This window comes from Arthrobacter sp. G.S.26 (genome assembly GCF_050847375.1).
In the GTDB taxonomy this organism is placed as follows: Bacteria; Actinomycetota; Actinomycetes; order Actinomycetales; family Micrococcaceae; genus Arthrobacter.
The window spans coordinates 2556814-2612584 of record NZ_CP193752.1 but is presented as its reverse complement, the minus strand read 5'-3'; the positions used below and the strand labels follow the sequence as shown (position 1 = coordinate 2612584).

The following is a 55771-nucleotide window of genomic DNA, read 5'->3' as shown; positions in this document are numbered from 1 at the left end:
CTCCGGTCCCGGCTGCTCCTTGTCCGGCGCTGTCCGCCGGCTCCGTTGGGTAGGCCATGGTGTCCCTCCATTCCGATTCCCCCCAGTCTAATCGAACATGTGTTCGAGCCAGGCCGACGCGGGGGCGGTCCGGAGGTGAGCCTCAGGTACAGGCCGTGGGACTAGGCGATCTCGACGCCGCCCAGTTCCATCTCCGCCACGGCCTCGTCGAGGTCTTCGGCGATCCCGGCTGTCAGGGAACGGATCACGGTGACGCCGTAGCCTGCCTGGACCGCATCGAGGGCGGTGGCGCGCACGCAGTAGTCGGTCGCCAGCCCCACCACCACCACGTCCTCCACGTCGTTGCTTTGGAGCCATTCATCCAGGCCGATGGCGTCCCCGTCCGGTGCTGACTGCGGCGAATCGTTGGCCCCGGGCATTGACCCGGGCTGGCGCTCGCCGGTGGGGACAGCGTCCTCGGGGGCTAGTAGGCCTTCGAAGCCGGAGTAGGCGGCCGTGAACTGGCCCTTGCGGAAGAAGGCCTCGATGTACTCGGTGTCCAGGTCCTCGTGCAGCTCCGCCCCGCGGGTTCCCGCCACGCAGTGCGGCGGCCAGCTGTCCTTGAAGTCGGGGGCAGCGGAGAAGTGGTTGCCCGGATCGATATGCCAGTCCTGGGTGGCCACCACATGGTCGAATTGGCCGTGGTGGGCGTCGACGTATTCGCTGATGGCAACGGCCAGGTCCGCCCCGCCGGTGACGGGCAGTGCACCGCCTTCGCAGAAATCGTTCTGGACATCAACAATGATCAGGGCGCGGGACATCAGCTCTCCTCGTAAACGGTGGGGATGGCGGCGTCGCCGCGCTGGAGCCGGTGGACCACCGAGGGCAGTTCGGCCATGGAATCCGCGTGCCGTTGCCGCGCGCGCTGCACTCCCTCATAACCGGTCCAGCCGGGGAGCAGTTCGCCGTTTTTCATGAACTGCTGCAGGAGCTGGCGGTCGTTGCCGTCGTCCTCGGGCCGGTGCCCCACCCCGACCATCTCGGCGGTGGCAGTGCCGCGTTCGTTCAGCTTGCGCAGGGCATATTTACGGCCGCCTACGCTGGCCTTATTTTTGGCTGCCTTGGCGACGGAGACGAAGTTCCCGGCGTCGTCAGTGCGGCTGACGAGCTTGTAGACCATGCTCGCCGTCGGCGCGCCGGAGCCCGTCACCAAAGACGTGCCCACGCCGTAGGAATCCACCGGAGCGGATTGCAGGGCAGCGATGGCAAACTCATCGAGGTCGGAGGTGACCACAATTTTGGTGTTCACGTTCCCCAAATCGTCCAGCAGGCGGCGGACCCATTGCGCCTGGGCCACAAGGTCACCCGAGTCCAGCCGTACCGCGCCCAGTTTGGGCCCTGCCAGGTCCACGGCCGTGCGGACGGCGGTTTCGACGTCGTACGTGTCCACCAGCAGCGACGTGCCGGCGCCAAGGGACGCGATCTGGGCGTCGAAGGCGTCGCGCTCATTGTCGTGCAGGAGCGTAAAGGAATGCGCTGCGGTGCCCACGGTCTTGATGCCGTAGCGCACGCCGGCTTCCAGGTTGGAGGTGCTGTCGAAGCCGGCAATGACAGCGGCCCGGGCAGCAGCGGACGCGGCTTCCTCGTGGGTGCGCCGTGACCCCATTTCGATGCATGGCCGTCCGCCGGCCGCGCCCACCATACGGGAGGCCGCCGAGGCGATGGCACTGTCGTGGTTCAGGACCGACAGGACGTAGGTTTCCAGCATGCAGGCCTCGGCGAACGTGGCCTCAACAATGAGGATGGGGGAGTTGGGGAAGTACGCCTCGCCCTCGGCGTAACCCCAGATGTCGCCGGTGAACCGGTAGTCGGCCAGGTAGTCCAGCGTCTGCTGGTTCACCACCTTGGTGGCAGCCAGGAACTCCAGCTCGGCCGCGCCGAACCGGAAGTTGGCGATGCCTTCCAGCAGCCGTCCCGTGCCCGCAACCACGCCGTAGCGGCGGCCATCCGGCAGGCGCCGCGCGAAGGCTTCAAACACCGATTTGCGGTGGGCTGCGCCGGAATGCAGGGCAGCCTGCAACATGGTCAGCTCGTAGTGGTCTGTGTAAAAGGACGTGCGGGGATGGTCCCAGCCGGCAGAGGTGCTCACGAAAATCACTCTAGTCCCCACCGGCTCCCACGTCTCGCTGCGCTTCGCCGCGGGTCCCTCGCCGGCGTGGCCCCACCCACCGGCTCCCACGTCTCGCTGCGCTTCGCCGCGGGTCCCTCGCCGGCGTGGCCCCACCCACCGGCTCCCACGTCTCGCTGCGCTTCGCCGCGGGTCCCTCGCCGGCGTGGCCCCACCCACCGGCTCCCACGTCTCGCTGCGCTTCGCCGCGGGTCCCTCGCCGGCGTGGCCCCACCCACCGGCTCCCACGTCTCGCTGCGCTTCGCCGCGGGTCCCTCGCCGGCGTGGCCCCACCCACCGGCTCCCACGTCTCGCTGCGCTTCGCCGCGGGTCCCTCGCCGGCGTGGCCCCACCCACCGGCTCCCACGTCTCGCTGCGCTTCGCCGCGGGTCCCTCGCCGGCGTGGCCCCACCCACCGGCTCCCACGTCTCGCTGCGCTTCGCCGCGGGTCCCTCGCCGGCGTGGCCCCACCCACCGGCTCCCACGTCTCGCTGCGGGACCCTCGCCGTTGTGGGCCTATCCGGCGGAGGACCATCCTCCCCATAGAATGGACGGATGACTGTAAGCGTTGCGCCCCGCCCTGACATCCAGGAGGGCACCCGGACCGGAACAGAGGAGGCCACAGGCTCCCTGACGGCCCCGGATATCCCCTGGAACCTGGTGATCTGGAACGATCCCGTGAACCTGATGAGCTATGTCAGCTACGTTTTCCAGAGCTACTTCGGGTACTCGGGGACCAAAGCCAACAAGCTCATGATGGAGGTCCACAAAAAGGGCCGCTCCATCGTCGCGTCGGGCAGCAAGGAACAAGTGGAACGGCACGCAGTGGCCATGCACGGCTTCGGGCTGTGGGCCACGGTGGAGAAGGCCAGCGGCGGTCCGGGCGGAAAGTCCGGCAAGTCCGGCGGCTCGGGCCAGGGTAAGGGGAAACGTGGCTAAGGCATTCAAATACGGCCTCAAGGGCATCACCGGTTACCTCGAACCTGCCGAACGCGAGCTCCTGCGCAGCCTGATCGATGACGTCATCTCCATGCTTGAACCCGAGGAGCGGGCAGGGCAGGATCCGCTGGCGGCCCTGATCGGCCTCGACATGGACGTTGCCGCGCCCTCCGACCGGGCGGTCCTGCGGTTGCTGCCGGACGTTATGAAGAATGACGACGACGCGTCCCTGGAGTTCCGCCAGCTCACCGAGCGTTCACTCCGGGAAACCAAGATCGGCGCCCTCCGGGCTGCCGCCCTGGACCTGGACAAGGACGAACTGGTCCTCACCGGCGACGGCCCCCGGCACTGGTCCATGGCCTTGAACGACGTCCGCCTGGTCCTGGCCGAGCGGCTGGACATCCGCGACGAGGAGGACGCCGGGCATGTGCACCTGATGCAGGACTGGTCCCAGGCCGAGGACGTGGAAAGCTACCTGGCGCTGGTGTACAACTTCGCCACCTGGCTGCAGGAATCCCTGGTCCAGGCCATGCTGGCGTCCATGGAGACCCGCAGGTGAGCGCGGCGGCCCCGCTGTCCTGTGACCTGCCAGACATGAGTTCCAGGGCACAACATGATGGCTGAGGCTGCCGGGAAGACCTATCCTCGAATAATCATGACAACAGCCCCGAGCATGGAGCCGCCAGCGGATGCTGACCCGGTGTCCGCAGCCAGCGACCTGCCAGCCGCCGCGCTGGAATCCCGCCCCATCGGTGTGTTTGATTCCGGCGTGGGCGGGCTGACCGTTGCCCGCTCCATCATCGACCAGCTGCCCAATGAAGCCATCCTTTACGTGGGGGACACCGCCCACGGACCTTACGGCCCGCTGCCCATCGCCGAAGTCCGCGCCAACGCGCTGGGGGTGATGGACGAACTGGTGGATTCCGGTGTGAAGCTGCTGACCATTGCCTGCAACTCGGCGTCGGCCGCCGTCCTCCGGGACGCGAGGGAACGCTACACCGCCAAGTACGGCATCCCGGTGATCGAAGTCATCCAGCCCGCCGTCCGCCGGGCGGTTGCCGCCACGCGCACCGGCCGGGTGGGGGTGATCGGCACTTCCGCCACAGTGGGCTCCCGCGCTTATGAGGACACCTTTGCGGCCGCCCCGGACCTGGAGATCACCTCCGTGGCCTGCCCCGAGTTCGTCAGCTACGTGGAAGCAGGCATCACCACGGGACCGGCCCTGCTGGCCATCGCGGAGGAATACCTGGCTCCGCTGAAGGCAGCCAATGTGGACACCGTGGTCCTGGGCTGCACCCATTACCCGCTGCTGACCGGCGTCATTTCCTTTGTGATGGGGGCCGACGTGACCCTGGTGTCAAGTGCTGAGGAAACCGCCAAGGACGTGTACCGGGCCCTGGCCACCCGCAACCTGCAGCGCACCGACGCCACGCCGCCCGAACACCACTTTGTTGCCACGGGCGACGCCGGTCAGTTCGAGTCGCTGGCCCGGCGTTTCCTGGGGCCTGAGGTGCTGTCCGTCCGGCACGTGGACCACGTGGCGGCCCAGTACCCCACGGGCAGCCTGGCCCGGATCACCCCTGAGATGATCGCCGCGGCCCAGAGCGCCCGGAACCGTCCGCGGATTTCCAACTTCGTGGGGGGCCGCCTGGCGGGGACCGCCCGTGACGGGAGGCCTGGCCTGTGAAGCTCACCATTGTCGGGTGCACCGGCTCGTTTCCCGGCCCCGGCTCGCCGGCGTCCTGTTACCTGCTGACCGCCACGGACGGTGACCGGACCTGGAAGGTGGTGATGGACCTGGGCAGCGGCGCCCTGGGCGCCATCCAGCGGTACACCGACCTGGAGGACATTGACGCGATCTTCCTTACGCACCTCCACCCGGACCACTGCATGGACCTGTGCGGGCTGCACGTCGCGGTGCGCTGGAAGCCCGGCGGCTGGGACGGCGGCAGGATCCCGGTCTGGGGTCCCGCAGCCACCGCCGACCGGATGGCCACCGCCTACGGGCTGGACCTGGACCCCGGGATGCACGAGGAATTCGACTTCACCAACTGGGCCGAGCGCAAGCCGGTGACTGTTGGCCCTTTCACCGTGACCCCATACGCCGTGAACCATCCCGTGGAGGAGGCCTACGCCCTGCGCGTGGAAGTGGTGGAGCCGGACAAGTCCGGCAACCCGGTCACCCGTGTCCTCACCTACTCAGGGGACACCGATTCCTGCCCGGGCCTTGAAGAAGCTGCCAGGGATGCCGACCTTTTCCTTTGCGAAGCGGCCTTCGAGGAAGGGCGCGACGACGGCATCAAGGACGTCCATTTGACCGGCAAGCGGGCAGGGGAGGCAGGAGCCGCGGCCGGCGCGCGCCGGCTCCTGCTCACGCACATTCCGGTCTGGACCTCACCCACCACGGTGATGGCCGAGGCCAGGCCCGTGTTCGGCGGCGACGTGGCGGTGGCCGTGGCCGGGGTGCATTACACCGTCTAAAGCCCGGAAGGGTGCTGGCGCAGCGGAGTCGGATCTTGTATGTTATCGATATTCGTTATTAACGATCATCGATAATCCGGGGGATTCATGAATATGGCAACGCAGCGCAGGTCGGCTGGACAAAAGCAGTTTGTATCACGCGTGGACGCCTTCGCCATCATGGCGGGTGCGGCGCTGGCCGCCGTGGCCAGCACAGTCTGGACCGTGTCCGGCGTCGTTGCCACCTTGACCGGGCCGGTGACCCTCACCCTGCCCCTGAACGACGCTTCCCAGCAGCCCGGGGGACTAATGCTGGACGCTACCGCCCGGTTCAGCGCCATCGAAGCCACCATTCCCGTGCTGCCCTCCGCGGAGGCGGCCCAGTTGGCCTGGGCAGGAGTCTTGAACCAGCTCAGTTTCCTCGCCGTTGCGGCGCTGCTCTTCCTGCTCGCCTTCCGGCTGCAGCGCCGGAGCCTGTTCACCCCGTCGTCGTCCTGGATCATCATCGGCTGCGGCCTGGTCCTTGCCGGAGCCGGCTCCGTGGCGCAGGTCCTGGACGGCCTCGCCCGCACCGGCGCAGCCCGGTTGATTGGGGCGCCGGGCCGGCCCGGCGATGTGCTGTTTGCCGGCGACTTCAATGCCGCGCCACTGATAGCGGGAACCGTGCTGGTGCTGGTTGCCGGCGCCTTCCAGTTTGGGCGCCGCCTGCAGAAAGACACCGAGGGGCTCATCTGATGCCGGCTGAGGACTACTCGGCCATCCACTGCAGGCTCGATGAGCTGCTGGCAGAACGCGGCATGAGCCTGACGGAGCTGAGCCGGCTGGTGGGCGTCAGCCTGGTGAACCTGTCCGTCCTGAAGAACGACAGGGCCAAAGCCATCCGGTTCTCCACCCTCACTGCGCTGTGCGGGGTCCTCAATTGCACTGTGGGGGACCTGCTGACCCACGAGCCCGGCCAGGGCTGACCGGGCTCCGGTGGCACGGCCTCCGGGCTTCAATGGATAAGCTGAAGGCATGACTTCTGAAGCAACCGCAGTGCCCGTAGTGCGCGCCGATGGCCGCACCCCCGACCAGCTCCGTCCCATCAGCATTACCCGGGGCTGGTCCAACCAGGCCGAAGGCTCGGCACTGATCGAGTTCGGCAACACCAGGGTCCTGTGCACCGCTTCGCTGACCGCAGGCGTTCCGCGCTGGCTCAAGGGTGAAGGCCGCGGCTGGGTCACCGCCGAGTACGCCATGCTGCCCCGCGCCACCAACACCCGCTCCGACCGGGAATCCGTCAAGGGCAAGATCGGCGGCCGGACCCACGAGATCTCCCGCCTGATCGGCCGCTCGCTGCGCTCCATCATCGACACCAAGGCATTGGGCGAAAACACCATCGTGCTGGACTGTGACGTCCTGCAGGCCGACGGCGGCACCCGCACCGCCGCAATCACCGGCGCCTACGTGGCGCTCGCCGATGCCATCCGCTTCGCCCGCGACAACAAGCTGATTGCCCGCAACGCCCAGCCCCTGGTGGACACCATCGCCGCCGTCTCCGTGGGCATCATCGACGGCGTTCCCATGCTGGACCTGCCCTACGTCGAGGATGTCCGCGCCGAAACCGACATGAACGTGGTGGTCACCGGTTCCGGCAAGTTCGTAGAGGTCCAGGGCACCGCGGAAGGCGCCCCGTTCGACCGCGCCGAGCTGGACCAACTGCTGGACCTGGCCCTCCTGGGCACCACGCAGCTCGCCGCCATCCAGCGCGAAACGCTGGCAGACACGCTGTGACGGCCGCTCCCCGGTTGGTGCTCGCCACCCACAACGCGGGCAAGCTGCGTGAACTCCGGGAGTTGCTGCGTGGCCAGGTGCCCGGGCTCGACGTCGACACCCAGGTGGTGGATGCGGCGGCAGCAGGTGCCCCGGACGTGGTGGAAACCGGTGTCACCTTCGCCGAGAATTCGCTCCTTAAGGCACGCGCTGTGGCCGCTGCCACCGGCCTGGTGGCCATAGCGGACGATTCAGGCCTGGCGGTGGACGTGATGGGCGGCGCCCCGGGGATCTTCTCCGCGCGCTGGGCCGGCCGGCACGGAGACGACCAGGCCAACCTGGAGCTCCTGCTCAACCAGGTCGCCGACGTTCCGGACGCCCACCGCGGCGCTGCGTTTGTCTGTGCCGCGGCACTGGCCGTCCCCGGCACCCCGGAGGAGCCGGGCCGCGAAGACGTGGAATACGGCCAACTGGAGGGCACGCTCCTGCGGGCTCCCCGCGGCGCCGGCGGGTTCGGCTACGACCCCGTCCTGCAGCCGCTGGGCGGCGACCGGAGCTGCGCCGAGCTCTCTGCCGAGGAGAAGAATGCCATCAGCCACCGCGGCAAAGCCTTCCGGGCATTGCTGCCGGCCATCATCTCCGCCCTGCAGGAAGCCGGCGAGTAACGCCGTCGGACGTTCCTGACCTGCCTTAACGCCGAAGGGCGCGCCCCCGTGTCAGCGGTGGGCGCGCCCTTCGGCGTTTGTCGCTAAAGAACTCAGCGCTGGTCGGGCCGGTGGCTGCCGGTGTCCCGGGGCGTTTTGTGCTCGTCCTCAGGGGTGTGCTCCTCGATGAACTCGGCCACGGGGTCCGTGCCGTAGGCCTTGGCCTGCCGCTTGGCGGAAAGGCCACGGAGCACCTCGACGCCGATGGGCAGGACCGAGACCAGCACGATGAGGATAAAGATGATGTCCAGGTTGTCCCGGACCCACGGCACGCGGTCGCCCAGGAGGTAGCCCAGCAGCGTCACGCCGCCGCCCCACAGCACCGCACCGATGACGTTGTAGAGGAAGAACTTGCGCTTATCCATCTGCGCCACACCCACGATCACCGGCACAAAGGTCCGGATGATGGGCACAAAGCGGGCCAGGATCAGTGCTTTGCCGCCATGCTTTTCGAAGAACGCGTGGGCGCTCTCGACGTTCTCACGCTTGAAGAGCCGCGAGTTGGGCTTATTGAAGATGGCGGGCCCGGCCTTGGAGCCGATGAGGTAGCCCGTCTGGTTGCCGATGATCGCCGAAATGATGATCAGCAGGGCCAGCAGCCACACGTTGAACTTGATGGTATCCGTGGCCACGAGCAGGCCGGCGGTGAACAGCATGGAATCGCCCGGCAGGAAGAAGCCCACCAGCAGGCCCGTTTCGGCGAAAACGATACCGCACACAAGCAGCACCACCCAGGGCGCCAGGGCGGGATCGGCCAGGAAGATCTGGGGGTTCAGCCAGTCGGGGAGGAACGAGGCCAGCTGCGGCTGGACCGGTCCTGCACCGCCCAGCGTGGACACAGCAAGGTCATTCAGGAGAGGGATGTTCACCTTCCAAGGGTACTTGACCTGCATGTGCCGTCCGGTGAGGCCACCCCCTAAGCCGTCGGCCGCCGTCGTCCGCGTGATATCCGTGACAGGGCCGCCCCGGTAACGCGGAAACGGCCCGGCCCGGCGGTAAAGTGTGGGCGTGGGTTTGGATTTTACGGCGATTGACTTCGAGACGGCGAACGGGTTCAGGGGCTCCCCCTGCGCCGTGGGGCTGACCAAGGTCCGCGGCGGCCGTGTGGTGGAGGAAGCGTCCTGGCTGATGCGCCCGCCCCCGCGCCACGACCACTTTGAGTACCACAACACCCGTATCCACGGCATCACCTCAGCCGACGTGGCATTGCAGCCGCGGTTCGGCGACCTGTTCCCGGAGATCGGCGCCTTCATCGGCGGCGATGTGCTGGCCGCCCACAACGCGGCCTTTGACCTCGGCGTGATCCGCTCGGCCCTGGAAGTCTCCGGCCTTCCCGGCCCGGCCTACGACTATGTGTGCACGGTGATGCTGTCGCGGCGGTGCTATTCGCTGGTCTCCAACTCGCTGCCTTTCGCCGCGGAGGAAGCCGGTGTGCCGCTGGTGAACCACCACGACGCCGCCGAGGATGCCCGCGCCTGCGCCGGGATCCTGATCGACATCGCTGCGCGCAACGGCGCCAACAGCGTGGCGGAGCTGTACCTGTCGCTGGGGCTGGTGATGCCCCGGCAGGAGGCGTTTGACCCCGCCATCGACCCGCTCTCCAAGCCCAGCCTGGCCGCCCTTTCCTCGGGCAACGGCGCTGCGCTGGTCCGGCCCTTCCAGTCGGGCTGGCCGGAGGAGGGCGCCAACCCGGAGCCCAACCCGGCCGCCGCACCGGGGCATCCGTTGCATGGCCAAACCATCGTGTTCACCGGTTCGCTGTCCATCGGCCGGCCCGAAGCGAAAATCCGGTCCGCGGAACTTGGTGCCCGTCCCGAGAGCCGGGTAACGGGCCGCACCACCGTTCTGGTGGTGGGCGACGGTTTTGTGGCCGCAGACCTCCGGTCCGGCCGGCTCACGGGCAAAGCCAAACGCGTCCTGGAGCTCCACGACCGGGGCCAGGCCATCGAGGTGCTGTCCGAGGGCGAATTCCTGCAGATGGTGGGAAGTTTCGCGGCGGCCGGCGCCTGATCATCCCGCTGCCGGTCATGCGGCGCAACAAAGCTTCCAAGCCGGGGACTCCGCTCCTAGCCTTGGGCCATGAGCTCCCTTTTTGCGTTCCCCAATCCAGTCAACGAATACGCCGCCCGGGTGACGGCGGGACTGGTGGTGGTCCTTGCCCTGGCCACGGCGGTGACAGGCTCCGTCTGGGGGCTGCTTGCCCTGGCCGCAGGGTTCTGGCTCCGGGTGCTTTTCGGTCCAAGGGTTTCGCCGTTGGCCCTGCTCTCCGTCAAGGTCATCACGCCGTGGTTGGGGAAGGCCAGGCTGGTGCCGGGGCCGCCGAAGCGTTTTGCGCAGGGCCTCGGAGCCGCAATCTCCACCATTGCGCTGCTGCTGTTCCTGGCCGGCGCGGCACCTGCCGCCTGGACGGTGCTGGGACTGCTGGTGGTGGCCGCCTCGCTTGAGGCCGTCCTGGGCTTCTGCGCCGGCTGTGTCATCTTCGGGTTCCTGCAGCGCCGCGGCCTGATCCCGGCGGACGTGTGCGAGGCCTGCAACAACATCAGCCTTCGCCGGTCGTAACCTTCACCAGCAGCTCGCCCATTCCGCGGATCACCTCAGGCGCTTCCAACGCCTCCAGCCAGTCGGCCGGGAGGCAGTCCGTGCCGTAATGCGCGCCCAGGATGTTGCCCGCGATGGATCCGGTGGAATCGCTGTCCCCGCTGTGGTTGACCGCCAAGGCGACGGCGGCCCGGAAATGCCGGACCGGGCGGGGCTCGCCGTTGTCCGCGGCGTCCGTGGGGATTGTGGCCAGGACAGCGTAAAGCGCGACGGCGAACGCCTCCTCCGCCACCCAGCCCTCGCCGAGTGCCGCCACCAGTTCCTCCGGTGCCACCACGCCCTGCCCGGCAAGCCGCAGCGCGGCGTCGAGGCGCCCCGGCAGTTCCGGGGCGACGTCCTTCACGGTGGCTGCATGGGCTGCCACGGTGGCTGCCGCCCCGGCCAGGGTTTCGCCGGCCACAAGGTGGTGGATCAGGAGGCTGAACACCCCGGCGCTTTGCCGGGCAGAAGGGTGGCCATGCGTGAGGGAGGCGGCGTCGGAGCTGAGTTTGTAGACGGCGTCGGCCGTGATGTGCGGGATCAGCCCGAACGGTGCCGATCGCATCACCGTGCCGCACCCTTTCGACTCCGGGTTGACGGGCCGGATTGAGGTGCCCATTTCTCCGGTGGCAAGGCCAGAGAGACAGGCTTTGCCGGGGTGGCGTTGCTGGTGGAGGACGGCGTTTGAATCAATCCAGCGCGCTTGCGGTGCAGGCGCCCGGGGGCCGGCCTCGACACCCTGCGTGGCCAGCCAGCGCAGGTAGGACAGCCACAGGCAGGCGTTGGCGTCTGCGCCGACACCCGAGTTGGCCCACTCCAGCGCCTCCACCAGCCCGTCCACGGTGTAGAGGGTCATTTGGGTGTCATCGGAGAAATGGGCTGGGCGGCCGAGGGCACCGAAGCCCTGCAGGCCGCTGTTGCCGAAGCGGGACCGGATTGTTGCCATGGAATCGAACTCCACCGCGTAGCCCAGCGCGTCTCCCAGGGCACCGCCCAGGAGGCAGCCGTGGATGCGGGACTTCAGGGCGGGGCCGGGCTGGCCGGATTCGTTGCTCATGCTGCAAATTTACCGTGGCAGGGTGGCCGGCCCGAGCCACGGGCCCGCGGCAGTGCCCGCTTGAGGGCACCTCCAGCAAACCCACAGCCTGGACTGGAAGAGTGTTGGGGTTGCCAGCGGCAACACTGCCATCCACCCCTGACTTAAGGTTTCCCATGCGCACGCCTGCCCCTGCCCGGTCCGATACCCGTCAGCCGGATGCTGCCGGCGAATCCCAGCAGGGCGGACTGCTGCCCCGGCTGGCCGCCGAAGCTTTCGGCAGCCTGTTCATCACCGTGGTGGCCCTGGGCGTTCCGCTGTTCAGCATTCCGCAGACCAGTCCGCTGCCTTCGGCTTTGGCCGCGGGCCTGGCCATCACTGCTGCCATGATCGCCTTCGGACACGTCTCGGGCGGTCACTTCAACCCGGCCATCACGGTGGGCCACCTCCTGGCCGGGCGGATCCGCGCCGGCCGCTCGGCAGCGTACGTCGCCGCACAACTGGCGGGGGCCTTGGTTGGCGCGCTTGCCCTCTTCGGTGTCCTGAGTACGCTTCCCGGCATCCAGGACAGCCGCACGGCATTCGCCACGGTGACCGCCGGCTTTGCCGAGCACTCGATTGTGCAGGCGCCGCTGGGTGCCGTGCTGCTCTTGGAGCTGCTGGGCTCCATCATCATCGTGGCCGTGTTCCTGGGCGCGGGATCGCGTGCCAACACCGCCCGGGCGGCCGCCCCGGTGGCCGTGGGCCTGGCCTTCGCCGCGCTTCTTCAATTGGGCCAGACTCTGGGCAACCTTCCCTTCAACCCCGCCCGCGCCCTTGCTTCGGCGGTCTTCAGCCCAGGATGGGCGGTTGAGCAGGTCTGGGTCTTCCTGCTGATGCCACTGGTGGGCGGCACCATCGCGGGCCTGCTGTTCCGCGTTTTCGACTCTGCCGCTGCTTCGACGCCGGTGGCAGCCATCGACGGCGGCGACCCCGCAGCTGATACCGCGGATGACGTCGCCGCGGCAGGGGGCCGGTCTGGTGTTGACGGCCAGGACGACGGCGGCTTCCGGGACGCTGCCGACGGCGGCGACGCGTCCGCCGTCGACGGTTTCCTGCCGGAATCCGAACCTTCCCGGCAGGGCCCGGCGGGCGCCGCCGCAACTCCTTCGGCCAGTACCGACGAGGCCCGGGAACTCTTTGACGGAAAGCGCGGCTGATGCGCCCCGCTGCGGCGGGTGCGCAAACTGTCGGTGCCAGCCGCTAGCGTAGAAATATGCGGTTATTACACACCTCGGACTGGCATCTGGGCCGGTCCTTTCACGGCGTAGGCATGCTGGACGCCCAACGGGACTTCATTGACCAGCTGGTGGCGGCCGTCAGCGGTCACAACGTCGATGTGGTCCTGATTGCCGGCGACGTCTACGACCGCGCGCTGCCGGGCGTGGACGTGGTCCGGCTCCTGGATGATGCGCTGGTGCGGATCACCGAAGCCGGTGCCATGGTGGTGCTCACCAGCGGAAACCACGACTCCGCCATCCGGCTGGGCTTTGCCGCCAGGCTCCTGGAGCGCGGGGGAGTGCACCTGCGGACCCGGGTGGAACACCTGGCCCAGCCGCTGCTCCTGCCGCTCGGGGAGGACCCTGACGGGGCCTCCGCCCAGCTGGCCATTTACGGCATTCCCTGGCTGGAACCACGGCTCGTCGCGGACCAGCTGGGCGTTCCGGCCAGCCATTTCGAAGTGACACAGGCCGCCACCGGGCTCATCCGCGCCGATCTGGCGGAACGTCCCGGTACCGTCCACTCGGTGGTCCTGGCGCACACCTTCGCCACCGGCGGCATCAGTTCCGACAGCGAGCGGGACCTCAGCATAGGCGGCGTGGGGGCCGTCCCGCTGGATCTGTTTGACGGCTTCAGCTACACCGCACTGGGCCACCTGCATGGCAGGCAGCAGCTGTCGCCCCAGGTCAGGTACTCCGGCTCCCCGCTGGCGTATTCGTTCTCGGAAGCGGGCCACCGTAAGGGCGGCTGGCTGGTGGACATCGAAGCAGGGGGCGTCACCGCTGTCCAGGAAATCCACTGGGAAGCGCCCCGGGAGCTCGCTGTTCTCCGCGGCCATTTGGCTGAACTTCTGGCCTCGCCGGACCACGCGTGGGCGGAAACCGCCTACTGCCAGGTCACCCTCACGGATCCACAGCGTCCCGCCCGGGCCATGGAACAGCTGCGGCAACGGTTCCCGGACACCCTGGTCCTGGGCTTCGACCCGGACGGGGCCACAGCGGCAAGCACCGCCACCTACAGCAGCAGGCTGGCCGGCGCACCGGACGACCTCGCCGTCTGCTGCGGATTCCTGGACCACGTGCGTGGCCGCGAACCTGATCCGGACGAAACCGCAGCACTGGCCGCAGCGATCGAGAACGTGCGCCTGCAGGAGGTGTCCCGATGAGGATCCACGCACTTCGGATTTCAGCGTTCGGGCCGTTTGCCGGTACGGAGGACATCGACTTCGACCGGCTCAGCGCGCATGGCCTGTTCCTGCTCAACGGCCCCACGGGTGCCGGCAAGACCAGCGTCCTGGATGCCATCTGCTTCGCCCTGTACGGCTCTGTTCCGGGTGCCCGGCAGGACGGCAAGCGGCTCCGCAGCGACCATGCGGAGCCAGGCCAGGAACCTGCTGTCACCTGCGAGTTTTCCGCACAGGGCCGGCGGTTCGAAGTGACCAGGTCACCGGCCTGGGACAAACCCAGCGCCCGCGGCAAAAACGGCTTCACCACCCAGCAGGCCAAGACCCTCCTGCGCGAGCGGGTGGGCGGCGCCTGGCAGGAAAAGTCCACCCGCAATGATGAAGCAGGCGCCGAGATTCTGGCCCTGCTGGGGATGGACCGTGAGCAGTTCACCCGGGTGGTGATGCTGCCGCAGGGCGATTTCGCCGCGTTCCTCCGTTCCAAGGCGTCGGACCGGCTGGAACTGCTGCAGAAACTGTTTGGCACCCAGCGCTTCGAATCCCTGGAACAGGAACTGTCCCGCCAGGCCCAGGCGGCCAAGGAAAGTGTGGCCGCGCTGACAGCCCGGCTGGGCGTCTTGTTTGGCCGCGCCGAATCGGAGGCCGCGGCCCTGGAATTGGCTACTGAGGATGCCCCGGCCGCCGAGACTGCTGAGCGGCTGGAATGGCTCACGGATGCTGTTGAAGACCGGCTCGGCGAGCTGACGAAGGCCGCTTCGGCGGCGGGTACGGCCAGCACGGCCCGCGCCGCCGAAGTGGAGGCGGAAGCAGCCCGCCAGGACCGGCGTGCCAGGCTCGATGCCGCGGACGTCCGGGCGCAGGCAGTGCACGACTCTGCCGCGCAGGTCGCCAGCCAGCTCGAACGGCTTGACCGCCACCGCCAGGCGGAAGTCCTGGCCGCACACCTTCAGGGTGTTGACTCCGCAGCGGCAAAGGTGGCCGGCGCAGCCTCAGCAGCCGAATCAGCACTGACCCTGCTCCGGTTGGCGGCGGCGGAAGACCCGGAATTGGCCCGGCTGGAGCTGGACCAGGAGCAGGATCTGGAGCAGGCCGGGCGCTCCGGGACGGCGCCGCTGTCCGGCGCCACGGCGGAACTGGGACGGCTCCGCTCGCTGCTGGCCGTGGTGGAAGCCCGCGTGCCGGACGAAGACCGGCTGCGGGAACTTCGCACCCGGCACACCACCCTTGCGGGCCGGCACCACCTGGCCGGCAAGGCGCTGGCGGACCTGGACAGCCGCGAAGTCCGGCTGGGTGCCGATCGCAGCGCGCTGATGGCGGGCCTGCCGGACCTTGAGCTGCGCGCCGGGGCCGAACCGTTGTTGAGCAAGGAGGCTGCTGCTGCCGGGGAACTGCTGGACGTGGTCCGCCGCCATGCCGCGGCCCTCACCGGCCGTACAGCTGTCCACCTCCGGTACGAACAGGCCCGGGAAGTCCGGTTGGAAACCAAACGCGAGTGGCTCGATCTACGCGAAGCAAGGCTGGCCAACGCCGCCGCCGAGTTGGCCGCCCATCTGCTTCCCGGCAGCCCCTGTCCTGTCTGCGGCAGCGGCGAGCACCCGCTTCCTGCGGCATCCGGCCACGGCGGCCCAGGCCTGGCCCAGGCGGAGGAGGCTGCGGAGCAGGAGCACGAGGCGGCCGAGGCCGCATTTGTGCAGGTCAGCAGGGAACTGTCGGACGCAGACCAGAAGATCGCCGTCCTGGTCAGCCAGGGTGGCGACACCCCGGAGGAGCAGGCACGCCAGGACGCACACGATGCCCGGGAGGCGGCCCGCGCCGCCAAGGACGCCGCGGCCGAACTCGCCACAAAGCTGGAAGAGCTGGCGAAGACGGATGACGCCATTGCCGCCACGGCCAAAGCCCGCGCTGCCACGGAAGCGGAACTGGCGCAGGCCGCCGCGGAGCTTGCCGGCCTGGCGGAACAGACCGAAACCCTGGACCAGGCGTTGCTTGAGCTCCGCAACGGGCATCGGAGCCTGCCGCAGCGCCTGCGGGCCCTGGAAAAATCGGCGGCAGTCCTCGCCAAGGCCCTGGACGGACAGGAACGGCTGGACCGGGCACGGGCAGCGGCCGCTGAGGCGGCGGAACAGCTGGAGCAGGCATTGCCGGGGGCAGGATTCAGCAGCCCCGACGAAGCCCGGGAGCGGTTGCTGGCCGGCGCGGAGGCAGCCTCGCTCCAGGCACAGGTCCGGGCCGCGCAGGACGAAGCCGCGCGTGTGGCTGAACTGTTTGCCTCCCCGGACCTGGTCCAGGCCCGGGAGGAACAGGCCGCCGGGCCCGGAGCCGGCACCGATGGACTCCTGGCCCTTCGCGGGGCCGCTGCCGCTGCCCGCGAGGAAGCGAGGCAGGCGGACCTCGCCGCCGGTCTGGCCGGGCGTTGCCTCGCCGCGCTGCAGGCAATGGGCACCGAATACGCTGACCTGACGGGGGCGGCCCGGGGGCCCGCCGAGCGTGCTCAGATGCTGGCCGGCCTGGCGGACGCCGCAGCCGGCCGGGGCGAGAATACTTACCGCATGAGCCTGAACAGCTATGTCCTGGCCGCCCGGCTGGAACAGGTGGCCCTGGCCGCGTCGGAACGGCTGGTGGCCATGAGTGATGGCCGGTACCTGCTCCAGCACACCGACGCCAAGGCTGCCCGCGGCGCCAAGTCCGGCCTGGGCCTGGAGGTTGTGGACCAGTGGACGGGATTCCGTCGGGACACCTCCACCCTGTCCGGCGGTGAGTCCTTTATGGCCTCGTTGTCGCTGGCCCTCGGGCTGGCGGACGTGGTCCAGCAGGAAGCCGGCGGCGTGGAAATTGAGACACTTTTTGTGGACGAAGGTTTTGGCAGCCTCGACGAGCAGTCACTGGAACAGGTCATGGACGCTCTGGAAGGCCTGCGGGATGGCGGCAGGGTGGTAGGCCTGGTCAGCCATGTGGGGGAGATGAAGCAGCGGATTGGGACCCAGCTCCAGGTCATCAAGGCCAGGACCGGGTCCACGCTGCGCATTACCGACGCCCTGGACCTGCCCGGGTAGCGGCGCCGATATACTGGAACAGTTACCGGGTTTCGCGCATCGGGAGGAGGGACGGTGCGCAGAGAGTAAACGAGCCCGGAAATGACGCCACAACCTTCTCCCGCTGCAACCAACAACACCCTTGAGGCCGGCCCCGCCACCGCTGCCCCGGTGGGCCGCTTCGCCCGCCTTCCACAGCTGGCCGGCCGCAGTTTCCTGCCTCTGGGCCTCTTCGCCCGGCTGCCGCTGGCCATGCTCACGGTTGGCACGCTGACCCTGGTCACCTCCGTCAGCAGCTCCTACGCCATTGGCGGAACCGCTGCCGGGGCCGTAGGCATCGGTTCGGCCCTTGGCGCGCCGATGCTCGGTGCGCTGGCAGACCGGCGCGGCCAACGCCCTGTCCTGCTGGTGGCCGCTGTCCTCAATACCCTCGCCGTTGTGTCGCTGATCGTCGCCGCCACCACCATGGGCGAGGCTGGTGGGTTCCCCGTATTTGTCCTGGCGACGGCGTTCCTGGCCGGCGCCAGCTGCCCGCAGGTGGGGCCGCTGGCCCGGGTCCGCTGGATGGCCCTGGCCTCCCGCGGAGTGCCGGCGGATAACAACCGCGACCTTGACACGGCACTCTCGTACGAAAGCACGGCAGACGAAGTGACCTTCGTCCTGGGGCCTGCCCTGGTGGGCATCCTCGCCAGCCTGCTGGCGCCGTGGCTGCCGCTTGCCCTCGCCGCGGCCATGACCATCACGCTGGTCCCGGCGTTCGCCTCGCACCCGACGCACCGCTCGGTGCCGATCAGCCGCCGCAGCGCAGGATCAGGCTCCGCAGCGCAGGAACCTGCAGCCAAAAAACTGCCGCCGGCCGTGATCCTGCCGGTGGTGGCAATGGTCTGCATGGGCACCTTCTTCGGCTCCACCCAGGCCGCACTCAGCGCCTTCTCGGCAGGGTTCGGCGGCTCGGAGCTGGCCGGCCTGCTGTACGCCGCCATGGGCCTGAGCTCCGCCGCCGCCGCACTATCGGTGGCCTACTGGCCGCGCCGGTTCAGCCTTCCGCTGCGGTGGATGGTGTCTGCCTTCGCCATGGCCGCGCTCGCCGTCCTGCTGCTGCTGCCCACGTCCCTCGGCGCCATGGTAGCCGTCCTGCTGGTCCTGGGCCTTCCCGTGGGACCGGTGATGGTCACCGTCTTCTCCGTGGGCGGCATGGTGGCCCCGGCCCGGCGACTGGGCACCGTTATGACGGCCCTGGCCAGCGGCATCGTGGCCGGCACGGCCCTGGGCTCCTCCATCGGCGGCCAGCTGGCGCAGACCAGCGGTTATGCAGCGGCCTTCATTGTCCCCGTGGCGGCTGCTTTGGCGCTGGCCCTCCTGGGTGCGGCAGCCGCCGTCGGACTCCGCCCGAAAGACCCGGGCGCTACTGACGCGCCGCGGACGGCAGCGTAAGGATCTCGGCTCCGTCGGCCGTGATGGCAATGGTGTGCTCACTGTGGGCGGTCCGGCAGCCGGTGGCGCTGCGCAGGGTCCATCCGTCCGGGTCCGTGACCAGTTGGGCAGTGTCAGCCATGACCCAGGGCTCAAGCGCCAGCAGCAGGCCCGGACGCAGTTTGTAGCCGCGTCCGGGCCGGCCGGTGTTGGCGATATGGGGGTCCTGGTGCATCGTGGAGCCGATGCCGTGGCCGCCGAACTCCGTGTTGACCGGGTAGCCGGCGTTGGTGAGGACCGTGCCGATGGCGTGGGACACATCGCCGATCCGGGCCCCCGGACGGGCAACGGCGATCCCGGCTGCCAGGGCGCGCTCCGTGGCGTTGATCATGGCAACGCTGGCTGCCGGGCGGGCCGCGCCCACCAGGAAGCTGACGGCGGAATCAGCCGCGACCCCATCCTTGATGACAGCCAGGTCAAGGGTCAGCAGATCGCCGTCGGCAAGGGTGTAATTGTGAGGCAACCCGTGCAGCACGGCGTCGTTCACGGCAGTGCAGATGTAGTGCCCAAAGGGCCCGCGGCCAAACGAGGGAGCATAGTCCACGTAACAGGACGTGGCCCCGGCCTCGAGGATCATGGCCTTGGCCCACCTGTCGATGTCCAGCAGGTTGGTGCCCACCGTGCTGCGGGCCTTGAGGGTGTGCAGGATGTCTGCCACCAGGGTCCCGGTGACCTTTGCACGGGTCAGCTCGGCGGGGTTCAGGATTTCGATCATGCAGTGCCTCCAGGCATCATTTTCCAATAACTATACCGGCCATATTATCCCGGTACTATAGTTGGTGCCATGGTCAGGTTGCCCCTCACACCCGAAGAAGTCGAGCGCGGAGAACGCCTCGGCGCCCTCCTCCGCCGAGCCCGCGGACAGCGTTCCATGCTGGAAACGGCCCTCGCAGCACGGGTTTCGCCGGAAACGCTCCGCAAAATCGAGACCGGCCGGGTTGCCACGCCTGCTTTTCCCACCATCGCCGCGATCGCTGACGTGCTGGGCCTTTCGCTGGACGAGGTATGGGCCGGGATCAATCCACCCGCCGGTGGCACCGCCCAACTCGACGGCCGCGGCGCGCCGCAGCGGTTGGCATCCTGACCGGGTGCAGCCTCGGACCGGCTTTACCCGGTCACGCCAGCAGGGCCTCGATCCGGGCCGCACTGGCCGCGAGCGCTTCGCCTACAACTGCAGGGCCGTGCTCGGACCGGATGTAAACCACGGCGAGTGCGGCCGGCCTGCCGCCGGGCACCCGGACCGGTGCCGCCAGTGATGACACGCCGGGAATGACCTCGTCATGGCTGGCGGAGTACCCCTGCCGCCGGGCCTCTGCGGCTTCCGGCCGGTAGGCGATCCCGGTTCCCAGGCGCTCCCATTCGGCTTCGGTCAGGGCGGACTGGATGGCGATGCCCGGCGCGCCGGCATTGATGGGATGCCGGCTTCCGGGGTGCTGGGCCACTGTTGCGCCGGCGTGCCGGGGCTCCACCGTGACCAGCGTGATGCAGTCATGGTGGTCCCACAGCGCCACAAACGCCGTCATGTCCAGGGTGTTGGCGAGGTGGGTCAGCTCCGGCATTGCTGCTGCCTGCAGGTTCCTTGACACCCCGCGGGCCAGGACGGCGAGTCCCGGTCCCGGCATCAGCTTGCCGGCGTTGTCCCGCTCCAGCAGTGAGTGGTCCTCGAGGGTGCGCAGGATGCGGTACGCCACGGAGCGGTGCACGGCCATGGCGTCCGCCAGTTCCGCAATGGTCAGGGGGCCGGGGGCGGCAGCCAGGATCTCCAGCGCACGGATGCCGCGCGAGAGGGTCTGCGACGGGGGTGCCGCGGCCGGTGCCGCTCCGGCCGGTGCTGCAGCGGAGGAAGTCATGGCATCCATCCTAGGCCGCCACGATCCCAGGGGACCGGCCCGGCGGCGCCTGCGCCGCCTCGCCATCAGGCTGGCGCCGGCACGCCACCCGCCAGGGTCCCTGCACCCAAACAACGTTGAATTTTGCCGCTTTGCGTGTCCTGACTCACATTTTCGTAGTACCCTGCTTACTAACTGACCGTTCTGTCGGTAATTATGAAGGCGTCCGGTGGCATCCCCGCCGAATAAACAATGGAGTTTCAATGACCACACCTTCCCAGGTGGACACCCTTACCGGCCCCAGCAGCAGGCACGAAGAACGCAAAGTCCTTGCCGGCACCCTGGTGGGCACCACCATCGAGTGGTACGACTTCTTTATCTTTGCCCAGCTGACGGCGACGCTGCTGTCCCCGCTCTTCCTGGCACCGCTGAACGAATCAAACCCGGGCCTGGCCCAGATCCTCTCCTTCGCCCTGATCGGCATCAGCTTCCTGTTCCGGCCGCTCGGCGCCGTGGTGGCGGGCCACCTCGGGGACCGCCTGGGCCGCAAGGCCATGCTGGTCTTCACGCTGGTGATGATGGGGGCCGCCACGGCCCTGATCGGTATGCTGCCCACCTACGCCCAGATCGGCGCCTGGGCCCCGGTCCTGCTCATCCTGCTCCGTGTTGTCCAGGGCTTCTCGGCCGGTGGCGAGTGGGGCGGTGCCGCACTGATGGCCGTGGAGCACGCACCCCTGAATAAGCGCGGCCTCTTCGGCGCCTACCCCCAGATCGGCGTGCCGGTGGGCATGATCCTGGCCACCGGGTTGCTCTACTTCCTCAACACCGGAATGTCCAAGGAGGACTTCGCGGCCTGGGGCTGGCGGCTGCCGTTCCTGCTCTCCATCGTCCTGATTGTGGTGGGCTACCTCATCCGACGCGCCGTGGCCGAAAGCCCGGTCTTCCAGGAAATGGCCCTGCGGAAGAAGGAAAGCAAGGCGCCCCTGGGCGAGCTGGTCCGCAACCACAAAAAGCCGGTCCTGTACTCCACGCTGATCTTCATCGGCAACAACGCCGCCGGCTACCTGTTGATCGCGTTCTTCATCTCCTACGCCACCCGCATCCTGAAGATGCCCACCCCGCAGATCCTGCTGGCCACCACGCTGGCGTCCTTTGGCTGGCTGATCTTCACGTTGGTGGGCGGCTGGCTTTCGGACCGGATCGGCCGGGTGAAGACGTTCGTGACCGGGTACGCGATCATCTTTGTGTGGATGATCCCCATGTTCGCCCTGATCGACACCAAAAACATCTGGCTTTACGGGCTTGCCCTGTTTGTCCTCACCATCGGACTGGGCCTCTCCTACGGGCCCATGTCGGCCATGTATGCCGAAATGTTCCCCGCTAACGTCCGGTACTCCGGCATCTCCATCGGCTATGCCTTCGGCGCCATCCTCGGCGGCGCCTTTGCGGCCACCATCGCCGAATTCCTGCTGCAAAGCACCGGGTGGACCGGCTCCATCGGCATCTACATCATGGTGCTTTGTGTCATCTCGGTGGTTGGTGTGGTGCTCGCCAAGGAGACCAAGGGCAACCCGCTGGGCGTCAGCGGCGGCCACCACTAGGAACCTTTCCACGCGCCCGACGGCGGGCCGGACCACGGCGGTCCGGCCCGCCGTCGGACGTTAATCGGCAGCCGCTGCCAGGAAACCGAGCGCGTCCGCGTCCGTCAGTTGGCCGAAATTCCGGTAGAAGCTGCCCACGGCGCGGAACTTGCCGGGCAGGTGCAGGCACAGCACGGCGTCGCAGACCCGTTCCAGGGACGTCTCCGCCTCCACGGACCCCACGGGCGCCGCCGCCACCACGGCTGCCGCGTTGCCGGCCCGGACCGCCTCGACGGCAGCACGCATGGTGGCTCCCGTAGCCAGCCCGTCGTCCACCAGCAGCACCGTTTTTCCCGCCAGGTCCAGGCTGTATTCCGGGTACCGGGCCGCACGCCTGTGCAGTTCGGCGCGTTCCTGGGCCTCCACGGCTTCCAGCTGCTCCCGGCCGACCCCATGGGCCAGCACACGGTCCAGCAGCGGCCGGTTGAGGAGCCGGACGGTGCGTCCGCCGGACCGGGCCAGCGCCCCGTACGCGGTTTCCGGATGCCCCGGGATGCCCAGTTTCCGGACCAGGACAGCGCCTAACGGCAGGAACAGGGCCTGGGCGGCGGCAGCGGCCACGGGGATCCCGCCCCGGGCCAGGCCCAGCACCACGGTGTCCGGCCGTTCCCTGAATTGGGTCAGGACCGACGCCAGCTGCCGGCCGGCGTCGGTGCGGTCCTCAAAGCGCGTTCCCATGTGTCCCTTCCGGCCCTTTTGCCACGTCGGACCCAGCCTACCGCCGGGACGCGCGCCCGTGTGCGGCCGGCGGCTAGCCGGCCAGGAACGCGATGGCCGCCTGCTTGAAGGCCCTGCTGGTCACGGCGTTGGTGTGGTTCCTGCCGGGGAGAACCAGCTGCTCGGCGCTGGTTCCGGCCTTGGCGGCCAAATCGGCCAGCCCCGCCAGGCTGCCGAGCCGTTCGTCCAGTTCGCCGGCCACCAGGAGCAAGGGGACGTGCGGCACGGCTTCGGCGGGGTCGTAGGGCTCATCCTTGATGGCTTCCACCAGGGTCAGCAGGGCGAAGATGTTGTTGCTCGGCAGCAGCTGCGCCATCCGGAGCAGCCTGGCGGTGGACTCATCCGCGATCGGGGTGCCGTCGGCCAGGAAGTCCTGGGCGGCCACCAGGTCGAATTCCGCCAGTGGGTCGGCCATGTTGGGCCCGCCCAGCACCAGCCGGTGCACCAGTTCGGGCTGGGTGGCGCCGAATTCCCAGGCGAGCCGGGAGCCCAGCGAATACCCCACTACGTCCAGCCCGCTGGAAGGATTCCCGTCCTGCAGGGGGCGCGCCCCGGCGTCGAACGCTGCCTGCAGCAGGTCCGCGCGGATCCTGCTGGGGGAGTAGGAATCTCGGTCTTCCGGGGCGCCGCTGCGGCCGTGGCCCGGCAGGTCCACGGTGATGACCCGGCGGCCCGCATCCAGCAGCGCAGCCACCCAACCGGTGTCTTCCCAGTTCAGCTTGCTGGAGGACGAGAAACCGTGGATCAGCAGGACGGGCCTGAGGCCGGCGTCCGATGCCGGATCGTGGACAGCGACAAAAAGTTGCGGGTCGGTGCCCTCTACCGTGTGGTTGTGCTGGTTGCCGGTGTGCCTGCCGCTCATGGTTACAGTCCTCATCAAGTACGGCGCTCAGGCGGACCCTGCGCTTCGGAGCCTCCTCCGCCTGCCCCGCCGAAGGTACGCACCACTTTACCCGGCTGCGGACTTGGCAGCTCAACAGCGGATTTACCGGTTTCAACCGCCAGGGCTGCGAGGGACTTCAACCGGGCAAGCTGGCACCCGCCCCGCCCAACTAGCTCGCAGTTGTTGTCGTTTTGAACCCCCAAAACGACAACAACTGCTAGTCAGTTGGGTTGGCGGGCGCCCCCGGTGAGCCGGGCGGCCAGCCAGCAGGCCGCAGCGATCCCCGCGATCAGCGTCAGCGTGCCGAAGAGCTGCACCCGGCTGCTCTCGGCGCTGAACCCCACAGCAAAGATCACGGCCAGCAGGACCAGGCCAAGGATGGTCAGGCCCGGGAAGCCCTTCATCCGCAGGGGCAGGGGAGTGCCGGCCCGGTCCGCACGGCGCCGCAGGACCAGCTGCGAAACCAGCGCGCTGCCCCAGACCACCAGGCAGGTGGAGCCCACCAGTTGGAACAGGGCCGGCAGGATCCGCTCCGGAAACAGCAGCTCCAGGACAGTCGCGATGAAACCAAACGCCACCGACACGCCCACGGCCGCCATGGGCACCCCGGCGCCGCGCAGCCGGGCCAGGAACCGGGGTGCTTCCCCACGGCCGGCGAGGGAGTACACCATCCGGGACGCGCCGTACAGGTTGGCATTCAACGCCGAGAGGAGCGCGACGACGGCCACCAGGGTGATGGCGGTGGCCGCCCCGGGGATCCGGGCGGCGTCCAGGACCCCCGCAAACGGGGAGGCGAGCGCCTCGGAGGTGGCGGGCAGGACTGCCGCGATCACCAGCACGGAACCGATGTAGAACACCAGGATCCGCCACACCACGGTGCGGATGGCCTTGCCGACGCTGTGCTCCGGGTCTTCGGTTTCGGCGGCGGCAACGGACACAATCTCGGTCCCGCCGAAAGCAAAAATCACCACAAACAGTGCCGCGGCCACACCGCCTAGGCCCTCAGGGGCAAAGTCAGTGGTGAGGTTGGCCAGGCCCGGCGAGGCCACGTCCGGGAGAAGCCCCAGGAGCAGGGCTGCGCCCACGCCGAGGAACAGGATGATGGCGGCCACCTTGAGGACGGCGAACCAGAACTCGAACTCGCCGAAGTTCCGGACGCCGGCGAGGTTGATGCCCGTGAACACCACCATAAACAGGAGTGCGAGAGCCCAGACAGGAACCACCGGCCATACGGAAAACAGCAGCCCGGCGGCGCCGAGTGCTTCAGCGGCAATAACCACCACCAGCTGCAGCCACCACAACCAGCCGATGGTGGCGCCGGCAGTCTTTCCCATGGCACGTTCGGCGTAGACCGAGAATGCGCCGCTGTTGGGGTTGGCGGCAGCCATTTCGCCCAGCGCCCACATGACCAGGATGATCAGGGTGCCGGCCACCAGGTACGAGATGAGCACTGCCGGCCCGGCCGCTTGCACGCCGGCACCTGAGCCCAGGAACAGGCCCGCGCCGATGGCACTGCCCAGTCCCATCATGGTGAGCTGGCGGGGCTTCATGCTGTGGCCCAGCTGGGGCTGGGGATGTGCCGGGGCGTGCTTCTCCGTCATGGGCTGCCTTCTTGGGTTCGGGGGATCCTCGTGGGACCACTTGAATTTACCGCCTGAGCCCGTGCAGGCCGTACCGGGCGGACCGGCCGGCGCGAAACGATGGGTACAGAGGTCCGGCGAAACGGCCGGGCACCCGAAGCCTCCCGCCTCCCCGGTCCTTGTGCCGGACCCCCATTTCCCGGGCCGGACCCTGAACCCGGTGGTGGCTGCTGCATGACCGGCCGGACTGCTGCCGGCAACATTTCGGTTTCGGGCCGTGGAGTCGTAGAATTAGTTCTAGTCAAATTGACTTTAACTGATGAGGTGGCTCCGGAAGGAGGCGGTGGCAGCGATGTATTCGAACTCGGCAAACGTTTCCGAACGCCAGGCGGCACCGCCGGCACTGGCCATTTCCACGGTGATCTTCGCGCTCCGACCCAGCGAGAGTTCCGGCCGGCCCACGCTGTGGCTGCCGCTGGTGCGCCGGATCCGGGAACCCTACAAGGACCAGTGGGCCCTTCCCGGCGGCCCCTTGAGCCAGGTCGACTCCCTGCAGGACGCGGCCGCGCGGAACCTCCGGGAAACCACCGGGTTGGCCCCCAGCTACCTCGAGCAGCTGTACGCCTTCGGTGGCCTGCACCGCTCGCCCACCCAGCGCGTTGTCTCGATCGTCTACTGGGCACTGGTGCAGCCCACTGAAGCTGCGCTCGCCGACGAATCCGAGAACGTCCGGTGGTTCCGGGCGGACCGGTTGGGCACGCTGGCCTTCGACCACAACGCCATCGTGGAGTACGCGCTCTGGCGGCTGCGGAACAAGCTCGCCTACGGCTCAGTGGCCTACCACCTGCTCGGGGAGTACTTCACCCTGGCCCAGGTCCGGGAAGTCTACGAGGCTGTCCTGGACCGCCAGCTGGACCCCGGCAACTTCCGCAGGCAACTCAAGGCGACCCCGGAAATCGAAGAAACCGGGGAATTCCTCCAGGGCGGGAAGCACCGCCCGCCACGCCTTTACCGCTTCACCGGCCGGCCCGGCCTTGACCCAGACAACAGGAGCACACCATGACCAGCGTCAACACGGCAATCCAGCTGATCACGCGCGAACAAGCTGAAAAGGGCGGCGCCGCAGAGCGCAGCACCTGCAGCCCGGCCCTCGCCAAAGGTCCCTGGGACTACGACCTTGCCGAAGCCCTCGCCGGCATTCCCGCCTACGGCCCCGGCGCCTCCAGCGCCGACGCCGCACCCGCCGCCACGCCCCGCCAGGGCCAGCTGCCGGAGGAGTACAAAAAGGCCACCGATGCCGAACTGGCGACCCGAATCCTCGCTGCGAAAGCCACGCTGGGCAACCGGGCAGTGGTCCTGGGCCACTTCTACCAGCGGGACGAGGTCATCCAGTACGCGGACTTTGTAGGCGATTCCTTCCAGTTGGCCAACGCTGCCCTGACCAGGCCCGATGCCGAAGCGATCATCTTCTGCGGGGTGCACTTTATGGCCGAAACAGCGGACATCCTCTCCACCCCCGAACAGGCAGTCATCCTGCCCAACCTCGCCGCCGGCTGCTCCATGGCGGACATGGCCGACGCCGGGTCGGTGGAGGAATGCTGGGAACAACTCACTGAAATCTTCGGCACCGAGCCCGACGCCGACGGCCGGGTCCCGGTCATCCCCGTCACCTACATGAACTCCTCCGCAGCGCTAAAGGCCTTCTGTGGCGAACACGGCGGCATCGTCTGCACGTCCTCAAACGCGAAGACCGTCCTCGAATGGGCTTTTGCGCGTGGACAGCGGGTGCTCTTCTTCCCGGACCAGCACCTGGGCAGGAACACCGCCAAGGCCCTGGGCGTGCCGCTGGAGCAAATGCCCATGTGGAATCCGAACAAGGACCTGGGCGGCAACAGCAGCGAGGCGTTGCAGGATTCCCGGGTCATCCTGTGGCACGGTTTCTGCTCCGTCCACAAGCGCTTCAACGTGGGCCAGATCGAAAAGGCCCGGCAGGACTTCCCCGGGGTGCAGGTGATTGTCCACCCCGAATGCCCCATGGAAGTGGTGGACGCCGCGGATTCCGCCGGATCCACGGATTTCATCAAAAAAGCCATCGCCGCAGCGACGGAACCCACCACGTTCGCGATCGGAACGGAAATCAACATGGTGAACCGGCTGGCTGCCGAATACCCGCAACACACCATTTTCTGCCTGGACCCGGTGATCTGCCCCTGCTCCACCATGTACCGGATCCACCCCGGCTACCTGGCCTGGGTCCTGGAGGAACTCGTGGCAGGGCGCGTGGTCAACCGGATCACCGTCGATGATGCCGTCCAGGCCAACGCCCGGACCGCGCTTGAGCGTATGCTCGCGGCCAGGCCATAATGCACCGCCCGCCCCGCACCGATGCCCGGCCGCTGGCCGCCCGCCGGCTCGCCATCCTGGGCAGCGGCATCGCCGGGCTCTACGCGGCACTGCTGGCGGGCGATGCCGGCGCGGAGGTGGTGCTGCTGACCAAGGGCCGGCTGGATCAAAGCAACACCTGGTACGCCCAAGGCGGCATCTCGGCCGTCCTGAACCATCCCGCTCCCGGCGACACGGTGGCAGCGCACATCGCCGACACCCTGCAGGCGGGGGCCGGCCATTGCAACCGGGCCGCCGTGGAACTGATGTGCCGCGAAGCACGCCAGGACATTGCCGGGCTGGCACGCTACGGCGTCGAGTTTGATCCGGGGTCCGACGGCGGTCCGGCCCTTGGCCTTGAAGCTGCCCACAGCGCCCCGCGGATCCTGCACGCCGGCGGGGACGCCACGGGAGCCCGGGTGGCCGCCGCCCTGATCAGCGAAGTCCTCGCCCGGGAAGCCGGGGGCTTGCTGACCATCCTGGCCGGGGCCCACGCCACGGCGCTGCGCCAGGCAGGCGGCAGGGTGACAGGGGTGGACTACCTCCAGGCCGGACGTCCGGCCACCCTCGACGCCGACGCCGTGCTGCTGGCCACCGGGGGAGCAGGGCAGCTGTTCGCCCAGACCACCAACTCCGCCGTGGCCACCGCAGATGGCCTGGCGCTCGCCGTCCGCGCCGGGGCAGCTGTCAGTGACCTCGAGTTCTTCCAGTTCCACCCCACCTGCCTGGTCCAGCCGGGCAGCGCGGGCGGGCCCGGCTGCAGCGGCGATCCGCTGCTCATTTCAGAAGCCGTGCGTGGCGAAGGCGCACTCCTGGTGGACGGCAGCGGCCGCCGCTTTATGCGCGCCTACCACCCTGACGCGGAGCTGGCACCCCGCGACGTGGTCTCGCGCAGCATCGCCCTGCACCTGGCCAAACTTGGCGACCCCAACGGCCACATCTACCTGGATGCCCGCGGTATCGAAGCGGCCAAGGGCGCAGGGTTCCTCCGCCGCCGGTTTCCCACGCTCACCCAAAAAACCCTCGACGCCGGCATTGACTGGACCCGGGACGTGGTCCCCGTGGCGCCCGCCGCGCACTACTGGATGGGCGGCGTGGCCACGGACCTCTCTGCCCGCACCAGCCTTCCCGGGCTCTACGCGGCCGGGGAAGTTGCCTGCACCGGCGTCCAGGGCGCAAACCGCCTGGCCAGCAACTCCCTGCTGGAAGGGCTGGTGTTTGGCCGCCGCGCCGTCGAATCCTTCCTCTCGCCCGGCCCGGCCTGGGCGCCGGCGGGGACCATTCCTTCGGCGCAGGCCTCCGGCACACCCGCCAAAGCGTCGCCCGGCCCGCAGGCAGCTGCAGGCGAGCCGTTTTCCCGGGAAGCGCTGCGGCGGCTGATGACCGCCAAAGCCGGCGTGCTGCGGAACGGACAGCTGCTGGCTGAGGCAGGCACGCTCCTGGCCGCCTGGGCCGCTGCGGTGCAACCCCTGAAAGTCCCCGCGGACGCTGATCCCCGCAGCCACGAGGACGCCAACCTGCTGCTGGCAGCGCAACTCCTGGTGGCCGGCGCCATCTCGCGGCGCGCCTCGGTGGGCGCGCACTACCGCAGCGACAGCACCGACGTCGACCATTCCCCCACCGCCGTCAGCCGGCGCCCGAAAGCGAGCCTTGTCCATGACTGATTCAACAGCCACCCTCCCGCAGGCCCCCGTCCGCGACATCCTGGAGCGCGCCTTCGCCGAGGACGCCCCCGCCGGCGACATCACCTCCCAGCTGCTCATTCCCGCCGGCGCCCGCGCCACGGCCGTCCTGAACGCCCGGGTGCCCGGGGTGTTCAGCGGCGCCACGGTGTTCCGCGACGCCATGCTGCTGGTTGATCCGGATACCCAGGTGCAGCTCCTGGTGCAGGATGGGGAAACGTTCGACGCCGGAACGCACCTCGCGCGGGTCAGCGGACGGGCCCGCTCGGTGCTGCTGGCCGAACGGGTGGCCCTCAACCTGGTCCAGCGGATGTCCGCGATCGCCACCAAAACCGCGGAGTTCGTTCGCCTTGTGGAGGGGACTTCCGCCCGCATCACAGACACCCGCAAAACCACGCCCGGACTGCGGATCCTCGAACGCCATGCGGTGAGGTGCGGCGGCGGGGCCAACCATCGGTACAGCCTCTCCGATGCAGTGCTCGCCAAGGACAACCACCTGGCCGTGATGACCGGGGGAGACCCCGCCCGGCTCACCGGCCTGCTGTTGGCGGCCAGAGCGCAGCTGGGGCACACCACCCACTTCGAGGTGGAGGTGGACAGCATGGACCAGATCGATCCCGTACTTGCGGCCGGGGTGGACACCATCATGCTGGATAACTTCACGGTGGAGGATCTGCACGCAGGCGTGACGCTGGTGGCCGGCCGGGCCCGTGTTGAAGCCAGCGGCAACGTGAACCTGGCCACCGTAGCGGACATCGCCGCCACCGGTGTGGACGTCATCTCCATCGGCGCCCTGACCCACACGGTGGCGGCCCTGGACCTTGGCCTGGACATTGAACTGACCGCGGGGTGAACGGGCTTTGATTTTCCTCGACGCCGCAGCCACCACACCGGTCCGGCGGGAAGTGCTGGAGGCCATGTGGCCCTACCTGACCGGCGAGTTCGGCAACCCGTCCAGCCACCACTCGCTCGGCGAATCAGCAGCTGCCGCTTTGGCCGGCGCCAGGGCTTCGGTGGCCCGCGCACTGGGCTGCCGTCCAGGGGAGCTGACGTTCACCTCCGGGGGGACCGAGGCGGACAACCTGGCCATCAAGGGGATCGCCCTGGCCAGGCAGGCCGCGGACCCACGGCTTAAACGGATCCTGATCAGCGCCATCGAACACCCGGCCGTCGAAGAGTCCGCCCGGTACCTTGAGCGGTTCCATGGATTCACCGTTGACGTGGCGCCCGTGGACGGAACCGGGCTGGTGACCCCGGAAGCCTTTGCCGGCTGCCTCCATCCCGGGACCGCTGTGGCCAGCGTGATGTACGCCAACAACGAGGTGGGTACTGTCCAGCCGGTGGCGGCACTGGCTGCGCTGGCGCACGGGCTGGACATCCCCTTCCACACCGACGCCGTCCAGGCCGCGGGGTGGCTGCCGCTGGACACCAAGGCCCTGGGCGTTGATGCCATGAGCATTTCCGGCCACAAGCTTGGCGCCCCCAAAGGCTGCGGCGTCCTTTTTGTGCGGAGCCGGACCCGGCTGGAACCCCTTCTCCACGGCGGCGGCCAGGAACGGGGCCGCCGGTCCGGGACCGAGAACGTGGCGGCCGCCGTGGGCCTGGCCACCGCCCTGACAATGGCGAAGGCAGGACAGCCGGAGCGGTCCGGCCACGTGGCCGCCCTGCGGGACGGGTTCATTGCCGCTGTACTCGCGGGGGTGCCTGGCGCAGTCCGCACCGGACATTGCTCGGAGCGGCTGCCATCGGTGGCGTCGTTCTGCTTCCCCGGGACCAGCGGCGAATCGGTCCTGCTGGACCTGGAACGCCAGGGGGTGGTGTGCTCCAGCGGTTCCGCGTGCGCTGCCGGTTCCGACGCGCCGTCGCCGGTGCTCACCGCCATGGGCTTCCCGGACGCGGTGGCACAGACCGCGGTGCGGTTCAGCTTCGACGCCACCGTCACCGCTGGCGACCTGGCGACCGCAGCGGAGGCCGTGGCCCGGGCTGTGGCCGGGGTCAGGAGCCTCGGTTCGGCCTGACCGCGGGAGTGCGGCTGGGGCCGGGACGCCGCTAGCGGTGCCGCGCCCGCCGGAAAATCCAGTGCCGCAGGAGCGTGAACCGGACGGCGGTGGCCAGGAACCCTGAGAGTGTGGTGGTGAGGAGCTCATCGCCCACCGTGGCAGCCGGATTCAGCCAGTGCAGGACGCCGAGGCTCCCACCCGTGATGACCAGCGCCACAACAATGACCACCAGCCCGTTCAGGTGGTCCCGGATCCTGCGCTTGCCGCCTTCAATCTTGAAGGTCAGGCGCCTGTTCAGGGCGGTGTTCAGCAGCGACGTCAGCACCAGGGCCACCGCATTGGCCAGCTGCGGACCCAGCCAGGGCCGCAGCAGCGCGTACAGGGCCAGCGACGCCGCGGTGCACAGGACGCCAACGCCGGAGAAGCGGATCAGCTGGCGGACCACCGGGAAGTGGAGGAGGCCCCGGTAGTGCCGGGTTGCTGGAAAGCTCCGGGTAGGCTGCTGCGTCGTTGTTTCCGCAGGCGCAGTGGTCGAATCCATCCGTTAAGCCTGACATATGTTCCGGCAGTCCCCGAACCATGGCTGACCGGACCGGCGGGTTACTGCGGCAGGGGGCCGGACCGGCGGGTTACTGCGGCACGGGGCCGGGCCACGCCGATGCTGTCACCGGGTTGACCAGCTCGCCGATGCCCTCCACCCGGCACGCGACGGTGTCGCCGGGGGACAGGGGACGGCACTCGGCCGGAAACCCGGTGAGGACCAGGTCGCCGGGGTGGAGCGTCATGAACCCGGTCAGGTACACCAGGATTTCGTCCACTTTCCAGCCGAGGTCCGCCGTGCTGGCGGTTTCCAGCGCCTTCCCGTTGAGGACTACGCCCACGGCCAGGTCGGCCTCGTCAAGGCCGGTGGTGATCCATGGCCCGGCGGGCGTGAAGGTGTCCTGGCTTTTGGCACTGATCCACAGCGCGTCGGATTTCTGCAGGTCCCGGCAGGTGACGTCGTTGGCGATGGTAAACCCCAGGACTGCAGCACGGGCGGTAGCCAGCGTCAGGCCGCGGGATGTGGTGCCGATGACCACTGCCAGCTCGGCTTCCGGTTCCACCTGGCGCATCCCGGGTGCCAGTTCGATCGCAACACCTGGCCCCACCACGCTCGTGGCTGCTTTGTGGAAGGCCTGGGGCGGCTGCGCCCGTCCGGCCGGTCCCGTGTTGTGGGCCATGCCCAGCACGTTGGCCGGCGCGCTGGGGGCCAGGAAACAAAATGCGTCCCGCGCCACGGTTGCCCCCAGCTGCCAGCTGTCGCGCCACGGGCTTGATGCGTTGGCCGCCGAGCCTGGAAAGGGCGTCCCGATGACCGTCCAGGTCCCGTCCCGGTCTGTCCAGTCCCCATCGGTCCCGGTTCCGGTGGCCGCGCTGGCAACAAAAAATTGTTCCGCGGCCGTTGCCGGGTCAGTGGGGCGTACGCGGGCAAGGCGGCGCGGGTTGGTGGTCATGGGCTCAGTACAGCTCGCCCACAGGGATGTCCACGGCCAGCCGGTTGGAGGGGCCGGCCAGCGGGCACGCCCAAGCCTCGTTGTAGGCGCACGACGGGTTGTACGCAAAGTTGAAGTCGAGTACGAACTCGGCGTCCGGTCCGGAGCCGCTGACGCCGTGGAAGGCGCCCTTGATGGTGTCCAGCAGGTACCGGCCGGCCCCGTAGCTGCCGCCGGGCTGGCCGGCGGTGGCGTCCCGGAACGGGACAAAAATTCCGCCGCCGTAACCCTGCAGCTTCCAGACGGCCAGCTGGCCCATTTCCGGCAGGTCGAACGTGCCCAGCCGGACAAAATGGACCGTCCCGTCGGTACCCGTCTCAACAGTCATCTCCCGGCCGGCGCCTTCTTTGGTGAGCGGCACATGGAACCGGTAGATGGGGTCGTAGTCAGCGGTCCGCAGGCCCGAAAAGTTTGATTTGTCGGCTTTGGTCAGTGCCGAGGCCGGATGGGTGGCAAACATCAGGTCGCGCTGGTGGCGCCAGTACGAGTGGGCTTCGGCCGGGTTGTCCGCAGAAATCCGGCGGACATTGTCGTACAGGGAATACGTCCGCAGCCGCCAGTCGGCAATGTCCAGGGCGGAGATGTCCGCCAGTGATTCCTCGGGTGCGCTGTGCTGGTCTTCCGCCATACCAAACAGCCTAGTGCCAGGGACGGCTGAAGACGTCCGACGGCGACACGCCCGGCAGGTGTCCGCTGTCCGGGCCTGCGGCACCGGCAAGCCGTGGCTCGCCTACACGCCGTCGGGTCACCCCGCGGACTAGGCTGGGGCGCATGAAGCGCGCGCCGGCTGCAAGGACAATGCTCGCGACGGCAGTTGCCGCCGCCGTGCTGGCTGGGTGTTCCGCCCCGTCGGCCCCGGCACCGGCCTGGACTGCCCAGCCGGAAGACACTGCCGTAACGCAGGGCACTGCATCGCCGGATGGCACCCCGTCACCGGAAGGAACGGAGGCGGCATCAGCACGCCCCTCAGCCACGGGCACGGCCCGGCCGGTGGCCACCGCTGCGGTATGGAAGACATTTGCCGACGCCGGCCGGAAAGTCAGCTTCGACCTGCCGCAGGATTGGATCGCCCAGTCCGTGCCGCCGGCAGCGGGGACGCTGCCGGGCGCCCTGAAAATCGAGGTGAAGAAGCCCGACGGCACCTTTATGGCCGCCCTGCAGACCGGACTGCCGGCGTCGGCCGTTGACTGCCCTGAAGGATCCCGGAAACCGTACACCGTGATCAGCAGCGTGCCGGTGGACCTGCCGGCCCTGTCCGGTGAGGCCACCATCCCGCCACGCGTGGTGTTCCGGGTGATCCAGGGCTACCGGTATTTCGGTTCCTACGGCATCACCAACGTGGTGGGTGGAGCGGGCAACCTGGCCTGTGAACTGCGGAACACGGTGCGGGGGCCCGCGGCGATAGGCGACTACTCGTTCGGCGATGTGCCGGCGCTGAAGGCCTATGCAACGGATGAGTTGGTGGCCCCGGCCAAGGCCTTCGATACGTTGGCGCAGGCCGCCGCCTACGCCAATGAGGGGACTGAATTCGCCAACGTCCAGCGGATGCTAATGTCTCTGAAGGTTTCACCCTAGTCCCGCAGCCCGTGTGCCGGGACCCCGTTCACCTCCTGCCAACACCCCCGGAAGCGACATGGAACGTACTGTTACAGCACACCTGGTTTTCAAAACCGCCGCCAACACCAAAGTAGCCATGGCCGTCGCTGCGGCCCGCAACGATGGGTACTCATCCTTCGCCGAATCGCTGTCCGTGAGCAGCGGCGGCGGGGAGGTGCCACTGACCGAGGTGGCGGACCACCACGGCGGGCGGCTCCACTACATGGAGTTCACCGACCCGGCAGAGGTCACCGTGCACTATTCGGCCACGGTGTCCGGCCGGGCGCAGCCGGAAGAGGCAACCCTCGCGGACCGCATCCGTTACGTCAGGCCCAGCCGCTACGCGGAGTCGGACCGGCTCCTGCCCACCGCCTACGCGGAGTTTGGCCAGTTGCGGGACGGCGCCCTGCTGACGGCCGTCCGCAACTGGGTGCACGGGGAACTGCGCTACCTCAGCGGCTCCTCGCGCGGAACGGACGGCGCGGTGGAGACCCTCCTCAGCCGCCGCGGCGTATGCCGGGACTTCGCGCACCTGGCCATAGCGCTGCTGCGGTCCAAGGACATCCCGGCCCGGCTTGCCGCTGTCTACGCGCCCGGCCTGTACCCCATGGACTTCCATGCCGTTGCCGAGGCCTTTGTGGCCGGGGCCTGGCACGTGATTGATCCCACCGGACTGGCCCCGCGGGAGTCAATGCTCCGGATCACTGCCGGCCGGGACTCCGCAGACACCGCCTTCCTGTCCACCATCGGAGGCAGCCTGACGCTGAGCAGGATGCAGGTCACGGCCGTGGTCAACGGCGTCCTGCCGGTGGAGGACCCGGACCGCCTGCAGGTCCTGGGCTAGTGCGGTGGCAGCTGGCCCAGTGAGCTGCGGAGCTTGTCCGTCAGCCGTGCCAGTTCTTTCTGCTCCGCGGGGGTCAGCGCCGGAGTCACCAGCGCGGAGATGTCCCGGACGTGTTCGCGGCCGATCTCCTTCTGCAGGTCCCTGCCGGCATCAGTCAACCTCAGCAGGACGCCGCGGCCGTCCTCCGGGGCGGGCATCCGATCCACCAGCCCCCGCTTTTGAAGCCGCTCCACCAGCCGGCTGAGGCTTGACTGGCTCAAGAGGACATTGTCGTTGAGTTCGTTGAGCCGCAGCCAGCCGGAGGGGCAGCGGGACAGCGTGAACAGCACATCGTACTCGTTCAGCGCGAGCTGGCGGAAAGCCGGTCCCTGCTGCAGTTTCCGCATCACCGCCACCTGGGCCCTGAACAACGACTCCCAGGTTTCCGCAGCGAGACGGACCGGCGATTCCGGCTTTCCGCTGGACATTATGCGTCCGCGGTGGTTTTGGCCGCGTCCTTGGCAAGCTGCGCAGCCACGCGGTTGGCGTGGGTGGGCGGCTCGGGGACGTGGGCGGGCTTCTTGTCGGCGTATTCCTTGCGCAGGACGGGAAGGACTTCCTCACCGAACAGGTCCAGCTGCTCCAGGACCGTCTTCAGGGGCAGGCCGGCGTGGTCGATCAGGAACAGCTGGCGCTGGTAGTCGCCGAAGTACTCACGGAAGGTAAGCGTCTTCTCGATGACCTCCTGCGGGCTGCCCACGGTCAGCGGAGTCTGCGAGGTGAAGTCCTCCAGCGACGGGCCGTGGCCGTAGACCGGGGCGTTGTCGAAGTAGGGGCGGAACTCCTTGACAGCGTCCTGGGAGTTCTTCCGCATAAAGAACTGGCCACCCAGGCCCACGATCGCCTGGTCCGCAGTGCCATGGCCGTAGTGCTCGTAGCGTTCCCGGTACAGGCTGATCAGCTGCTGGTAGTGCTCTTTTGGCCAGAAGATGTTGTTGGCGAAGAACCCGTCACCGTAGTACGCGGCCACCTCGGCGATCTGCGGCGTGCGGATGGAGCCGTGCCACACAAACGGTGCCACTCCGTCCAGGGGCCGGGGCGTGGAAGTGAAGTTCTGCAGCGGGGTGCGGAACTTCCCGGACCAGTTCACGGTGTCTTCGTCCCACAGCTTGCGCAGCAGGCTGTAGTTCTCAATGGCCAGCTCCACCCCGTCCTGGATGTTCTTGCCGAACCAGGGGTACACGGGAGCGGTGTTGCCGCGGCCCAGGACCAGGTCCACGCGGCCATCCGCGAGGTGCTGGAGCATCGCGAAGTCCTCGGCGATCTTGACGGGATCATTCGTGGTGATCAGCGTGGTGGCTGTGGAGAGCGTAATCCGCTCCGTCTGGGCGGCGATGAAGGCCAGCGTGGTGGTGGGGGAGGAGGAGAAGAACGGCCGGTTGTGGTGCTCGCCGATGGCGTAGACATCCATGCCGATTTCCTCGACTTTTTTGGCGATGGCCACCGAGGCCTTGATGCGTTCGTTTTCGGTGGGGATCCGGCCCGTGACGGGGTCCGGGGTGATGTCGCTGACGCTGAATACACCGATTTGCATGATGTGCCTTTCCGATCCTGGTCTTGCTGGCTTGGTTCCAGTGTAGTCCAAGATAGATGCATTTGCATCTATCACCCTCTGTAACGCGATGCCGTCCGGAATATTCCCTGTCCCGCCGCGTGGCAGCCAGGGGTTAACGCAACAGGCCCGCACCGGATCTCCGGTGTGGGCCTGCTTGATTCCCGCCGCTATTCGGGGCTGCCGGGGGCGGCCCGGCGGCCGCTGACCTTGGGCACCATACCGGTGGTCCAGTCATTGAATTCATTGTCCACACGGGCGCCCGCCCGGTAGTCCGGCCGCTGGCGGAGGTCCTTCAGCAGCTGTTTCCTTTCCCGTCGGCCTTCCACCAGCCGGTACAGCACCGGGACAAGGACGAGGGTCAGCGCGGTGGAGGAGATGAGCCCGCCAATCACCACCACGGCAAGGGGCTGCGAGATGAAGCCGCCGCCGCCGGTGAGCCCCACGGCCATGGGCGTGAGCGCAAAGACGGTAGCCAGGGCCGTCATCAGGATGGGCCGCAGCCGCTGCCGGGCACCGTGCGTGATGGCATCGGCCACGCTCATTCCGGGCCGGCCGTCGCGTGGCTGGCGGTATTGGTTGATCAGGTCGATCAGGACGATCGCATTGGTCACCACAATGCCCACCAGCATCAGCATGCCGATCAGCGACGGCAACCCCAGCGGGACCCCCGTCAGGAGCAGCAGCGCCACGGCGCCGGTGGCGGCAAACGGAACGGAGACCAGCAGGATCAGCGGCTGGATCAGCGACTTGAACGTGGCCACCATGATCACGTACACAATGGCGATCGCGGCGAGCAGTGCCAGCCCCAGCTGCTGGAATGATTCGGCCTGCTGGGTGGTGGCCCCGCCGATTTCGGCAGTCACCCCGGCGGGAAGCTGCACATCGGCCAGGCGGGCCTGGACTTCGGTATTCACGGCACCAAGGTTGGATCCCGACGGCGTCACGGACACCCGCGCGGTCCGCTGCCCGTTGCTGGCGGTGATGGAAACCGGCACGTCCACCTGCTCCACGGCTGCCACGCTGCCCAGGGTCACCGTTCCGGGGCCCGCCGGCAGGGGGATGTTCCGGACGGCATCGATGCTGGTGAACTTGGTGCCCTGGCCGATCCGGACCGGGAAATCGTTGGTGTCGATCCGCACCTCGCCGGCGGGGACGGGGCTGATGGTAGCGGCGAGGACGCCGGCCACCTGTTCCTCGTTCAGTCCGGCTGCAACGGTTTTGGTGCGGTCAACCTTCACCTGCACCACCGGCTGGCTGGCCGCAAGGTTGGTTGCCACTTCGCTGGTTCCCGGCACACCCGTCATTGCCGCCACCATCGCGTCGCTGGCGGCCTGCAGGTCCGCCGTGGTGGCGGCCTTGAGGGTGATGTCCACGGTGGAGGACGTGCCAAACCCGCCCTGCTGGGTGCCCACGGAGACCTTGCCGGAATCGGGGACCTGTGTGAGTTCGGAGCGGACCGTCTCCTGCAGCAGCTCCTGGTCGGCTTTCTCGTCGGTGACCACCGTGAAGGTGGAATTGGACGACCCGCTGGAGGTCAGGGCGGCAAAACCGGCGGTGGCGTTGCCGGAAGTGACCTGGACATCCTTGATGCCGTCGATGTCCCGGAGGACCGTCTCCAGCCGGATGGCCGCCGCGCTGGTTTCCGCCAGGCTGGTGCCGGCGGGGAGCACCTGCCGGACAGTGAGGCTGTTCTGGCCGGAGTTGCCCAGCAGGTTGGTGGCCAGCAGTGGCGTCATGGCGCCGGTGGCGCCCAGGACCAGGACGGCCGCCACCAGCGTGATGACGGGGTGTTTCTGGGTTTTGTTCAGGATGGGAAGGTAGCCGCGTTGGAGCCTGCTGCGCTGTTCGCTCTCCAGCGCCTTGCCGCGTGCCTCGGCTGCCTGTGTACGGGCCGTTGGTGAGCCGGCCACGGCACCCACGGCAGCGGCGCCTGGATTCTTCAGGAACCAGTAAGCCAGGACGGGGACAATGGTCAGGGACACCAGCAGGGAAGCCAGCAGCGCCATGGTGACCGTCAGGGCGAAGGGCCGGAACAGCTCGCCGGCGAGCTCACCCACAAAGGCGATGGGCAGGAACACCGCCACTGTGGTCAGGGTTGAGGCGGTGATGGCCCCGGCCACTTCCCGGATGGCGGTCAGGATCGCCGTGACCTTTTCCTCGCCGTAGCTCAGGTGACGTTTGATGTTCTCGATCACCACGATGGAGTCATCCACCACCCGGCCGATGGCAATGGTGAGGGCGCCAAGGGTCAGGATGTTCAGGGAGTAGCCGGTGGCCGACAGGCCAATGAAGGTGATGAGCAGCGAGAGCGGGATGGACACCGCAGTCACCAGGGTGGAGCGTGCCGACATCAGGAACACCAGGATGACAGCCACCGCGAATCCCAGGCCCAGCAGGCCTTCGGTGGTGAGATCTTTGATGGACTTTTCGATGAAGGGCGCCTGGTCAAACACAGGCGTGAACTTGGCATTGGAGCCCAGTTCGGCCTCAAGGTCCGCCAGGGTGTCGCGGACAGCGTGGGAGATGCCCACAGTGTCGCCCTCGGGTTTTTTGGTGACGGAGACGGCAAGGGTTTCGGCACCGTTGGTCCGGGTGATGGAGGTGCGCTCGTCATCCTTCAAGGACACGTCCGCCACCGTACCGATGGTGGCAGCACCCTTGGCGCCGGAGAGCGGCAGCGCCTTGATGGCGTCCAGGGAATCCACCGGGCTGCCGATCTGCAGGGACAGGGTCTTGCCCTGCTCCTGGACGGTCCCCACGGGTACCAGGGCCCCGTTGTTCGCCAGGGCGTCCCGGATGGCGGTGATTCCCGCGCCCGCAGCGGCCAGGTCATCCTGCCGGGGCAGGATTTCGATGTGTTGGGTGGCGCCGCCGGTCACGTCGGCGCCACGGACGCCGTCGATCTTCTGCAGCCGGGGTACGCTCAGCCGCAGCAGGTCGGCGTTGAGCTCGCTCAGGGACTTGTCCGAGGAGACGGCCAGGAACACGATGGGGAAGTCGCTGATGCTGCCCGCAATGGCCTGGGGCTGGACATCGTCCGGCAGGGACCGCTTGGCGTTGGAGATGGCCCTGTCGATCTGGTTCCGGGCCCGGTCCAGGTTCGACCCGTACGTAAACACCAGGCTTATCTGGGACACACCATTGCGGGAGGTGGAGGACGTTGATTCCAGGCCCTCCACCCCGTTCAGGGCGGTTTCCAGCGGGCCGCTTACCTGCTTGTCCACCACCTCCGGCGAGGCCCCGGGCATGGCCGTCAGCACCGTGATCTGCGGGAACTCAATTGATGGAATGAGTTCCTGCTTCAGCGACGTCATGGTCAGCACGCCGAAGACGGAGGCGAAAACGGTGATCAGTGCGATCAGGGCACGGTTTGCAAGTGAAAGGTGCGCCAGCCGGAACATCGCATGGTCTCCTGTGGGTTGGGGAACGGGAACGGACCCTGCGGTGCCTGCGCTGACCTGGGGTCAGCGGCCGGCGGAAACGCCTTCCAGCTGCAGCGAGGACGCCGTGGCCAGCTCGAGTTCGGCGGCGAGCTCCGGGTTCTCGTCAAGCTTGACGCCGTAGCCGGGCATCATTTCCTTGAGCTTGCCCTGCCAGCCCTTGAAGTTCTTGGGGAACGTCTTCTGCAGCAGTTCGATCATGATGGGAACAGCGGTGGAGGCTCCGGGCGAGGCACCCAGGAGGGCGCCGATGGAGCCGTCGCGGCCGGCTATCACTTCAGTACCGAACTGGAGGATGCCGCCCTTCTGTGGATCCTTCTTGATGATCTGTACACGCTGGCCGGCGGTGATCAGTTCCCAGTCGCCGTCCTTGGCTTCGGGGTAGTACTCGCGCAGGGCCTCGACCTTGTCGCCGTGGCGCTTGGCCACTTCCTTAACCAGGTAGGCGGTGAGGTCCATGTTGTCCTTGGCCACGGCCAGCATCGGAATGATGTTGCTGGGCCGGATGGACAGGGGCAGGTCCAGGTACGAGCCGTTTTTCAGGAAGTTGGTGGAGAAACCGGCGTACGGGCCGAACAGCAGGGAGCGCTTGCCGTTGACGTACCGGGTGTCCAGGTGCGGGACGGACATGGGCGGGGCGCCTACGGAGGCCTGGCCGTACACCTTGGCGCTGTGTTGGGCGGCGATGTCCTCATCGGTACAGCGGAAGAACTGGCCGGAGACGGGGAACCCGCCGTAGCCCTTGCTCTCGGGGATCCCGGAGGCCTGCAGGAGGTGGAGTGCGCCGCCGCCGGCGCCCACAAACACGAACTTGGCGTGGATCTTGCTGTGTTCCCCGGATTTGGGGTATTTCAGCGAAAGGTCCCAGCCGCCGTCGGACGCCTTGGAAATCCCGGTAACGGAATGGCCGTAGTTGATTTCGACGCCGTTGTTCCCCAGGTACGTGGTCAGCTCACGGGTGAGTGCACCGAAGTCGACGTCGGTCCCCTCGGCCGCACGGGTTGCGGCAACGCGCTGCTTCGGGTCGCGGCCCTTGACGATCAGCGGTGCCCATTTGGCGATCTGCGCGTGGTCCTCGGAGTACTCCATGCTGCGGAAGAGCGGGTGCGGCTTCAACGCCTCATAGCGGGTCTTCAGGAATTTGGTGTGGTCCTCGCCGATCACGAAACTCATATGCGGCACGGTGTTGATGAAGCCCTTGGGGGAGCCGATCAGCTTCTGCTCCACCAGATGGGACCAGAACTGCCGCGACAGCTGGAACTGTTCGTTGATGACCAGCGCCTTCGACGGGCTCACCGAACCGTCCTTGGCCGCGGGCGAGTAATTCAGTTCGCAGAGGGCGGCGTGGCCGGTGCCTGCGTTGTTCCACGGATCCGAGCTTTCCAGCCCCGGCTCGTCCAGGCGTTCAAACAGCGAAACGGTCCAATTGGGTTCCAGCTGCTTGATGAATGCCCCGAGCGTGGCGCTCATGATGCCACCGCCGATCAGGACAACGTCGGCATGGTGGGTCTTGGAAATGAAAGTCACGATCAGTCTCCGATTGCAGCGGCTCTGGCTGTCACAGAATATCCCCGGTCTGCCTACATACTGAAATTGGGGCAGCGCGTCAAGGCTTCAGTTGGACCTTTGTAAAAACTTCGTTTAAGACAGGGGACGCCGGATAGCTGACCACACGGTCCGAGAGGGCCAGGGCGGAGATGGGGAAGGCGATGGGCACGGCCGGGACCGTCGCAGCGATCTGGTCATTGATGGTGTGATACTGCTCATCCCGTTCCTCCCCCTCGGGCATGCTGCGGGCCCTGTTGATCTTGGAGAAGACCTGGGGATCCTGATAGCCGAACTCGCCGTTCTTCTCCCCGAACAGGGGTCCAACAAAGTTTTCCGCGTCCGAATAGGAGCCGTTCCAGCCCAGCAGGTGCAAGGCATGGTCGCCGGGGGACTGGACCTTCTGGAGGTAGCCCTCGGACCACTCCACGGGAACGGGCCGGATGTTCAAGCCGGCAGCGGTCAGCTGCCGGCTGATCTCGGCGTACACCTTTTCCGGCGTGGGGAGGTAGGGCCTGGTGACGTTCAAGGGGTAGTAGAACTTCAGTTCTTCCCCGGCGTAGCCTGCGTCCTTCAGGTACTGCTTGGCCTTGGCAAGGTCGTGCCCAAGTTCCGGTGCGTTGTTGTTGAAGCCGCTGATTTTGGGCGGCACGAACTGGGTGGCCTTGGCCGTGTTGTCGATGAAGAACCTGCGGATCAGGGTCTCCTTGTCGATGGCCAGCTCGATCGCCTGGCGGACTTTGAGGTTTGCCAGGATGCCGACTGCCTGGTTCATGCCCACGTACATCACAGAGAACGGATCGCGCTGGACGATCTGCTTGCCGCGCTTGACCAACTGGTCAAAGTTGCCCACGGTCACGGCGTCGTAGCCGTCGATTTTGCCGTCCAGCAATGCCTGGAGGCGGGTCTGCGGGTGGTCGTAGGCCATAAAATTGATGGTGCCGATCTGGCCGCGGTCCCCCCAATAGGAGGAATTGGTGACCAGGGTAACGCTGCCCTCGTCCCAGCTGCTGAGGCTGAACGGGCCCGTACCCACAGGGTTGGTGCCGAAGGCAGACAGCGGCTGGCCGCTTTTCTGCCGGTCCAGGACGTTGGCGTTGCCGGCGGCCAGGGCAGCGGGGGACGCGATGGCGAACGCGGGCAGCGTCAGGGCCTGCAGGAACGCAGTGAACCGCCGGGTCAGGTCCAGCTGCACGGTGTCCGCTGCCAGGGCCGTGCAGCTTTTGAAGATGGACAGGTCCGGTTCATCGGCGTGGGCCTTGAAAACACCCTTGAACGAGCTGCCGGGCGCCTGCCGCTGCAGGTCCGGGGAGAACGCGAACCATCTGTTGAAGTTGGTGCACACGGCTTCCGCGTCAAAGGGTGTGCCGTCATGGAACGTGACACCGCCGCGGAGTTTGAAGGTGTAGGTCCGGCCCTCGTTGGATTCGGTCCACTCGGTGGCGAGCAGGGGCGTTGGTTTGCCGGTGGTCTGGTCCACGCCCACCAGGCCTTCGAGGATCTGGCGGGTGATGCGCTGCGACTCAACATCGCTGGATAATGCGGGGTCGAGCCCCAGGGGCTGCGCGGCCGTGCCGAAGTTGAAGGTGGCGCCGGGTTCAGCGGCAGCGGCGGAGCTGGGGAAACCCGACGACGGCGACGGGGACGGGACGCCCGTGCATCCGGTCACACCCAGTGCCAGGAGGAGGGCGCCGCTTTTGATCACCGTCCGCCGGGAAGTACTGCTGGGCACTCGTTTATCACCTCTGGATTTGCCGGCTCCGCGATGTGCGGGCCGGACCCCAGTCTAGTAGAAGGTGCCGCCGCTGCCTCGGAGGTGGGGAACGGCGCCGGGCGCAGCAAAGCCGGGTCCACTCCAGCGAGTGGACCCGGCTTCAGTGATGCTGCAGTTCCGAAGGTGGCCGGGACTTACTTGGGCATCAGCACCGAGTCGATGAGGTAAACGGTGGCGTTTTTGGTCTTGACGCCGCCGCAGATCACGTTGGCGCCGTCGACCGTCAGGGCGTCGCCGCTGCCGGCAACCGTGACGGATCCGCCCTGGACCGTGGCGTGGGTGCCGGCGATCTTGTCCGGGGTGATCTGGCCGGGAACAACGTGGTAGGTCAGGATCTTGCTGAGCAGGGCATCATCGGTCTTGAGTGTTTCGATGGTGGCGGCGTCGATCTTGGCGAAGGCGTCATCCACCGGTGCGAAGACCGTAAATTCGCCACCGTTGAGGGTGTCCACCAGGTCCACCTTCGGGTTCAGCTTGCCGGAGACGGCAGCGGTGAGGGTGGTGAGGATGGGGTTGTTGGAGGCGGCAACAGCGACCGGATCAAGGGCCATGCCTTCAACGGAGCCGGCACCCGTGGGAACCTGTGCGGCGTAACCGGCGCAACCGGGGCCCACCAGGTTGGCTGCCGGATCCATCGTGTCGGCGCTGGCCGACGATGACGCCGACGGTGACGGTGCCATGCTGGTGGCCATCGAGGACGGCGACTCCGCCGGTGCAGAGGAGGCGGCCGGGGTGCTGGTTCCACCACATGCCGTCAGGCTGAGCAGAGCTGCAGCAGCAACGCCTGCGACGGTGAAAGTTGTGCGCTTAATAGTCTGCATTTTGGTTTCTCCTTGGTTTATTGCATTTTCCGGGAAAGGAAATGAAGTTTCCCTGCCGGGTTTATCTGGCTGGTGGGCACCTGCCCCTCGGCCGGTGTCTCAATGGGTATTCGGCAGCTGTGCCGAGAGGGATGGGTGGATTTCCAAATCTTTTTTTCAAACACGGAATACGCCGCCGCCATGGGCCGTCAGGGCCGTGATTCCGCGGCATCCCCATCCCGCCGGCGGCCAGGCGATGGAAGTTAAACCAAAAGGTCCTCCCGGCACATTGCCGGGAGGACCTTTTACATTGTGTGCGCAAGGGGGGACTTGAACCCCCACGCCCGAAGGCACAGGAACCTAAATCCTGCGTGTCTGCCAATTTCACCACTCGCGCTTGCCCTCCCACCGAATTCCATTAGCCGCAACAGGCGGTGCAATGCAGGACGGTGGAGGCTTTCGTTCCATTGTAGCGTCGCGGCAGTACTGTGTCCGGCCGCCGGGACGTGTCAGGAATCGATCTTCAGGTCCTTGCGCAGCTTGGCGACGTGGCCCGTGGCACGGACGTTGTACTGGGCCACCAATACCTTCCCGTCCGGGTCCACCACCACGGTGGACCGGATCAGTCCTTCGTAGGTTTTTCCGTAGTTCTTTTTCTCGCCCCACGCGCCGTAGGCTTCGGCAACCGCGTGATCCGCGTCGGAGAGCAGCGGGAAGGTCAGCCCTTCCTTATCGACAAAAGCCGCCAGCTTGGCGACCGGGTCGGGGGAGATGCCCAGTACGTCATAGCCCGCGGACTGGAGGGAGGCCAGGCTGTCGCGGAAGTCGCAGGCTTCCTTGGTGCAGCCTGGTGTGGCTGCCGCCGGGTAGAAGTAGACGATGGTGTTCCGGCCGGGCCGGGGGGCCAGCGCCGTGTCCTTGCCGGTGGAATCCTTGAGGGTGAAGCCGGGCGCGTTGTCGCCGGCAGTCAGTCTTTCAGCCACTGTTTATCTCCTTGTCGCGTGCGGGACACACCAGCCTAGTAACGGGTGGGGGACAGTGCTAATCCCTGGTTGGTTATACTTGATTCCATGCCTGATATGGATCACTGGCCCACGGGGCGCCTCTTGTCCACTGCCGCGCGCCTCGTTGAACACTCATGGAACGAGAAACTCGCGGCCATCGGCCTGACGCACGCCGGTGTCATCGCCATTGAGGTTCTGGACGCGCAAGGCCCCATGACGCAGGCCCAGCTTGCACAATACGTCCGGGTCCAGGCCCAGACCATGGGCAAAACGCTGAGCCGGCTGGAGTCGCACGGGCATATCGTGCGGGTCCGCAGCACCTCGGACCGCCGCAGCCACGTGGTTTCGCTGACGGACCGTGGCAAGGAAGCCGTCTCCGCCGCAGTTGAGATGGAACGCTCCGTCCTGGCCTCAGCCTCCATTGACCCGGATGTACTCCGCCAGGAACTTCAGGCAGTGGTCCGCGAACTGGCCAGCCAGTTCGCTGTGGCGCCCAGTACCGCTGCGCTGGTGGACAACACGCCGTAACGTCCTGCTGGCCGGCCGTTGGAGCCGGAAGCGCGCGGCTGCAGCCCATGGGCTGTGGCCGCTTTTTTGTGCCCGGACCGTCGACTGGCCGGCAGCCTGCCGGGCAGCTGTAGGCACAAACAAAACAGCCCCCGGTTTGCGTTTCCGCAAGCCGGAGGCTGTTTTCCCAGTGGTGCACCCCCCGGGACTTGAACCCGGAACCCATTGATTAAGAGTCAATTGCTCTGCCAATTGAGCTAGAGGTGCATCTTCTTTGCCTTGATCTTTCCGGGCTTTTCTTTCCCGGTTGATCTCCGCAACGACATGAAACTCTACACGAACTTCCGGTGCATGTGAAATCGGCGTCCGGAGCAGCTCCCGGGTCAGCCCTGGAGCGCCAGAATCAGTACAAAATCAGGGTTTTGGCCGTTGGTCAGGAGCCATAAGCGGCCATCCGGCGCCCGCGCAACATCCCTGATCCGGCCGTACTCCCGTGTGAAATGGGCCACAGGATCTCCCGCCGCGTTGCCTTCAAGCGGGACGGTCCACAACCGCTGCCCGCGCAGTGCCCCCAGGTAGGCCGTCGATCCGATGATTTCCAGGCCGCTGGGCGAGGACTCCGCAGTGCTGGGCCACACGGCCTTCGCGTCCTGGAACGCCTGCCGTTGCGGTGCCCCGGTGACCTCGGGCCAGCCGTAGTTTGCGCCCGGGAGGATCAGGTTCAGCTCATCATCCTTGTCCGGACCGAACTCGCTGGCCCAGAGTTGCCCCGAGCCGTCCCAGGCAAGGCCCTGGACGTTGCGGTGCCCCAGGCTGTACACGGCGTTGCCGAAAGGATTTCCCGGCGCCGGTTGTCCGTCGACGGTCAGGCGCAGGATTTTCCCGCCCAGGGCATTGGGGTCCTGTGGTTGGTCCCGGCGTTGGGAGTCGCCCGTCGCCACGTAGAGGAAGCCGTCAGGACCAAAGCGGATCCGGCCGCCGTTGTGCGTCCCGGCTTTGGGGATGCCGGTGAAAACTGCCTCCGGGGCACCAAGGGCCATCCCGCCGTCGGCCGTTTCCTCCACCCGCGCCCGGACCACCCGGTTGTCCCCGGCAGCCGTGAGGTAGAGGTAGAGGTACCTGTCGGCGGCAAAGCCGGGGGAGAGGGCAAGGCCCAGCAGGCCACCTTCCCCGCCGGCGGCAACGCCGGGAACCTGGCCCACCACGGTGGCGGCGCCGTTGCGGACGGCCTTGAGCGTGGCACTGTCGCGCTCAGAGATGAGTGCCGTCCCGTCCGGCAGGAAAACTGCGGCCCACGGGGTCTGCAGTCCCACAGTGAGGCGTTCCGCGACAACAGGCGACCAGCCGGCTGTGGCCGGTGGGACGGTGCTGCTGCCCGTGGGCCGGTTGTCAGTGGTGTTGGTGCACCCCGCCAGGACAAGTGACAGGCTGCAGGCCAGCCAGGCCAGCCCGGCCAGGACGGCCGGCAGCCGTGGCGGCTTAGAGCCGGCGGCGCCGGGGTGCGCGGAAACCGGCAGCCTCCGCGTGGGCGGGGGATTCGAACCAGACACTGGCGGCAGCGTCCTCATATTCAGGGTGTCCCTCTTCGTAGTAGGTCATGGCAGCGCCATCCCCCTTGACGGTGAAACCGCCGGGGCCGGTGCCGTCGCCGGCGGCAGCTGCTGATCCTTCGCCGTACGGCCCGCCGGCGGCCTGCTGGTGGCTGGCTCCGTTTTCCACCAGTGCCGAGGATGCTGTCCTGTCGGCCGTCTCTGCGGCGGCCGCGTCGGGCCGGACTGTTCCTGCGGCGGCTGCCGGTGGGGCTGCCTCAGGTGCCGCATCCTCGCCTGCGCCGGACTCTGCTCCGGGCAGCGTGGGCGAGTGCGGGTCAGTATATTCGGAATGGTGGGTGGGTGTTGCTTCCGGCGCCACGCTTGCCGGGACTTCGGGCGCGGGGCTGCCCGCTGCTTCCGAGCCGGCCGCAGGGCTGGCCTCCGACCACTGCGTTTCCCATTCGGCCTCGTCCTGGGCATTGGCGTGGGCGGCGGCTGCAGCGGGTTCAGGAACTACAACCGGTTCAGGCTCTGCAGCCGGTTCGGGAGTTGCAGCAGGTTCGGGCGCCAAGGCAGGCGCGGGCTCCGTGGCGGGCTCGGGAACCACTGCGGGCTCGGGAACGGTCGCAGGCTGCACTTCGCGGGCTGCAGCTTCGCCGGCAGTGGGCACCGGGTCTTCGGCGGTGGTGGGGGCGGCTGGCCCGGCAGGCTGGCCAAACCCGGCCACCGTGGGTATTCCCGTGGTTCCGGCGGCCGCAGCGGAAGCCGCTGAGCTGCCGCCGGACAAGGCACCGTCTGCCGGGCGCTGCGGGGCGTCGGAAGCGGCTCCGGAGGACCGGGACCGGTTCATCAGCCACCAGACCACGCCCACGATGACAACAATCAGAATGATCCAGAAAACGATGTCCACAGCAAATCCTTTGGTCTGTCACGGATGGAGCCTTTCCCCTGACGCTACGTTGGGGGACCACCGCTGTCCAGACTGGTGAAGCCGCAACGGGCACCCCGTCAGGGTTTCCGCGACGGCTGCAAAGTCAAGGCGTCCCGTAGCCTCATGGCATGGACTTCAAGCGGCTTCAGATCCTCCGGGAAGTAGCGGACCGCGGCACCGTGGGCGCCGCTGCCGATGCTCTGCGCGTGACGCCGTCGGCGGTTTCCCAGCAATTGCGCACCCTGCAGGACGAACTGGGCGTGGTGCTGGTGGAAAAATCGGGACGGGGCGTCCGGCTGACCGAGGCGGGCCGGGCCATGGCGACGGCGGCCGCGGAAGTATCCACGGCCATGGCCAGGGCTGAAGCCACCATCGATACCTACCGCCGCGGCTGGCAGGCCCACGTCCGGGCGGCTTTCTTCCCCAGCGCGGCCGAAATGTTCCTGCCCGGACTGCTGCACCGGGCCCAGTCCGTTCCGGGCCTGCGGCTGGAGGCGTGCTTCGAGGACCCGGGCGTCGCCGGCTTCGCCGGCCTGGCCGCGGACTACGACCTGGTCCTGGCGCACAGCGTGGACGGCCCGGAGGTCTTCGCCCGGAACGGGCTTGTGGTGGTGCCGTTGCTGGAGGAGCCGCTGGACGTGGCCATGCAGTCCGGGCATCCGCTGGCGGCCAGGAGCAGGGTCACAGCCAGGGATGTGGTGGGCTACCCCTGGATCGGGGTTCCGGAAGGGTTCCCGTTTGACGCCGTACTGAAGCAGATTGAGAAGCAGGCCGGCGCCCCGGCCGTCCGCGCCCAGCTGTATCCGGACCTGCGCGTCCTTGAGGCCCTGGTGAGTGCCGGACACGGCTTGTCGCTCCTGCCCCGCTATACCGCGGCCGGCAATGAGTCGCGGGGCTTCGTCCTTCGGCCGCTGGTGGGAGTGGCTGCGCGCCGGAGCATCGTGGCGCTGCTCCGCCCCGACGTGGCCGAGCGCACCACCATCAGGGACGTGCTCAGGATGCTGGTGCTCGAGGCGGAGGCGGTGGCCACCGGCACCCGCGAAGGTGATTCCGGCCACTTGGCGGGAGCGGCCAGCGTACCCTTGTCTCAAAATGCGAGATGAAAGTCCACTATCTGATCGAAATATTGAGGAAAATGGGCACAAACCCGCCGGGCCGGTCGTTTCGCCGCCACGGGGAGTCATAGACTTTTCCTCATGAGTCAGGACACCCAAACCGCAGCAACGGAAACACCCGATATCAAGCCCCGCAGCCGCGTCGTCACCGACGGCATCCACGCTGCCCCCGCCCGCGGCATGTTCCGTGCAGTGGGAATGGGCGATGACGACTTCGCGAAGCCGCAGGTCGGCGTCGCCAGCTCCTGGAATGAAATCACCCCCTGCAACCTTTCGCTGAACCGCCTCGCGCAGGGCGCCAAGGAAGGCGTCCACGCCGGCGGCGGATTCCCCATGCAGTTCGGCACCATCTCGGTCTCCGACGGCATCTCCATGGGCCACGAGGGCATGCACTTCTCGCTCGTTTCCCGCGAAGTCATCGCCGACTCCGTCGAAACCGTGATGCAGGCCGAGCGCATCGACGGCTCCGTGCTCCTGGCCGGCTGCGACAAGTCCCTGCCCGGCATGTTGATGGCAGCCGCCCGCCTGGACCTCTCCAGCGTCTTCCTTTATGCCGGCTCGATCATGCCCGGCTGGGTCAAGCTCGAAGACGGCTCCGAAAAGGAAGTCACGCTCATTGACGCCTTCGAAGCTGTCGGTGCCTGCGCCGCCGGCAAGATGAGCCTTGAGGACCTCACCCGCATCGAAAAGGCCATCTGCCCCGGCGAAGGCGCCTGCGGCGGCATGTACACGGCCAACACCATGGCCTGCATCGGTGAGGCGCTGGGCATGTCCCTGCCCGGTTCGGCAGCGCCGCCCTCGGCAGACCGCCGTCGTGATGAATTTGCCCGCAAGTCCGGCGAAGCGGTGGTTAACCTGCTGCGCAAGGGCATTACGGCCCGCGACATCATGACCAAAAAGGCCTTCGAGAACGCCATTGCCGTGACCATGGCCTTCGGTGGTTCCACCAACGCCGTCCTGCACCTGCTTGCAATCGCCCGCGAAGCCGAGGTGGACCTGACCCTCGACGACTTCAACCGCATCGGTGACAAGATCCCGCACCTGGGCGACCTGAAGCCGTTCGGCCGCTACGTGATGACCGACGTCGACAAGATCGGCGGTGTGCCGGTCATCATGAAGGCACTGCTCGACGCCGGCCTGCTGCACGGCGACTGCCTCACCGTCACCGGCAAGACCGTTGCTGAAAACCTCGCAGCGATCAACCCGCCGGACGTGGACGGCAAGATCCTGCGCGCACTGGACAACCCCATCCACAAGACCGGCGGCATCACCATCCTGCACGGCACCATGGCCCCGGAAGGCGCCGTTGTTAAGAGTGCCGGCTTCGACGCCGACGTCTTCGAGGGAACCGCCCGCGTCTTCGAGCGTGAACAGGGTGCCCTCGAGGCCCTCGACAAGGGCGCGATCCAGGCCGGCGACGTTGTGGTGATCCGCTACGAAGGCCCCAAGGGTGGTCCGGGCATGCGCGAAATGCTTGCGATCACCGGTGCCATCAAGGGTGCCGGCCTGGGCAAGGATGTCCTGCTGCTTACCGATGGCCGGTTCTCCGGCGGCACCACCGGCCTGTGCATCGGCCACGTTGCACCGGAAGCCGTGGACGGCGGCCCCATCGCCTTCGTCAAGGACGGCGACCGGATCCGCGTGGACATCGCAGCCCGCAGCTTCGACCTCCTGGTGGACCCGGCCGAGCTGGAAGCCCGCAAGGAAGGCTGGGAGCCGCTCCCGGCCCGTTACACCAAGGGTGTCCTGGCCAAGTACGCCAAGCTGGTGCACAGCGCCTCGACTGGCGCGTACTGCGGCTAGCACCCCCCACCCAACTGACTCGCAGTTGTTGTCGTTTTGAGCCGTCAAAACGACAACAACTGCCAGTCAGTTGGGATGGCGTTCAGGAAGTGGACAATGACGTCCACATGGTGAGATCGGTCAGCGGCTCGTTGACACGTATCCCACCAGAGGGAACACTGAACGCATGACTTTCGTTACCGTCGTCGTCCTTACCAAGCGCGTGGCACCTTAGCCCCGGCAACGAACCGTCACGCGCAAACCCCTCGAAGAGCCACCAGGCTGAGGGGTTTTTTTATTTCCCGCAGCATCCACGCACCACACATGATCCACAAGGAAGAGTCCGATGAGCAAAGGATCGCCGATCAGCCCCTCGCTGATGGCTACCAAGTCCGCTGGAGCCCCCAAAGCTCCGGAACGCGCCGACCGGACGGCCGATCACGCCGCCGTCGTCGCTGACCTTGCTGCTGTCTCTCCTGTCCTTGGGCCGAACACCGTTGTACCCCCAACGGTGATGTCCGGCTCGCAAGCTATTGTCCGCTCGCTCGAAGAACTCGGCGTCGACGATATTTTCGGTTTGCCCGGTGGCGCGATCCTGCCCACCTATGACCCCTTGATGGCCTCGAGCATGAACCACGTGCTGGTCCGTCACGAACAGGGAGCCGGCCACGCCGCGCAAGGCTACGCCATGGTTACCGGGCGGGTGGGCGTCTGCATCGCCACCTCAGGCCCCGGTGCCACCAACCTCGTTACCGCCATCATGGATGCCCACATGGACTCCGTACCGCTGGTGGCCATCACCGGCCAGGTTTCCAGCAGCGTGATCGGCACCGATGCCTTCCAGGAAGCTGACATCGTGGGCATCACCATGCCCATCACCAAGCACTCGTTCCTGGTGACCGACCCCAACGACATCCCGCACGTTATGGCCGAGGCATTCCACCTCGCATCCACCGGGCGTCCGGGACCGGTCCTGGTCGACGTCGCCAAGGACGCCCAGGTGGGGCAGATGACGTTCTCCTGGCCGCCCAAGGTGGACCTGCCCGGCTACCGTCCCGTGACCCGCGGCCACAACAAGCAGGTCCGCGAAGCGGCCAAGCTCATCGCCGCAGCATCCAAGCCCGTCCTGTACGTGGGTGGCGGCGTGGTCAAAGCGCACGCCTCCGCAGAGCTGATGGCCCTGGCCGAGGCAACCGGCGCCCCCGTGGTCACCACCCTGATGGCCAAGGGTGCCTTCCCGGATTCGCACCCCCAGCACATGGGGATGCCCGGGATGCACGGCACGGTTTCCGCTGTCACCGCACTGCAGCAGTCAGACCTCCTGATCACGCTGGGCGCACGCTTCGATGACCGGGTGACCGGTGTGTTGAAGAGTTTCGCCCCGCACGCCAAGATCATCCACGCGGACATCGACCCGGCGGAAATTTCCAAGAACCGCACGGCCGACGTGCCGATTGTGGGTTCGGTCAAGGAAATCATTCCGGAACTGACCGAGGCCGTGCGGACGCAGTTCGAAGCCGTGGGCACCCCGGACACCACCACGTGGTGGGCGTTCCTGAACAACCTCAAGGAAACGTACCCGCTGGGCTGGACCGAACCCGAGGACGGCCTGTCCGCCCCGCAGCGCGTCATTGAACGTATCGGCGCCCTCACCGGCCCCGAAGGCGTCTACGTCGCCGGCGTGGGACAGCACCAGATGTGGGCCGCGCAGTTCATCAAGTACGAACGCCCGCACGCCTGGCTGAATTCCGGCGGCGCCGGAACCATGGGCTACGCCGTGCCGGCCGCCATGGGCGCCAAGGTGGGCAACCCGGACCGCGTGGTCTGGGCCATCGACGGCGACGGCTGCTTCCAGATGACCAACCAGGAACTGGCCACCTGCGCCATCAACAAGATCCCCATCAAGGTCGCGGTCATCAACAACTCCTCGCTGGGCATGGTCCGCCAGTGGCAGACCCTCTTCTACGAGGGCCGGTACTCCAACACCGACCTGAACACCGGCCACGACACGGTCCGCATTCCGGACTTCGTCAAGCTGGCCGATGCTTATGGCTGCGCCTCCTTCCGGTGCGAACGCGACGAGGACATCGACGCCACCATCCAGAAGGCACTCGAGATCAACGACCGCCCCGTGGTCATCGACTTTGTGGTGAGCCCCAACTCCATGGTGTGGCCCATGGTCCCCGCCGGCGTGAGCAACGACCAGATCCAGTTTGCCCGGAACATGACTCCGGACTGGGAAGAGGAAGACTGACAATGACCCGTCACACACTGTCCGTGCTGGTCGAAGACAAGCCCGGCGTACTGACCCGCGTGGCGAGCCTCTTCGCCCGCCGCGCCTTCAACATCAATTCCCTCGCTGTTGGCCCCACCGAAGTCCCGGGCATCTCCCGGATGACGGTAGTGGTCGACGCCGACGGTGACCTGATCGAACAGGTCACCAAGCAGCTCAACAAGTTGATCAACGTGATCAAGATTGTTGAACTCACCCCCGAATCTTCCGTACAGCGCGACCACATCCTGGTCAAGGTACGTGCGGATGCCGCCACTCGTCTGCAGGTGACCCAGGCTGCAGACCTGTTCCGCGCCTCAGTGGTTGACGTTTCCACCGATTCCGTCGTCATTGAGGCAACCGGCCATCCCGAAAAGCTCACGGCACTGCTTTCAGTGCTGGAGCCCTTCGGCATCCGCGAAATTGTGCAGTCCGGCACCCTGGCCGTTGGACGGGGATCCCGCTCCATGAGTGACCGGGCGTTGCGTTCAGCCTAGGCACCCGCCTGGGACTGACGCTCCGCCCGCAACCGCAGCACCGTAAACACCGATCCACCAAAACCACTCAAGAGGAGTTACGCAAGTGACTGAAATGTTTTACGACGACGATGCAGACCTGTCGATCATCCAGGGCCGCAAGGTAGCCATCGTTGGTTACGGCTCCCAGGGCCACGCCCACGCGCTGAACTTGCGCGATTCCGGCGTCGAGGTTGTCATCGGCCTCAAGGAGGGCTCCAAGTCCATCGCCAAGGCTGAAGAAGCCGGCTTCACCGTCAAGACCGTTGCAGACGCCGCCGAATGGGCCGACGTCATCATGATCCTGGCACCGGACCAGCACCAGCGCTCCATCTACAACGACTTCGTCAAGGACAAGCTGAGCGCAGGCAAGGCCCTCGCCTTCGCCCACGGCTTCAACATCCGTTTCGGCTACATCCAGGCACCCGAGGGCGTCGACGTCATCCTGATCGCCCCGAAGGCTCCCGGCCACACCGTGCGCCGCGAATTCGAAGCCGGCCGCGGCATCCCGGACATCATCGCCGTCGAACAGGACGCTTCGGGCGCAGCCTGGGACCTGGCCAAGAGCTACGCGAAGGCCATCGGCGGCACCCGCGCCGGCGTTATCAAGACCACCTTCACCGAAGAAACCGAAACCGACCTCTTCGGTGAGCAGTCCGTCCTCTGCGGCGGCGTGTCCCAGCTGGTCCAGTACGGCTTCGAAACCCTGACCGAAGCCGGCTACCAGCCGCAGATCGCTTACTTCGAGGTGCTGCACGAGCTCAAGCTCATTGTTGACCTCATGTGGGAGGGCGGCATCGCGAAGCAGCGCTGGAGCGTCTCCGACACCGCTGAATACGGCGACTACGTTTCCGGCCCGCGCGTCATCACCCCCGAGGTGAAGGAAAACATGAAGGCCGTCCTGGCCGACATCCAGTCCGGCGCCTTCGCCACCCGTTTCATCGAGGACCAGGACAAGGGCGGCCCCGAGTTCAAGGCGCTGCGCGCCAAGGGCGAGCAGCACCCCATCGAAGGTGTGGGCCGCGAACTGCGCGCCCTCTTCGCCTGGCAGCAGCAGGATGAGGACTACGTGGACGGCTCCGTAGCCCGCTAAGGCTGCCGCCACCTGAGCATCACATCCCTTCAACGGTGAGGCCGGGTTCACACTTAACAATGTGAGCCCGGCCTTTCCGTCCGCCTAGACTTGTTCCCATCCCCAGGACTGCAACGCAGAGGATCAGCCGTGTCAAAACCCGTAGTACTGCTCGCCGAAGAACTTTCCCCCGCCACCGTCGACGCCCTCGGCCCGGACTTTGAAATCCGCCAGACGGACGGCGCCGACCGCGCGCAGCTCCTCGCGGCGATCACCGACGTCGACGCGATCCTGGTCCGCTCCGCCACCCAGGTGGACGCCGAAGCCATCGCGGCGGCGAAGAACCTCAAGGTCATTGCCCGCGCCGGCGTAGGCCTGGACAACGTGGACATCAAAGCCGCCACCCAGGCAGGCGTGATGGTGGTGAACGCACCCACGTCCAACATCGTCTCCGCCGCTGAACTGACTGTGGGCCACATCCTCAGCCTGGCCCGCCACATCCCGCAGGCCAGCGCCGCCCTCAAGGATGGCGAATGGAAGCGTTCCAAGTACACCGGCATTGAGCTCTTCGAAAAGAAGATCGGCATCATCGGCCTGGGCCGCATCGGCGCCCTCGTCGCTGCCCGGCTCAAGGGCTTCGA

General features: G+C 67.3%; 52 protein-coding genes and 2 tRNA genes (2 of these 54 running past the window's edge). 30 read left to right on the top strand and 24 right to left on the bottom strand.

Annotated features, from left to right (window positions below):
- From ACRB8A_RS11915 to ACRB8A_RS11905, 3 genes are all read right to left on the bottom strand, one after another.
- Window positions 1-58: the 5' end (the start) of a LexA family protein gene (locus ACRB8A_RS11915; RefSeq protein ID WP_056597270.1), read on the bottom strand. 365 nt of this gene lie to the left of the window's left edge; the window shows 58 of its 423 coding nt (coding positions 1-58); the start codon lies at window positions 56-58; the stop codon falls past the left edge of the window.
- Between the two features lie 103 nt (window positions 59-161).
- On the bottom strand, window positions 162-800 hold the full coding sequence (locus ACRB8A_RS11910; protein WP_432244762.1) for an isochorismatase family protein: 639 nt from the start codon (window positions 798-800) through the stop codon (window positions 162-164).
- Entirely contained in the window at window positions 800-2128 is a 1329-nt protein-coding gene (locus tag ACRB8A_RS11905) for a nicotinate phosphoribosyltransferase (protein WP_432244761.1), read from the bottom strand. Before ACRB8A_RS11905 ends, ACRB8A_RS11910 begins: the two co-directional genes overlap by 1 nt.
- A gap of 573 nt (window positions 2129-2701) precedes the next feature.
- On the opposite strand from ACRB8A_RS11905, the gene clpS reads away from it, so the two are divergent.
- The 8 genes from clpS (at window position 2702) to rdgB (ending at window position 7962) form a co-directional block, all read left to right on the top strand.
- Window positions 2702-3085 carry an ATP-dependent Clp protease adapter ClpS gene (clpS, locus tag ACRB8A_RS11900; RefSeq protein ID WP_050685530.1) on the top strand — a complete coding sequence of 128 codons (384 nt, stop codon included), beginning with the start codon at window positions 2702-2704 and terminating at the stop codon, window positions 3083-3085.
- The gene (locus tag ACRB8A_RS11895) at window positions 3078-3644 is read left to right on the top strand and encodes a DUF2017 domain-containing protein (RefSeq protein ID WP_056597275.1); all 567 of its coding nucleotides are present in this window, start codon (window positions 3078-3080) and stop codon (window positions 3642-3644) included. Before clpS ends, ACRB8A_RS11895 begins: the two co-directional genes overlap by 8 nt.
- A gap of 114 nt (window positions 3645-3758) precedes the next feature.
- Window positions 3759-4772 carry a glutamate racemase gene (murI, locus tag ACRB8A_RS11890; RefSeq protein ID WP_432246037.1) on the top strand — a complete coding sequence of 338 codons (1014 nt, stop codon included), beginning with the start codon at window positions 3759-3761 and terminating at the stop codon, window positions 4770-4772.
- Window positions 4769-5566: an MBL fold metallo-hydrolase gene (locus tag ACRB8A_RS11885; RefSeq protein WP_432244760.1), complete on the top strand. Its 798-nt coding sequence runs from the start codon at window positions 4769-4771 to the stop codon at window positions 5564-5566. The genes murI and ACRB8A_RS11885 overlap by 4 nt, the downstream gene beginning before the upstream one ends.
- Before the next feature lie 87 nt (window positions 5567-5653).
- Complete coding sequence (locus tag ACRB8A_RS11880; RefSeq protein ID WP_056597280.1) at window positions 5654-6280, top strand: hypothetical protein; 627 nt, start codon at window positions 5654-5656, stop codon at window positions 6278-6280.
- The gene (locus tag ACRB8A_RS11875) at window positions 6280-6510 is read left to right on the top strand and encodes a helix-turn-helix domain-containing protein (protein ID WP_050685525.1); all 231 of its coding nucleotides are present in this window, start codon (window positions 6280-6282) and stop codon (window positions 6508-6510) included. The genes ACRB8A_RS11880 and ACRB8A_RS11875 overlap by 1 nt, the downstream gene beginning before the upstream one ends.
- A gap of 49 nt (window positions 6511-6559) precedes the next feature.
- Entirely contained in the window at window positions 6560-7318 is a 759-nt protein-coding gene (gene rph / locus ACRB8A_RS11870) for a ribonuclease PH (protein ID WP_050685524.1), read from the top strand.
- Window positions 7315-7962 (top strand): RdgB/HAM1 family non-canonical purine NTP pyrophosphatase, encoded by a 648-nt coding sequence (gene rdgB / locus ACRB8A_RS11865; RefSeq protein WP_056597284.1) that lies wholly within the window; start codon window positions 7315-7317, stop codon window positions 7960-7962. Before rph ends, rdgB begins: the two co-directional genes overlap by 4 nt.
- Before the next feature lie 92 nt (window positions 7963-8054).
- On the opposite strand, the gene ACRB8A_RS11860 is transcribed toward rdgB, so the two are convergent.
- Entirely contained in the window at window positions 8055-8855 is an 801-nt protein-coding gene (locus tag ACRB8A_RS11860) for a DedA family protein (RefSeq protein ID WP_050685534.1), read from the bottom strand.
- 154 nt (window positions 8856-9009) lie between these two features.
- Between ACRB8A_RS11860 and ACRB8A_RS11855 the strand changes: the two genes are divergently transcribed.
- Entirely contained in the window at window positions 9010-10011 is a 1002-nt protein-coding gene (locus tag ACRB8A_RS11855; RefSeq protein ID WP_050685533.1) for an exonuclease domain-containing protein, read from the top strand.
- Between the two features lie 69 nt (window positions 10012-10080).
- The gene (locus tag ACRB8A_RS11850; protein WP_050685522.1) at window positions 10081-10560 is read left to right on the top strand and encodes a DUF4395 domain-containing protein; all 480 of its coding nucleotides are present in this window, start codon (window positions 10081-10083) and stop codon (window positions 10558-10560) included.
- Here the strand turns inward: ACRB8A_RS11850 and ACRB8A_RS11845 are convergent.
- The gene (locus ACRB8A_RS11845; RefSeq protein WP_432244759.1) at window positions 10541-11635 is read right to left on the bottom strand and encodes an ADP-ribosylglycohydrolase family protein; all 1095 of its coding nucleotides are present in this window, start codon (window positions 11633-11635) and stop codon (window positions 10541-10543) included. The genes ACRB8A_RS11850 and ACRB8A_RS11845 overlap by 20 nt on opposite strands.
- A 155-nt stretch (window positions 11636-11790) precedes the next feature.
- Here ACRB8A_RS11845 and ACRB8A_RS11840 point away from each other — a divergent pair, with 155 nt between their 5' ends.
- The 4 genes from ACRB8A_RS11840 (at window position 11791) to ACRB8A_RS11825 (ending at window position 18523) form a co-directional block, all read left to right on the top strand.
- Window positions 11791-12813: an MIP/aquaporin family protein gene (locus tag ACRB8A_RS11840; protein ID WP_432244758.1), complete on the top strand. Its 1023-nt coding sequence runs from the start codon at window positions 11791-11793 to the stop codon at window positions 12811-12813.
- A 56-nt stretch (window positions 12814-12869) separates the two neighbouring features.
- Complete coding sequence (locus ACRB8A_RS11835; protein WP_056597289.1) at window positions 12870-14039, top strand: exonuclease SbcCD subunit D; 1170 nt, start codon at window positions 12870-12872, stop codon at window positions 14037-14039.
- A complete protein-coding gene (locus ACRB8A_RS11830; protein WP_432244757.1) occupies window positions 14036-17110 on the top strand; it encodes an AAA family ATPase in 3075 nt (1024 codons plus the stop codon). The genes ACRB8A_RS11835 and ACRB8A_RS11830 overlap by 4 nt, the downstream gene beginning before the upstream one ends.
- A gap of 81 nt (window positions 17111-17191) precedes the next feature.
- Entirely contained in the window at window positions 17192-18523 is a 1332-nt protein-coding gene (locus ACRB8A_RS11825) for an MFS transporter (RefSeq protein ID WP_432244756.1), read from the top strand.
- Here ACRB8A_RS11825 and map read toward each other — a convergent pair.
- Window positions 18495-19277, bottom strand: a complete 783-nt coding sequence (gene map / locus ACRB8A_RS11820; RefSeq protein WP_432244755.1) for a type I methionyl aminopeptidase — start codon at window positions 19275-19277, stop codon at window positions 18495-18497. The genes ACRB8A_RS11825 and map overlap by 29 nt on opposite strands.
- Before the next feature lie 69 nt (window positions 19278-19346).
- On the opposite strand from map, the gene ACRB8A_RS11815 reads away from it, so the two are divergent.
- Entirely contained in the window at window positions 19347-19646 is a 300-nt protein-coding gene (locus ACRB8A_RS11815; RefSeq protein WP_056597296.1) for a helix-turn-helix domain-containing protein, read from the top strand.
- Between the two features lie 31 nt (window positions 19647-19677).
- On the opposite strand, the gene ACRB8A_RS11810 is transcribed toward ACRB8A_RS11815, so the two are convergent.
- A complete protein-coding gene (locus tag ACRB8A_RS11810) occupies window positions 19678-20412 on the bottom strand; it encodes an IclR family transcriptional regulator (RefSeq protein WP_050685514.1) in 735 nt (244 codons plus the stop codon).
- A gap of 242 nt (window positions 20413-20654) precedes the next feature.
- On the opposite strand from ACRB8A_RS11810, the gene ACRB8A_RS11805 reads away from it, so the two are divergent.
- The gene (locus ACRB8A_RS11805; protein WP_050685513.1) at window positions 20655-21992 is read left to right on the top strand and encodes an MFS transporter; all 1338 of its coding nucleotides are present in this window, start codon (window positions 20655-20657) and stop codon (window positions 21990-21992) included.
- Window positions 21993-22052: 60 nt separating this feature from the next.
- On the opposite strand, the gene ACRB8A_RS11800 is transcribed toward ACRB8A_RS11805, so the two are convergent.
- From ACRB8A_RS11800 to ACRB8A_RS11790, 3 genes are all read right to left on the bottom strand, one after another.
- Entirely contained in the window at window positions 22053-22709 is a 657-nt protein-coding gene (locus ACRB8A_RS11800) for a phosphoribosyltransferase (protein WP_056597301.1), read from the bottom strand.
- A gap of 73 nt (window positions 22710-22782) precedes the next feature.
- A complete protein-coding gene (locus tag ACRB8A_RS11795) occupies window positions 22783-23610 on the bottom strand; it encodes an alpha/beta fold hydrolase (RefSeq protein WP_050685511.1) in 828 nt (275 codons plus the stop codon).
- Between the two features lie 242 nt (window positions 23611-23852).
- A complete protein-coding gene (locus ACRB8A_RS11790; RefSeq protein WP_432244754.1) occupies window positions 23853-25232 on the bottom strand; it encodes an amino acid permease in 1380 nt (459 codons plus the stop codon).
- A gap of 331 nt (window positions 25233-25563) precedes the next feature.
- On the opposite strand from ACRB8A_RS11790, the gene ACRB8A_RS11785 reads away from it, so the two are divergent.
- From ACRB8A_RS11785 to ACRB8A_RS11765, 5 genes are read left to right on the top strand one after another with little or no spacing between them, the layout of a single operon-like run.
- Complete coding sequence (locus tag ACRB8A_RS11785; protein ID WP_197273561.1) at window positions 25564-26274, top strand: NUDIX hydrolase; 711 nt, start codon at window positions 25564-25566, stop codon at window positions 26272-26274.
- A complete protein-coding gene (gene nadA / locus ACRB8A_RS11780) occupies window positions 26271-27575 on the top strand; it encodes a quinolinate synthase NadA (RefSeq protein ID WP_056597307.1) in 1305 nt (434 codons plus the stop codon). The genes ACRB8A_RS11785 and nadA overlap by 4 nt, the downstream gene beginning before the upstream one ends.
- A complete protein-coding gene (nadB, locus tag ACRB8A_RS11775; protein ID WP_432244753.1) occupies window positions 27575-29257 on the top strand; it encodes an L-aspartate oxidase in 1683 nt (560 codons plus the stop codon). Before nadA ends, nadB begins: the two co-directional genes overlap by 1 nt.
- Complete coding sequence (nadC, locus tag ACRB8A_RS11770; protein ID WP_050685506.1) at window positions 29250-30128, top strand: carboxylating nicotinate-nucleotide diphosphorylase; 879 nt, start codon at window positions 29250-29252, stop codon at window positions 30126-30128. The genes nadB and nadC overlap by 8 nt, the downstream gene beginning before the upstream one ends.
- Before the next feature lie 7 nt (window positions 30129-30135).
- Window positions 30136-31293, top strand: coding sequence for a cysteine desulfurase family protein (locus tag ACRB8A_RS11765; protein WP_432244752.1), 1158 nt, complete (start codon window positions 30136-30138; stop codon window positions 31291-31293).
- A 31-nt stretch (window positions 31294-31324) separates the two neighbouring features.
- Here ACRB8A_RS11765 and ACRB8A_RS11760 read toward each other — a convergent pair whose 3' ends face one another.
- The 3 genes from ACRB8A_RS11760 to ACRB8A_RS11750 form a co-directional block, all read right to left on the bottom strand.
- Window positions 31325-31816, bottom strand: a complete 492-nt coding sequence (locus tag ACRB8A_RS11760) for a GtrA family protein (protein ID WP_432244751.1) — start codon at window positions 31814-31816, stop codon at window positions 31325-31327.
- Between the two features lie 88 nt (window positions 31817-31904).
- Window positions 31905-32768 (bottom strand): fumarylacetoacetate hydrolase family protein, encoded by an 864-nt coding sequence (locus ACRB8A_RS11755; RefSeq protein WP_050685503.1) that lies wholly within the window; start codon window positions 32766-32768, stop codon window positions 31905-31907.
- A gap of 4 nt (window positions 32769-32772) precedes the next feature.
- Window positions 32773-33435: a DUF1684 domain-containing protein gene (locus tag ACRB8A_RS11750; protein WP_050685502.1), complete on the bottom strand. Its 663-nt coding sequence runs from the start codon at window positions 33433-33435 to the stop codon at window positions 32773-32775.
- A 143-nt stretch (window positions 33436-33578) separates the two neighbouring features.
- On the opposite strand from ACRB8A_RS11750, the gene ACRB8A_RS11745 reads away from it, so the two are divergent.
- Window positions 33579-34382, top strand: coding sequence for a hypothetical protein (locus tag ACRB8A_RS11745; RefSeq protein ID WP_050685501.1), 804 nt, complete (start codon window positions 33579-33581; stop codon window positions 34380-34382).
- Between the two features lie 58 nt (window positions 34383-34440).
- Entirely contained in the window at window positions 34441-35247 is an 807-nt protein-coding gene (locus tag ACRB8A_RS11740; RefSeq protein ID WP_050685500.1) for a transglutaminase-like domain-containing protein, read from the top strand.
- Here the strand turns inward: ACRB8A_RS11740 and ACRB8A_RS11735 are convergent.
- From ACRB8A_RS11735 to bcp, 8 genes are all read right to left on the bottom strand, one after another.
- The gene (locus ACRB8A_RS11735) at window positions 35244-35714 is read right to left on the bottom strand and encodes a MarR family winged helix-turn-helix transcriptional regulator (protein ID WP_285240969.1); all 471 of its coding nucleotides are present in this window, start codon (window positions 35712-35714) and stop codon (window positions 35244-35246) included. The two genes, ACRB8A_RS11740 and ACRB8A_RS11735, sit on opposite strands and share 4 nt — an antisense overlap.
- Complete coding sequence (locus ACRB8A_RS11730) at window positions 35714-36820, bottom strand: LLM class flavin-dependent oxidoreductase (RefSeq protein ID WP_050685498.1); 1107 nt, start codon at window positions 36818-36820, stop codon at window positions 35714-35716. Before ACRB8A_RS11730 ends, ACRB8A_RS11735 begins: the two co-directional genes overlap by 1 nt.
- 188 nt (window positions 36821-37008) lie before the next feature.
- The gene (locus ACRB8A_RS11725; RefSeq protein ID WP_432244750.1) at window positions 37009-40242 is read right to left on the bottom strand and encodes an efflux RND transporter permease subunit; all 3234 of its coding nucleotides are present in this window, start codon (window positions 40240-40242) and stop codon (window positions 37009-37011) included.
- 63 nt (window positions 40243-40305) lie between these two features.
- Window positions 40306-41808 carry a malate:quinone oxidoreductase gene (locus ACRB8A_RS11720; RefSeq protein ID WP_432244749.1) on the bottom strand — a complete coding sequence of 501 codons (1503 nt, stop codon included), beginning with the start codon at window positions 41806-41808 and terminating at the stop codon, window positions 40306-40308.
- 79 nt (window positions 41809-41887) lie between these two features.
- A complete protein-coding gene (locus ACRB8A_RS11715; RefSeq protein ID WP_432244748.1) occupies window positions 41888-43558 on the bottom strand; it encodes an ABC transporter substrate-binding protein in 1671 nt (556 codons plus the stop codon).
- A gap of 176 nt (window positions 43559-43734) precedes the next feature.
- Window positions 43735-44421, bottom strand: coding sequence for a fasciclin domain-containing protein (locus ACRB8A_RS11710; protein WP_050685495.1), 687 nt, complete (start codon window positions 44419-44421; stop codon window positions 43735-43737).
- Window positions 44422-44715: 294 nt separating this feature from the next.
- Window positions 44716-44797: transfer RNA gene (locus ACRB8A_RS11705), tRNA-Leu, on the bottom strand.
- A gap of 112 nt (window positions 44798-44909) precedes the next feature.
- Window positions 44910-45383 carry a thioredoxin-dependent thiol peroxidase gene (gene bcp, locus ACRB8A_RS11700; protein WP_050685494.1) on the bottom strand — a complete coding sequence of 158 codons (474 nt, stop codon included), beginning with the start codon at window positions 45381-45383 and terminating at the stop codon, window positions 44910-44912.
- A 96-nt stretch (window positions 45384-45479) separates the two neighbouring features.
- Between bcp and ACRB8A_RS11695 the strand changes: the two genes are divergently transcribed.
- Entirely contained in the window at window positions 45480-45932 is a 453-nt protein-coding gene (locus tag ACRB8A_RS11695) for a MarR family winged helix-turn-helix transcriptional regulator (protein WP_050685493.1), read from the top strand.
- A 170-nt stretch (window positions 45933-46102) separates the two neighbouring features.
- On the opposite strand, the gene ACRB8A_RS11690 is transcribed toward ACRB8A_RS11695, so the two are convergent.
- The 3 genes from ACRB8A_RS11690 to ACRB8A_RS11680 form a co-directional block, all read right to left on the bottom strand.
- A tRNA-Lys gene (locus ACRB8A_RS11690) sits at window positions 46103-46178 on the bottom strand.
- Between the two features lie 116 nt (window positions 46179-46294).
- Window positions 46295-47368 (bottom strand): PQQ-dependent sugar dehydrogenase, encoded by a 1074-nt coding sequence (locus tag ACRB8A_RS11685; RefSeq protein ID WP_432246036.1) that lies wholly within the window; start codon window positions 47366-47368, stop codon window positions 46295-46297.
- A gap of 22 nt (window positions 47369-47390) precedes the next feature.
- A complete protein-coding gene (locus ACRB8A_RS11680; RefSeq protein WP_432244747.1) occupies window positions 47391-48353 on the bottom strand; it encodes a hypothetical protein in 963 nt (320 codons plus the stop codon).
- A 149-nt stretch (window positions 48354-48502) separates the two neighbouring features.
- On the opposite strand from ACRB8A_RS11680, the gene ACRB8A_RS11675 reads away from it, so the two are divergent.
- From ACRB8A_RS11675 to serA, 6 genes are all read left to right on the top strand, one after another.
- Window positions 48503-49477: a LysR family transcriptional regulator gene (locus ACRB8A_RS11675; protein WP_432244746.1), complete on the top strand. Its 975-nt coding sequence runs from the start codon at window positions 48503-48505 to the stop codon at window positions 49475-49477.
- 93 nt (window positions 49478-49570) lie between these two features.
- Window positions 49571-51292 carry a dihydroxy-acid dehydratase gene (ilvD, locus tag ACRB8A_RS11670; RefSeq protein WP_050687288.1) on the top strand — a complete coding sequence of 574 codons (1722 nt, stop codon included), beginning with the start codon at window positions 49571-49573 and terminating at the stop codon, window positions 51290-51292.
- Window positions 51293-51617: 325 nt separating this feature from the next.
- Complete coding sequence (locus tag ACRB8A_RS11665; protein ID WP_050687286.1) at window positions 51618-53525, top strand: acetolactate synthase large subunit; 1908 nt, start codon at window positions 51618-51620, stop codon at window positions 53523-53525.
- Window positions 53526-53527: 2 nt separating this feature from the next.
- Window positions 53528-54040: an acetolactate synthase small subunit gene (ilvN, locus tag ACRB8A_RS11660; protein ID WP_050687283.1), complete on the top strand. Its 513-nt coding sequence runs from the start codon at window positions 53528-53530 to the stop codon at window positions 54038-54040.
- Window positions 54041-54125: 85 nt separating this feature from the next.
- On the top strand, window positions 54126-55151 hold the full coding sequence (gene ilvC, locus ACRB8A_RS11655; RefSeq protein ID WP_050687281.1) for a ketol-acid reductoisomerase: 1026 nt from the start codon (window positions 54126-54128) through the stop codon (window positions 55149-55151).
- A 129-nt stretch (window positions 55152-55280) separates the two neighbouring features.
- A protein-coding gene (serA, locus tag ACRB8A_RS11650; protein ID WP_050687279.1) for a phosphoglycerate dehydrogenase crosses the window boundary here: on the top strand, window positions 55281-55771 show its 5' portion. It continues 1099 nt past the right edge of the window; 491 of the gene's 1590 nt are visible here — the first part of the coding sequence; it begins with the start codon at window positions 55281-55283; the stop codon falls past the right edge of the window.

Excerpts from the sequence above, each read along its gene's own strand:
- ACRB8A_RS11910 (WP_432244762.1), bottom strand. The coding sequence starts at position 800 with ATGTCCCGCGCCCTGATCATTGTTGATGTCCAGAACGATTTCTGCGAA.
- clpS (WP_050685530.1), top strand. The coding sequence starts at position 2,702 with ATGACTGTAAGCGTTGCGCCCCGCCCTGACATCCAGGAGGGCACCCGG.
- murI (WP_432246037.1), top strand. The coding sequence starts at position 3,759 with ATGGAGCCGCCAGCGGATGCTGACCCGGTGTCCGCAGCCAGCGACCTG.
- ACRB8A_RS11880 (WP_056597280.1), top strand. The coding sequence starts at position 5,654 with ATGAATATGGCAACGCAGCGCAGGTCGGCTGGACAAAAGCAGTTTGTA.
- ACRB8A_RS11875 (WP_050685525.1), top strand. The coding sequence starts at position 6,280 with ATGCCGGCTGAGGACTACTCGGCCATCCACTGCAGGCTCGATGAGCTG.
- rph (WP_050685524.1), top strand. The coding sequence starts at position 6,560 with ATGACTTCTGAAGCAACCGCAGTGCCCGTAGTGCGCGCCGATGGCCGC.
- ACRB8A_RS11850 (WP_050685522.1), top strand. The coding sequence starts at position 10,081 with ATGAGCTCCCTTTTTGCGTTCCCCAATCCAGTCAACGAATACGCCGCC.
- ACRB8A_RS11845 (WP_432244759.1), bottom strand. The coding sequence starts at position 11,635 with ATGAGCAACGAATCCGGCCAGCCCGGCCCCGCCCTGAAGTCCCGCATC.
- ACRB8A_RS11840 (WP_432244758.1), top strand. The coding sequence starts at position 11,791 with ATGCGCACGCCTGCCCCTGCCCGGTCCGATACCCGTCAGCCGGATGCT.
- ACRB8A_RS11835 (WP_056597289.1), top strand. The coding sequence starts at position 12,870 with ATGCGGTTATTACACACCTCGGACTGGCATCTGGGCCGGTCCTTTCAC.
- ACRB8A_RS11830 (WP_432244757.1), top strand. The coding sequence starts at position 14,036 with ATGAGGATCCACGCACTTCGGATTTCAGCGTTCGGGCCGTTTGCCGGT.
- ACRB8A_RS11825 (WP_432244756.1), top strand. The coding sequence starts at position 17,192 with ATGACGCCACAACCTTCTCCCGCTGCAACCAACAACACCCTTGAGGCC.
- map (WP_432244755.1), bottom strand. The coding sequence starts at position 19,277 with ATGATCGAAATCCTGAACCCCGCCGAGCTGACCCGTGCAAAGGTCACC.
- ACRB8A_RS11815 (WP_056597296.1), top strand. The coding sequence starts at position 19,347 with ATGGTCAGGTTGCCCCTCACACCCGAAGAAGTCGAGCGCGGAGAACGC.
- ACRB8A_RS11810 (WP_050685514.1), bottom strand. The coding sequence starts at position 20,412 with ATGACTTCCTCCGCTGCAGCACCGGCCGGAGCGGCACCGGCCGCGGCA.
- ACRB8A_RS11805 (WP_050685513.1), top strand. The coding sequence starts at position 20,655 with ATGACCACACCTTCCCAGGTGGACACCCTTACCGGCCCCAGCAGCAGG.
- ACRB8A_RS11800 (WP_056597301.1), bottom strand. The coding sequence starts at position 22,709 with ATGGGAACGCGCTTTGAGGACCGCACCGACGCCGGCCGGCAGCTGGCG.
- ACRB8A_RS11795 (WP_050685511.1), bottom strand. The coding sequence starts at position 23,610 with ATGAGCGGCAGGCACACCGGCAACCAGCACAACCACACGGTAGAGGGC.
- ACRB8A_RS11790 (WP_432244754.1), bottom strand. The coding sequence starts at position 25,232 with ATGACGGAGAAGCACGCCCCGGCACATCCCCAGCCCCAGCTGGGCCAC.
- ACRB8A_RS11785 (WP_197273561.1), top strand. The coding sequence starts at position 25,564 with ATGTATTCGAACTCGGCAAACGTTTCCGAACGCCAGGCGGCACCGCCG.
- nadA (WP_056597307.1), top strand. The coding sequence starts at position 26,271 with ATGACCAGCGTCAACACGGCAATCCAGCTGATCACGCGCGAACAAGCT.
- nadB (WP_432244753.1), top strand. The coding sequence starts at position 27,575 with ATGCACCGCCCGCCCCGCACCGATGCCCGGCCGCTGGCCGCCCGCCGG.
- nadC (WP_050685506.1), top strand. The coding sequence starts at position 29,250 with ATGACTGATTCAACAGCCACCCTCCCGCAGGCCCCCGTCCGCGACATC.
- ACRB8A_RS11760 (WP_432244751.1), bottom strand. The coding sequence starts at position 31,816 with ATGGATTCGACCACTGCGCCTGCGGAAACAACGACGCAGCAGCCTACC.
- ACRB8A_RS11755 (WP_050685503.1), bottom strand. The coding sequence starts at position 32,768 with ATGACCACCAACCCGCGCCGCCTTGCCCGCGTACGCCCCACTGACCCG.
- ACRB8A_RS11750 (WP_050685502.1), bottom strand. The coding sequence starts at position 33,435 with ATGGCGGAAGACCAGCACAGCGCACCCGAGGAATCACTGGCGGACATC.
- ACRB8A_RS11745 (WP_050685501.1), top strand. The coding sequence starts at position 33,579 with ATGAAGCGCGCGCCGGCTGCAAGGACAATGCTCGCGACGGCAGTTGCC.
- ACRB8A_RS11740 (WP_050685500.1), top strand. The coding sequence starts at position 34,441 with ATGGAACGTACTGTTACAGCACACCTGGTTTTCAAAACCGCCGCCAAC.
- ACRB8A_RS11735 (WP_285240969.1), bottom strand. The coding sequence starts at position 35,714 with ATGTCCAGCGGAAAGCCGGAATCGCCGGTCCGTCTCGCTGCGGAAACC.
- ACRB8A_RS11730 (WP_050685498.1), bottom strand. The coding sequence starts at position 36,820 with ATGCAAATCGGTGTATTCAGCGTCAGCGACATCACCCCGGACCCCGTC.
- ACRB8A_RS11725 (WP_432244750.1), bottom strand. The coding sequence starts at position 40,242 with ATGTTCCGGCTGGCGCACCTTTCACTTGCAAACCGTGCCCTGATCGCA.
- ACRB8A_RS11710 (WP_050685495.1), bottom strand. The coding sequence starts at position 44,421 with ATGCAGACTATTAAGCGCACAACTTTCACCGTCGCAGGCGTTGCTGCT.
- ACRB8A_RS11695 (WP_050685493.1), top strand. The coding sequence starts at position 45,480 with ATGGATCACTGGCCCACGGGGCGCCTCTTGTCCACTGCCGCGCGCCTC.
- ACRB8A_RS11675 (WP_432244746.1), top strand. The coding sequence starts at position 48,503 with ATGGACTTCAAGCGGCTTCAGATCCTCCGGGAAGTAGCGGACCGCGGC.
- ilvD (WP_050687288.1), top strand. The coding sequence starts at position 49,571 with ATGAGTCAGGACACCCAAACCGCAGCAACGGAAACACCCGATATCAAG.
- ACRB8A_RS11665 (WP_050687286.1), top strand. The coding sequence starts at position 51,618 with ATGAGCAAAGGATCGCCGATCAGCCCCTCGCTGATGGCTACCAAGTCC.
- ilvN (WP_050687283.1), top strand. The coding sequence starts at position 53,528 with ATGACCCGTCACACACTGTCCGTGCTGGTCGAAGACAAGCCCGGCGTA.